This window comes from Desemzia sp. C1 (genome assembly GCF_020882875.1).
Taxonomy (GTDB): Bacteria; Bacillota; Bacilli; order Lactobacillales; family Carnobacteriaceae; genus Desemzia; species Desemzia incerta.
In genome coordinates this window covers 898,206-954,772 of sequence record NZ_JAJIZP010000003.1, presented here as the reverse complement: position 1 = coordinate 954,772, position 56,567 = coordinate 898,206, and the positions used below count along the sequence as shown (strand labels likewise).

Genomic DNA, 56,567 nt, shown 5'->3' with positions numbered 1-56,567 from the left:
GTTTAAATACCTCTTTATTTTGGCCAAGCTAGATAAACAGCAAGTCCAATAAATAGAATACCTGTAAAAAAACTAAACTTACTGAGAGAATGTTTTGTAACCTTGGAACTTCTTCTGGAACTAAAACCAAACATCAATAGGCTTAATCCGAAAATAAATGATACTAACATAACCCAAAATCCCATATAATTCCTCCTCGTAATAACGATGTAGATATTCTTATTAATTTATATTGTACCGTTTTTAGGAAGAAATCAGTAGATAGGATTTTTTTAAATAAAAGAAAATATTTTCTATTTGTATTTCGTTTGGTTTACTGCTACAATCAATTACAGCAAAGTCCTTTAATTTGATCCTGTGAGATCGAGAAGGGTAACAAATCGAATATATTTGATACCAGAGGTCCTTTTGCGAATAAAAAAATTCACATAGGGCATTTTTTTGTGCCCTGGAGAGGAAGTATGGTCATGGCTGTAGAACACAAGAAGTTATTATTGGATATTGAGGAGAAGCCTCCAGTAGCCAAAGGTTTATTACTAAGTCTTCAACATATTTTTGCAATGTTTGGAGCCACTATTTTAGTCCCGTTGATTTTAGGAATGCCAGTATCTGTAGCTCTACTTGCAAGTGGGGTCGGTACGCTGATTTATCAAGTCGCTACTAAGTCAAAAGTTCCGGTTTACCTAGGATCTTCATTTGCTTATATCACTGCAATGGCGGTTGCTATCCAGCAAATGGATGGAGACATCAGCGCTGCTCAAACAGGAGTCGTATTGGTCGGGTTGTTGTATGTTGTTGCAGCAGCTTTTGTTAAATTATTGGGAACTAAGTGGATCGATAAATTATTGCCTCCAATCGTTATTGGACCAATGATCATGGTCATCGGTCTAGGCCTAGCGGGATCTGCAGTCACAAACGCAGGTTTTGTAGCAGGCGGAGACTTAAGGCATATTCTTGTAGCCATCAGCACGTTCTTGATTACAGCTTTTGTGAATACTAAAGGAAAAGGATTGTTTAAAATCATTCCTTTCTTGATTGGGATCATAGGAGGATACGTGATAGCATTAGTCTTAGGGCTAGTTGACTTCACGCCTGTTTTAGAAGCTAAGTGGGTTGAAATGCCAGGCTTGATCTTGCCATTTGCCACACCTTGGTTTGGAAACTATGAATTCTATCTTGGTCCGGAAACGCTAGCGATCCTGCCAGTAGCTTTAGTGACTATTTCTGAACACATTGGAGATCACACTGTTTTAGGCAAAATTACTCATAGAGAATTTTTGAAAGATCCTGGGTTATCCAGAACGTTGATCGGAGATGGAGTTGCAACAGCTGTTTCAGCCTTTATCGGCGGTCCGGCCAACACGACGTATGGAGAAAATACGGGTGTTATCGGTATGACCAGAATAGCTTCAGTGTCTGTCATTCGCAATGCAGCTCTAATAGCGATCGGGTTGAGTTTTTTCGGGAAGTTCACCGCGTTGATCTCTACGATTCCCACCGCAGTTCTTGGGGGCATGTCGATCTTGTTGTACGGCGTTATTGCAAGCAATGGCTTGAAAGTTTTGATTGAAGAGCAAGTAGATTTTGGAAAAGTCCGCAACTTGATCATTGCCAGCAGCATGATGGTTTTGGGGCTTGGCGGAGCAGTATTGGAAATCGGGACAGTCATTTCTTTTTCTGGGACAGCATTGAGCGCTATAGCGGGAATTCTTTTGAATTTGATCTTGCCGCAAGAAAGCGAATATGTACCAGAAGAAAATATGGAAACGAAACCGTCTAAAAAAATGGCTAGTGTACAAAAATTAAAGAATACAACCGTATAAAAAACAAAAAATAAACCCTGCTTAAGGAACTATCCTTTAAGCAGGGTTTATTTTTTATCAAGTTTCTACTATATTAAGTGTTTATTTTATTTAGAAGAATCGTCATTGTCTTCTGGTGAAGGAGGAACGACTGTGTCATGTCTTCCAGGACGATTTCCTCTTGTTAAGTGATCTGATTCAGTATTTCCTGTTGCTTCATCTGATGCAGATGATCCCATTGAACCGATATCTGTAGCAGGATCTACTGTTTCATCAGGTAAAAGATTTTCTTCTGTGTCAGCCAAGTAGTTTGTATCAATAGAAGTATCTACTTCATTTTTATAATCATAATCTTCAGAGCTGTCGCCAGACAGATCGTCTTCAAATAAAGAAGGTGTTCTAGCATTGCCTGGATTTTCATTAGGTGCATAATGAGAATTACGGCGTCTAGTATCCATATCGTCTTCGTTGTCTAAAATAGGAGGATAACTGGTAGGTTCTTCATCAGTAGGTTCAGATACATAGTGCTCTTCGTCAGCTACAGGGGGTGTACTGTTAGTGAAATCTGTCGCACCCGCTTCTTGCGAGAAATCATCTACTAAAAGGACGATTTTTCCGTCATCAATATCGTCTTTATACGGTTCTAAAACTTCTTCGTCTGCTTCATATCCATCATCATCGTTGGAAAAAACATCTTTGATTTTGTCCCATGTTGATTCGTCAGTATCAGCATGCTCCGTATTGATTTGAGTTTCTGCGGCATCAGCAAAACGGTCATGTGCCTCTTGGTTCGCGATCAATGTCAGTAAAGTTCTGTCATAACCTTGTCGCACTAGTTTTTCAATAGCCTCATTAGCTTCATCGATCGTTGAATAACTTCCTTGAACAAATTTTCCCATGATTCTTTCCTCCTTGAATTTTATCGAATAAGTTTCCTTTTTAACTGTGACTTCAGTGTAAAGAGATTTTTAGAAAACAGCAAAAGATATGCGTTGAGAAAACAAAATCAACGTAAAATAAAGAACGCGTGTTTTGTGATGTTGGACAAAGAGTGTTCATAATGGGCCGGTTAAAAATGAAGTAAGACTTGTAGGGGAATAACAGTCATGCTATTATAGGAAATAAATTGCAATTTTGGGGGGAATAACTATTACATGGACAGTGATAGTATAAGGTACATTATCTTTTTAGGGCTACTCATAGCAGCATCCGCATTCTTTTCTGCTTCTGAGACAGCTTACACGTCGTTGAACCGCATGCGTTTGAAAGAGTTAGCAGAAGATGGAGACAAGAAAGCTAAGTTAGCATTGTCTCTAGCAGACAATTACGACACTCTCTTATCTACTATTTTAGTAGGAAACAATATCGTAAATATTTTAGCTTCGTCTTTAGCCACTGTATTGTTTGTCACTTATTTTCCAGTAACTGGCGTAACCATCTCGACAATCGTCATGACAATCTTAGTGTTGATTTTTGGTGAAATTTCACCAAAGAGTATTGCTAAAGAAAGGCCTGAAGCATTCGCAGTGAATGCTGCTCCTTTTTTAAGGATCGGAATGGTAGTACTAACTCCAGTCAACTTTTTCTTTAAGTCGTGGAAAAAACTGTTAAACAAACTTTTTACTTTTGAGGCGAGTGACAGTATTAGCGAAAAGGAACTGCTTTTCTTGGTAGATGAGGCTCAAAATAGTGGTGGGATCGAAAATCATGAACACCAATTGATCCGGTCAGCCATTACGTTCAATGAATTGGAAGTTCAAGATATTTTAACGCCACGTGTAGATGTTATTGGAACAGATGTGAACAGCAGTCTGGAAGAAATAGAAACGTTATTTTTGACAGAAGGCTATTCTAGAATAGTGTTGTATGATGACTCCATTGATAAAGTCGTTGGTGTACTGCATCAGAAGGATTTTTATGCTTTTGTCAAAAACAATGCTGGTACCGAAATAAATCAATCGATTCAATCCATTGTCAAAGATGTCATTTGGACACCGGCCAATATGAAGATTTCTAAATTGTTGAAACAGTTGCAGTTGGAAAAAGCTCATTTGGCGATCGTGAGTGATGAATATGGCGGAACAATTGGTATAGTAACGTTAGAAGACATCCTGGAAGAGCTGGTAGGCGAGATTTGGGATGAGCATGATGAAGTTACCGAAGAAGTAGTGAAGATAGATGAATCTACTTACCGCATTGCAGCTTCTGCCAATCTAGATAAAGTATTAAGTTTATTTGGTATCGAAGAAGAGTTTATTTCCAATACCGTGAGCGGTTTTGTGATGGAGCAAATGGGAAAACTGCCTGATGAAGGAGATACATTCGTTTATCACAACCTTAAAATAACGGTCACCAAAGTAAGGTTTAGACGGATTCTTGAAACTTTCGTTGAGTTGATTCCTGAAACAGATGAAGAAGAACTCTTGTCTATGCCAGAATTGAGCGACCCGACCCTTTAATACCGATAAAGATTAAAAGCATGGATTTGAACCCTGTAGACTGGCAAAATAACTTTTTCTGCCAGCTTACAGGGTATTTTAAAGAGATCAAAAGGCATTAAAGCAGATACATCTTCCCCGCAGAAAGCGCAAGAGAGCTTGACATGAAAGGGAAGTAATGGTAAATTGTGAGCGATACCCTAGGTTTTTAAGAAAGAATAGGTGAAAAGATTTGAGTGCAAAAAAAACAGCGTTGGCTTGCTCTATTTGTGGTTCTAGAAACTACACAGCTCGTGCAGGTGAAACAACTCGTGCAGAACGTTTAGAAGTTAAAAAATTCTGTAAATACTGTAACAAACATACGTTGCATCGTGAAACAAAATAATCAAGCAAGCTAAAGATAGTTTGGAGGGAATAAAGTGGGGAAAGTAAAAAACTTTTTTGGCGGTGTTCGTCAAGAAATGCGCCAAGTGACTTGGCCAACAGGAAAAGAATTGAGAAAATACACAGTTACTGTCTTTGGAGTAGTCATCTTATTTGCTATTTTCTTCTTTGTAGTTGATTTTGCCATCACATCATTACTGGATTTATTTATCTAAATTACATGCAGTGGTCAAGATATAACTAGCCTTAAGACTTGACTAATGGTATAATGAGCACAATAAAGCATTACGCAGAGCCTTCCTTATATGATGGAGAAGGTTTTTTTGTGTGTTTAAAAGAAAGTAAACCGGTAGAATGAACTTGACCCCAAAACCCATACAAGGAGTGTTAATAATGGAAGAATTAGAAACTGAAAAACAGTGGTATGTACTGCATACGTATTCTGGCTATGAAAATAAAGTAAAACAAAACATTGAATCCCGTGCAAACAGCATGAACATGGAAGATTACATTTATCGTGTGGTAGTTCCTGAAGAAGAAGAGCACGAAGTAAAAAACGGTAAAGAAAAAGTAAAAATGAAGAAAGTTTTCCCTGGATATGTATTAGTGGAAATGATCATGTCAGATGACTCTTGGTACGTGGTTCGTAACACTCCTGGTGTAACTGGGTTTGTTGGTTCACACGGAGCAGGAAGCAAACCAGCTCCATTATTGCCTGAAGAAGTGAAATCGATCTTGCGCAGCTTAGGAATGAGCACTCGCCACCAAGAATTGAACTTTGAAATCGGCGAAACGGTAACAATCATCGAAGGTGCCTTCAATGGTATGACCGGTCGAGTTACTGAAATCGAAGAAGAAAAAGGCAAGTTGAAAGTAAACGTAGAAATGTTTGGACGCGAAACAAGCACCGAACTAGAATTCGACCAAGTAGACAAACTATAAGAGAGCGAAGCAAGGCGTTTTGCTCCTCGAATATAAGTTTAAACCCCCAACAGTTAGGTGTTTTTCCTGACAGTTGGGGGTTAACTTATAGGCGCGTGAGCAGCCTTGTGCAGCTCGTTTAAAGAGAGCGGAGCAGAGCGTTAAGGATTCCGTAGAGTTCAGTTTCCGGTTTTTATTGGGTATCTTCCCCAATAAAAACCGGAAATGAAATCATAGGAAGCCTGCTCTGCATAGCTCGTTTAGAAAAGCAGTATGCCTTCAGCCCCTGACCAGTTAGGTAAATAACTAACTGATCAGGAGCTATTTTGCTGCCAAATAATCTTTATTTAACCCTCTTTATATATGGAGCGAAGTAAAATTTGTGTTCCAATAAACGCAAACTTTCTTTCAAAAGGTAACGTAAAAACAAATTGCGTTACCTTTTGAAAGATGTTGATAGAAAATCGTCACGCAAACTAAATTTGCGTGACGGTTTTCTGTATTTGATGTTAAAAATGGTACGCAAATCGTCCCCAGGCATCAAAACGTCAACGATCTAACACGAAGGAAAAAGAATTCTCTTCAAGAAGGCCGTTTTCAGTGAATCTGCGCTCTGTGAAGGTGACTTGGTTCTGTTGATCCACTAAAATCACAGTCGTCCCTACCGTCCCATACTCCTTTGTTCGAATAAAAACAGCCGATGCTGCTTCTTCAAACTCAACAGGGAGCCCTGTTTCTGGAAGTTCTTCTTTTTTAGCCGTTTCTGTGTCGGCAAACAAATCAAATAATTGTTCTGTGATGTCAGTTTGGCTGCCTTGCAACTGATTCAACCCGGCGGTGACTTTTTTGACTTTGGGCCATGGCGTATTCAAAGTAGCGTTGCTTAAGCCGTGAATGCCCGATGAAATAGGCGATAAACTGCCGTCGAAGTTATTGTAATGAAGAAAGTGACCATCAAGTATGTTGCCGAAAATCAAGTTATACCCATCATATTGGTTTCTAGTTTCTACTAAATGAACAGCGTACTCGTCAGCTGTTTGGCTGCTGATTAAGAAGTCTTTTACAAGTGCTCCGCGAGAAGTAGTGAATGTTTTTTCTGATCCAGCATCAATCGAAGGGCCAACAGATGATTGCCGACAGTTCGTCAGTGCAGCGAATTTTCCTTGCTTAGTAATCCCGAGCCAAGTTCCTTTTTGCATTTCATCTCGTCTAGCCAACAGATCAGGATATTCTGGCCAATAGTGGGCACGTTGAGTAGGTCTAGAATAAGATTCGTCTCTATTTGCGGCGAAGATGAATTTATAGGTCTCGCTTTGTTGAAGTTGAAATCCGATATTGCACATAGTATCCTCCTTAGCAGAAGTAGTTGATAGAAACAGTATACCTTAATAGGAAAAGAGATGGCTGAAAACAGCCTTACTTTTTATGAGCAAATTTGCTATAAGAGTTTATGCTATACTAAACAGAAATCATTTCAAGGGGTGAAGCAGGATGAGAGACATTATATTGATTTTATCGGAAATTATGAATCAAATACACGATATTTTAATGGTTAGAGTCGGCATAAATATGACAGATAAACAACTGCACTTCTGGGTGATAGGGTTCATTGGTTTAGTGACTTTCCTTATCGTATTTGTTTTAGTGAAATTGATCCAATTGTTAAAGTTCCATACAACGATTTTGTCGTTTATCTTTACGTTCATCATGATGACGGTATTTGTATTTGCCATTGAGATCCAGCAAGCCGTATCGAACAGCGGAAATATGGAATTTGCGGATGCCATAGCGGGGTTATGGGGATTTATTGTCTTTTTTGCTGTTTTATGCTGTGGTTGCTGGACTCTTGTATGGTATGTATCGAATGGCTCGAGGGAAGAAAACTGGGCGCAAAAAAGAAAAGTTGAAAAAAGACCGTTCAACTCCAATAGTTGAAAAGAATACAGCTGATTCCAAAGCTGAAATAAAACCAGAGCCAAACATCGACACGATGGATGAACAAAATGAGAAACCAATTCGCACTCGAACAGAAACAAGAAAACGAAAAGAATCTATCAAATAATAGTGAAGAATAGCGACACAGATTACAGGATTTTTAACAAAAAAGTCTAGAAAACCGGTTGACAAGCAGTGGTAAGTGTTCTATAATTCCATGGTACGTCTAGGCGTATGTACCAATGTGGGAGGGGAAATATTAACCCCATTCAACCACACCCGGACAAAATCAAGGAGGAATGTCTCGTGGCTAAAAAAGTTGTAAACGTAGTAAAATTGCAAATTCCTGCAGGAAAAGCAAGTCCAGCTCCACCCGTAGGTCCAGCTTTAGGTCAAGCACAAGTAAACATCATGGGATTCTGTAAAGAATTCAATGCACGTACAGCTGACCAAGCAGGTATGATTATTCCAGTTGTAATCTCTGTATATGAAGATCGTTCATTTACATTTGTTACAAAAACACCACCAGCTGCAATCTTATTGAAAAAAGCTGCAGGTGTTGAATCAGGTTCTGGTGAACCAAATACCAAAAAAGTTGCTACTGTTTCTCGTGACCAAGTTAGAGAAATCGCTGAAACAAAAATGGAAGACTTAAACGCTGCAAACGTTGAATCTGCAATGCGTATGGTCGAAGGTACTGCACGAAGCATGGGATTTGTCGTAAAAGACTAATCTGATTCGAAGCTTCTCAGTATCTCTTCGAGAAGCTTTGCTTTTCGAAGGATAAGTGGGAGGTTTAACCGTTATAACCACAATCAAGGAGGAAAATAAACATGGCTAAAAAGAGTAAAAAATTCTTAGCTGCTTTGGAAAAAGTAGACGCTACAAAAGCTTACTCAGTTGAAGAAGCTGTAGCTTTAGTAAAAGAACTTGACTATGCTAATTTCGACGCAACTATTGAAGTTGCTTACCGTCTTGGAGTTGACCCTAAAAAAGCTGACCAACAAATTCGTGGGGCAGTTGTTCTTCCAAACGGAACAGGTAAATCACAAAAAGTTTTAGTTTTTGCTAAAGGCGAAAAAGCTGCTGAAGCAGAAGCTGCAGGAGCAGATTACGTAGGTGAATCTGATCTTGTTCAAAAAATCAATGGTGGATGGATGGACTTCGACGTTGTCGTAGCAACTCCAGACATGATGGGTGAAGTTGGACGTCTTGGACGTGTCTTAGGACCTAAAGGATTAATGCCTAACCCTAAAACAGGAACTGTTACTATGGACGTAGCTAAAGCTATCAATGAAATCAAAGCTGGTAAAGTAACTTACCGTGTGGACAAACAAAGTAATTTGCATGCTCCAATCGGAAAAGTATCTTTCGATGCTGATAAATTGATCGAAAACTTTAAAACTATCCAAGATACAGTGTTGAAAGCTAAACCTGCAACTGCTAAAGGGGTTTACATCAAAAACGTTACAATCACTTCAACATTTGGTCCTGGGGTAAAAGTTAACCCTCAATCATTCTAAAAACCAAAAAAGTTCTTGACCTAGGCGATGAGAATTGGTAAACTCGTCTAGGTTAAGAATAAATTGAATTATTACCGAAGACAGTAGGTGGCTTTTGCCTTAATTTCCTACCGAGGATGATATGTCGTGAATACACACTACACAATCTCTATGTCTACGGTGACATGGGATTTTTTATTTGTATAGGACTTTTTTGAAAAGTCTGAATGGAAAATTCCCGCCAATTGATCAGGAGGTGAAATGTTAATGAGTGAAGCAGCAATCGCTAAAAAACAAGAATTAGTAGATTTAGCTACAACAAAATTTAAAGATGCTGCCGCAGTAGTAGTAGTTGACTACCGTGGATTAACAGTTGAAGAAGTTACTGAATTACGTAAACAATTGCGTGACTCTGGAATCGAAATGCGTGTTATCAAAAACTCTATTTTATCTCGTGCAGCTAATGCAGCTGGACTTGAAGGAATGGACGACGTATTTAAAGGACCTACAGCTATCGCTTTCAGTAATGAAGATGTTGTTGCACCAGCAAAAATTATTGCTAATTTTGCTAAAGAAGCAGAAGCTTTAGAAATCAAAGGTGGAGTTATCAGTGGTAAAGTTTCTTCAGTAGAGGAAATCAACACACTTGCAACACTACCAGACCACAACGGTTTACTTTCTATGTTGCTATCTGTACTTCAAGCACCAATCCGCAACACTGCACTTGCAGTCAAAGCTGTTGCAGAACAAAAAGAAGAAGTTGCTTAAACCTAAGCGCTACTCTTTTAACGAACAAACAAGCAAGCTAATAAAAAACTAAAACATTATAATGGAGGAACTAACAATGGCATTAAACATTGAACAAATCGTTGCTGATTTGAAAGAATCAACAATCTTAGAATTAAACGACTTAGTAAAAGCAATTGAAGAAGAATTTGGCGTAACTGCTGCTGCTCCTGTAGCTGCTGCTGGTGGAGCTGGAGAATCTGCTGCTGCAGAACAAACAGAATTCACTGTTGAATTAACAGACGCTGGATCTGCTAAAATCAAAGTAATCAAAGCTGTTCGTGAAGCTACTGGCTTAGGCTTGAAAGAAGCTAAAGCATTAGTTGACGGAGCTCCTGCTGCAATCAAAGAAGGCGTATCTAAAGAAGACGCTGAAGCATTGAAAGAAGCTATCGAAGCTGCTGGCGGATCTGTAGAAGTTAAATAATTATTTTTTAAATAATTAACTATCCTTTACAACCAATTAAAAGGCTTGAGTCATTGCGACTCTAGCCTTTTTTATTTGCCCACTTTTGAGTATAATTAAAGAAGAGAGCGGAGCATGGCGTTCAGCTTACTGGATATAAGAAGGATTCGACCAGTTAGGTGCTTTTCCTAACAGGTCGAATACAGCTTATAGACACGTAAGTTGCCATGTGCAGCTCGTCTAGAGAGCGAAGCAAACCGTTCCGTTAACTGAATTGGTAGATAAGTCTAAAATTTAGCGTTCATATAAAGACAGATAGAACGCATAAGCAAGGAGTGAGTAATCATGTCAGATCATTATTATACAAGCAACCCGCATGCGAAAAGCGAGGTCGTTTCTTGGGAATATACGTTAAGAGGAAATGAATTTCAATTTACGACAGACTCAGGAGTATTCTCTAAAGCGACAGTTGATTTTGGATCACGTTTATTGATTGAAACAGTCGACTTTAATGAATTGCCCGAGGGAGATTTGTTAGACGTAGGTTGCGGATATGGACCAATGGGGTTAGCTTTAGCGAAAGAAGATCCGAAACGCATCGTTGAAATGGTAGATGTAAATGAACGTGCAATCGGATTAGCGCAGCAAAATGCACAAAAAAACAACATTTCTAATGTTCTTATTCATACATCTAATATTTATGATGAAGTAAAAGGTACAGAATTGGCAGCTGTTTTTAGTAATCCTCCAATTCGTGCTGGAAAAAAAGTGGTGCATGAAATTTTGACCGGTGCATTTGAAAAATTGACAGTCGGCGGCATGCTGATGGTTGTCATTCAAAAGAAACAAGGTGCTCCAAGTGCGATGTCTAAAATGGAAGAAACGTTCGGCAATACGGAAGTTGTGACAAAAGACAAAGGCTACTGGATTATAAAAAGTGTAAAAGAATAAAAAGCGTTCGTCCTTTAAGTAAGATTTTTATCTTGCGAGAGGGAGGAATGTTTTTTTTATTGAAAAAAGTTGTGAGTGTCCACTAAATAGACAAAATATAGACTGAAAATAGGCTTGACTATTTAAGCAGATAAGAGTAAAATCAATAGATGCAGTAGTATCTAAAAAAATAAGCTGTTGATTTGAAATATTGTCCAAATCAATGGGTTATGTATGCAAAACAAAAGAAAATGTGCTTTTTTTTGAAAAAGTTACGGATCTTTTGGTTTTTTTTTGCCTAAAAACAGGGTAGGAATCGTCTTTTTCAGCAAGTTTTTCATTTGTAACACAAATGTAATATAAGGCGGCATATAGGAAGATACGAATAATCTTTTTAAGGGGTGAACAGGTTGGCAGGCCACTTAGTAAATTACGGTAAACACCGTACACGTAGAAGTTATGCACGTATCAATGAAGTTTTAGAACTGCCGAATCTGATTGAAATCCAATCAGACTCATATCAATGGTTCTTAGATGAAGGATTACGTGAAATGTTTAGAGATATTTCACCAATCGAAGACTTCGCAGGAAACTTATCACTAGAGTTTTTGGATTACACATTACAAGAACCAAAATACTCTGTTTCAGAAGCTCGTGCTCATGACGCAAATTATTCCGCACCTATATATGTAAAATTACGCTTGATCAACAAAGAAACTGGGGAAGTAAAAGACCAAGAAGTATTTTTTGGTGATTTCCCATTAATGACTGAAATGGGTACTTTTATTATCAATGGAGCTGAGCGTGTTATTGTTTCTCAATTAGTTCGCTCACCAGGTGTGTATTTCAACTTGAAGATTGATAAAAATGGCCGCGAAAGTTTCGGTTCTACATTGATCCCTAACCGTGGAGCTTGGTTAGAATTTGAAACAGATGCTAAAAACATTACGTATGTACGTATCGACCGTACGCGTAAAATTCCTTTGAGTGTACTTGTTCGTGCGTTAGGATTCGGTTCTGATGATCAAATCTTAGACATTTTTGGTTCAAACGAATCATTGAACTTAACGTTAGAAAAAGACATTCATAAAAATGCGAGCGACTCTCGTACAGAAGAAGCCCTTAAAGATGTATACGAACGACTACGTCCAGGTGAGCCGAAAACAGCTGACAGCTCAAGAAGCTTACTGACAGCTCGTTTCTTCGACCCAAAACGTTATGACTTGGCAGCAGTAGGTCGTTACAAAGTAAATAAAAAATTAAGCTTGAAAACTCGTTTGTTCAACCAAACAGTAGCAGAAACATTGATTGATTCTGAAACAGGAGAAATCATTGTAGAAGCTGGTACGCTATTAGACCGCGACCAAATGAACAAATTGGAAGAGCACTTGGACAATGGATTGAACAATGTTACTTTCTATCCAAGTGAAGATGGTGTAGTTCCAGAACCTATCACATTGCAAATCGTAAAAGTTTATTCTAAAGAAGATCCTGAACGCATTGTAAACGTGATTGGTAACGGAAATGTTTCAGAAGACCACAAACATGTGACTCCTGCAGATATCCTTGCATCAATGAGCTACTTCTTCAACTTGCAAGAAGGCATCGGCAACGTAGACGACATTGACCACTTAGGTAACCGTCGTATCCGTTCAGTTGGTGAATTGCTGCAAAACCAATACCGTATTGGTTTGTCTCGTATGGAACGTGTGGTTCGTGAACGTATGTCTATTCAAGATATGTCTACTGTAACACCACAACAATTGATCAATATTCGTCCAGTTGTAGCATCAATCAAAGAATTCTTTGGTTCTTCTCAATTGTCTCAATTCATGGACCAAACAAACCCATTAGGAGAGTTGACGCACAAACGTCGTTTATCTGCCTTAGGGCCCGGCGGTTTGACAAGAGACCGTGCTGGATACGAAGTTCGAGACGTTCACTATTCTCACTATGGCCGTATGTGTCCTATCGAGACTCCTGAAGGTCCCAACATCGGATTGATCAACAGTTTATCTAGTTTTGCTAAAGTAAACAAATTTGGTTTCATCGAAACACCGTACCGTCGTGTGGATCGTGAAACTGGAAAAGTAACAGAGCACATCGATTATTTAACAGCTGACGAAGAAGATAATTACGTTATCGCTCAAGCGAATGCTCCATTAAACGAAGATGGTACATTTACAAATGATATCGTTCTAGCTCGTTACAAAGATGAAAACTTAGAGATGTCTGTATCTCGTGTAGACTACATGGACGTTTCACCTAAACAAGTAGTTGCCGTTGCGACAGCATGTATTCCTTTCTTGGAAAACGATGACTCCAACCGTGCCTTGATGGGTGCCAACATGCAGCGTCAAGCTGTACCGTTGATCAAACCAGATGCTCCTTTAGTAGGAACTGGTATGGAACATGTAACTGCAAGAGACTCTGGAGCAGCTATGATTTGTAAGAATGACGGAATTGTTGAGTATGTAGATGCTGATCAAATCCGTGTTCGCCGCGACAATGGTGCTTTGGACAAATATTCAGTAATCAAATTCCAACGTTCTAACTCAGGTACTTCTTACAACCAAAATCCGATCGTTTCTAAAGGCGACCGTGTAGACAAAGGTGAAATTTTAGCTGATGGTCCATCAATGGATCAAGGTGAAATGGCACTTGGTCAAAACCCGGTAGTTGCTTTCATGACTTATGACGGATACAACTTTGAGGATGCTATCATCATGAGTGAACGTTTAGTAAAAGATGACGTTTATACTTCTATCCATATTGAAGAATATGAATCAGAAGCTCGTGATACAAAACTTGGACCTGAAGAAATCACTCGTGAACTTCCAAACGTCGGTGACGACGCACTGAAGAACTTGAACGAAATGGGTATTATCCGTATCGGTGCTGAAGTTAAAGATGGCGACTTGTTAGTAGGTAAAGTTACTCCTAAAGGGGTTACGGAATTATCTGCTGAAGAACGCTTGCTGCACGCGATTTTTGGAGAAAAAGCTCGTGAAGTTAGAGATACTTCATTACGCGTACCTCATGGTGGCGGCGGAATCGTTCATGATGTTAAGATCTTTACTCGTGAAGCCGGCGATGAATTATCACCAGGTGTAAATATGTTAGTTCGTGTTTATATCGTTCAAAAACGTAAAATCAACGTTGGGGATAAAATGGCTGGACGTCATGGTAATAAAGGGGTAGTTTCCCTGATCTTGCCTGAAGAAGATATGCCGTTCTTACCAGATGGTACACCAGTTGATATCATGTTGAATCCACTTGGGGTTCCTTCTCGTATGAACATTGGACAAGTATTTGAAACACATATGGGTATGGCTGCTCGTCGTTTAGGTATTCGTATCGCAACTCCAGTATTTGACGGAGTTCGTGAAGAAGACTTATGGGCTACTGTTAAAGAAGCCGGTATGGCAGCAGATGCTAAGACAGTATTGTATGATGGACGTACAGGTGAACCATTTGATAACCGTGTAACCGTTGGGGTTATGTACATGATCAAATTGGCTCACATGGTTGACGACAAATTACATGCTCGTTCTACTGGACCATACTCTCTTGTGACACAACAACCATTGGGTGGTAAAGCTCAATTCGGTGGACAACGTTTTGGTGAGATGGAAGTTTGGGCTCTTGAAGCTTATGGAGCTGCTTATACTTTACAAGAAATCTTAACGTACAAATCCGATGATGTTGTTGGACGTGTGAAAACTTACGAAGCAATCGTTAAAGGTGAACCAATTCCGACTCCTGGTGTTCCTGAATCTTTCCGTGTATTAGTAAAAGAGTTGCAATCTCTTGGACTAGACATGAAAGTATTGGACGCACAAGACGAAGAAATTGAATTACGCGATATGGACGATGACGATGACATCGGTACTGTTGATGCGTTGAGCAAATACGCTGAAGAACAAGAAAGAGTTAGACAAGAACAAGAAACTGAATAAATGCGTAAGAGAGTTGGTTTCAAAGCCGAGACCAACTCTGCATCTTATTCAATTAAGTACGAAACAATTCGAGCAGTTAGGGCAGCTCAACAAATAAAGGGAGGTTGGCCCCTTGATAGACGTTAATAATTTTGAAAGTATGCAAATAGGTTTGGCTTCTTCTGATAAAATCCGCAGTTGGTCTTATGGTGAAGTTAAAAAACCGGAAACAATCAATTACCGGACGCTGAAACCTGAACGTGATGGTTTATTCTGCGAGCGCATCTTCGGCCCATCTAAAGACTGGGAATGTGCCTGTGGTAAATACAAACGTATCCGTTATAAAGGAATCGTTTGTGACCGTTGTGGTGTTGAAGTTACTCGTTCAAAAGTACGTCGTGAACGTATGGGACATATCGAGTTAGCAGCACCAGTAACACACATTTGGTACTTTAAAGGTATTCCAAGCAGAATGGGTCTTGTTTTAGACATGAGTCCTCGTGCTCTAGAAGAGGTCATTTACTTTGCTTCTTATGTCGTTATTGAACCAGGCAACACACCGCTTGAAAAGAAACAATTGCTGACTGAAAGAGAATATCGCGAAAAACGTGCTCAATACGGCAACGAGTTTAAAGCCGGAATGGGTGCTGAAGCGATCAAACAATTGTTAGACGATGTAAACATTGAAAAAGAAGTAGCTGAATTAAAAGAAGATTTGACTACTGCAACAGGACAAAAGAGAACTCGTGCGATCCGTCGTTTAGACATCATGGAAGCTTTCAGCTTGTCCGGTAACGATCCTACATGGATGGTTATGGATGTTGTTCCAGTTATCCCTCCGGAAATTCGTCCGATGGTTCAATTGGAAGGTGGACGCTTTGCAACAAGTGACTTGAATGACTTGTACCGCCGAGTGATCAACCGTAACAACCGTTTGAAACGTTTATTAGACTTAAACGCACCAAACATCATTGTTCAAAATGAGAAACGTATGTTGCAAGAAGCAGTAGATGCGTTGATCGATAATGGTCGTCGTGGCCGTCCAGTTACTGGACCAGGTAACCGTCCATTAAAATCACTTTCTCACATGTTGAAAGGGAAACAAGGTCGTTTCCGTCAAAACTTGCTGGGTAAACGTGTTGACTATTCAGGTCGTTCAGTTATCGTTGTTGGTCCTACATTAAAAATGTACCAATGTGGATTGCCGAAAGAAATGGCTGTTGAATTGTTCAAACCTTTCGTAATGAAAGAATTAGTTGAACGCGGAATCGCGAACAACATCAAAAATGCTAAACGTAAAATCGAACGCCAAGATGAAGATATCTGGGATGTATTGGAAGAAGTTATCCGTGAACATCCAGTTCTATTGAACCGCGCACCGACATTGCATAGATTAGGGATCCAAGCATTTGAACCAATCTTAGTAGAAGGTAAAGCGATTCGTTTGCACCCATTAGTGTGTGAAGCTTATAACGCCGACTTTGATGGGGACCAAATGGCTGTCCACGTTCCATTAAGCGACGCTGCTCAAGCTGAAGCACGTATTTTAATGTTAGGTGCACAAAACATCTTGAACCCTAAAGATGGTAAACCAGTTGTTACACCATCTCAAGATATGGTTTTAGGTAACTACTACTTGACGATGGAAGAAGACGGTCGTGAAGGCGAAGGAATGGTATTTAGTAGTATCGAAGAAGCTGAAATGGCTTATCAACAAGGATATGTTCACTTGCACTCTAGAGTGGGTATCCAAGTTTCTGATATTAAAAACAAACCATTTACTGAATGGCAACGCGATAAAGTATTGATTACCACTGTTGGTAAATTGATCTTTAACCAAATCATGCCAGTAGAATTCCCTTACTTGAACGAACCAACACAAGTAAACTTAGAAGTTCAAACACCAGATAAATACTTCGTTGAATATGGAACAGACATTCCAGCATTTATTGCTGAACAAGAATTAGTTAAACCGTTCAAGAAGAAAAATCTTGGTAACATCATCGCTGAAGTATTCAAACGATTCAAAGTCGCTGAAACTTCAAAAATGTTGGACAGAATGAAAAACTTGGGTTACAAACATTCAACTAAATCTGGTATCACAGTAGGTATCGCCGATATCGCTGTGTTAAGAGAAAAAGAAGCAATTCTAGATGACGCTCATAAACAAGTTGAGAAAGTTACTAAACAGTTCCGTCGTGGTTTGATCACTGACGAAGAACGTTACTCTAAAGTTATTGATATCTGGAATGCTGCTAAAGACACTATCCAACAAAAATTAATGGAAGTGTTGGACGACAGAAACCCAATCTTTATGATGAGTGACTCTGGAGCCCGTGGTAACATCTCCAACTTTACTCAGTTAGCTGGTATGCGTGGATTGATGGCTGCTCCGAACGGACAAATCATGGAATTACCGATCACTTCGAACTTCCGTGAAGGTCTAAGCGTTATGGAAATGTTTATCTCTACCCATGGGGCTCGTAAAGGTATGACCGATACAGCCTTGAAGACAGCCGACTCTGGTTACTTGACTCGTCGTTTAGTTGACGTTGCTCAAGATGTTATTATTCGTGAAACTGACTGTCATACTGACCGCGGTTTAGTTGTTCGCGCTATTGTGAACGGCAACGAAGTTATCGAGCCTCTTGAAGAGCGTTTGATTGGTCGTTACACGAACAAATCTGTTATTCACCCTGAAACTGGTGAAGTGATCGTTGGAAGAAACGAATTAATCACAGAACCATTATCCAAAGTTATTTTAGATGCTGGTATCGAAGAAGTAACAATCCGTTCTGCATTTACATGTAACACTCCTCATGGGGTATGTAAATACTGTTACGGACGCAACTTGGCTACTGGTAGCGAAGTTGAAGTTGGAGAAGCAGTTGGAACAATCGCCGCTCAATCAATCGGTGAGCCAGGTACTCAGTTAACAATGCGTACTTTCCATACTGGTGGGGTTGCCGGAGACGATATTACTCAAGGTCTTCCTCGTATCCAAGAGATCTTCGAAGCTCGTCATCCAAAAGGACGTGCAACAATTACTGAAGTTACCGGTGAAGTTATCTCTATTGAAGATAAACAAGCTGAGCGTATTAAAGAAGTAACGATCAAAGGTGCAACAGATACACGTACCTACACTGTTCCTTACACTTCTCGTATGCAAGTAGCTGAAGGAGATATCGTTCAACGTGGACAAGCCTTGATTCAAGGTTCTATTGATCCGAAAGAATTGATCGACATTAGTGATGTATTGACGGTCGAAAACTATATGTTAGCCGAAGTTCAAAAAGTATACCGTATGCAAGGGGTAGAAATTGGGGACAAACATATCGAAGTTATGGTTCGTCAAATGTTGCGTAAAGTTCGAGTTCTTGACCCAGGTGATACTGATCTATTGCCAGGTGCGAAAATCGATATCGCTGAATTTACAGAGAAAAATAAAGCAGTCTTAACGACTGGCGGTCTGCCAGCTACAAGTCGTCCTGTATTGCTTGGAATCACTAAAGCATCACTTGAAACAAACAGTTTCTTGTCTGCTGCATCATTCCAAGAAACAACTCGCGTCTTGACAGATGCTGCTATCCGCGGTAAACGCGACCCATTATTAGGATTGAAAGAAAATGTTATCATCGGTAAGATCATTCCAGCTGGTACAGGAATGCGTAAATACCGTAAGATGGATCCTAAAGGAATTGGCGTTGTAAGCGAAAATGTTTACAGCATCAATGATTTAGAAACAGAAACTCCTTCAGAATTTTAATGGATTATAAAAAGCCAAGCGACTAGACTTTATGTCTAGCTGCTTGGCTTTTTTGCTTTATCTCAAAAAGTTATAGGAACTTGAATCGATGTATTTTTGTAATAGTTTAAAAAAATGTACTATTCGCAGGAATTATATTTGTTAAAAAAGAGAAAGATCAAGTGATTGACTGGCTTCGATGGAAAGTCTCGCGGTAATACTCTTCAATCAGAACAGCAGTTTCTTCAATGGAGCGATTTTCAACATCAATCGTCAAAATTTCTAAGCGGTCGAATAGGTCAACAGCAGCAGCTAATTCTTGTTTGATTCGAGCTTCATCGGCATATAAACTATTTTTTTGCAGACCTAAAGAGGCTAAGCGAGCTTGTCGAACTTTTGATAAAGTGCGGGATGTTGTAGTCAGCCCGATGATTTTTTCGGATGGAACTTTAAACAGTTCTTCAGGGATTTGAGCTTCTGGAATAATCGGTATATTGACGACTTTATATCCAAGGTTTGCTAAGTATAGACTTAAAGGCGTTTTAGAAGTTCTGGAGACGCCTAATAAAATAATATCGGCTTTTAGAATACCCGAAGGTTCTTTACCATCGTCGTAACGAACAGCGAATTCCATAGCCGAAACTCTATTGAAGTAACTTGCATTTAATTTATGCAACGCACCTGGCTGTTGAATCGAACTGGTTTCGAAATGTTCCTCCATCGATTTCGTCAAAGGAGACATCAAATCAACATGATATAAAGCTGATTTTTCTGAGAAACGCTCAACATACTTGATCAGTTCTTTATTGACTAAGGTCGTAACAATCAATGCACGTTCTTTTTCAGCATCAATTAAAATGTCTTCTATTTGATCTATTTCAGTTATGAAGGGGAAGCGCTTTAATTCAGCTGTATTTAAATTAGGAAACTGAGCTAAAACTGCTGAAGTAAGAGTTTTTGCTGTTCCGCCAACGGAATCAGAAATAATGTAAATGGGTTTGGTAGAGTTTTCCATGATTTATATCTCCTTTAAATCTTTAGTAGCATCATTACCTGTGTGAATGAAATGATGCAGAATACGTGTTTTAGTCACTTTACCTACTACACGGTTAGAATCTGCTGACTCTAAAACTGGTAAAGAATCCACCTGATGTTGCATCAGTAAATTACCCGCTTCTAAAATGGTCCATTCAGGTGTGATCGTGAAAATATTCGGCATCCGAGTCATAATCATTGCCACAGGAGTTTTTTCTGCGTGGGCATTACCAATCATAAAACGTAAAAAATCTTTTCTTGAAATCACACCTAATAATTCTTGATTCTCATTTTTGACATACAACGACCCTACATCGTACATGAACAGATTGGTTGCTGCATCGTATATTGAAAGATTTGGGTCGACCATTATAGGTGGTAACATGACTTCTTTTACAGAAACTTCGTACATTTTTTCGAAAAGCAACGGTTTAAGACTTTGTCCACTGTAAAAATATCCAACTTTTGGACGGGCATCGAGTATTCCTGTCATCGTTAATACGGAAAAATCGCTTCTCAAAGTAGCTCTGCTCAAATCCAGGTGTTGTGCAATTTTATCTCCGCTGACTGGTTCGTTTTCTTTTACGATTTCAATGATTTTTAATTGTCTTTCAGTTAGTTTCATCAGTATGTCCCTCATTTATTAAGATGATTTTATTATATATAACACACTATTCAAAATCAATACTTGAAATAAAGTACTTGACTAATTAATGTGTTACACTATATAATCTTTTTAAGTTATATGTGATACACTAATTGGAGGTTATGAGGATGTATTTACAAACTGAAGCAACTAAATGGGTTTATTTATTTTCTGAAGGCAGCAAAGAAATGACCGGACTTCTTGGTGGAAAAGGAGCTAACTTAGCAGAGATGTCTCGTTTAGGGATGCCTGTACCTAATGGCTTCATTATCACAACAGAAGCATGCTTAGATTACTTAGAAAAAAAAGCGCTGAGTTTTTCGTTGAAAGAACAGATAGAACAACAAATAGACATGCTTGAGAGGGTTACGCAGAAAAAGCTGGACGATCCAAAACGACCGCTATTAGTTTCTATCCGAAGCGGTGCACGTTTTTCTATGCCTGGCATGATGGATACGATTTTAAATTTAGGTATGAATGATCAAGTTGTAGAAGTAGTAGCTGGTGTGACGAATAATGCGGGATTTGCTTACGACTGCTATAGAAGACTGATTCAAATGTATGGGGATGTAGTCAAAGGAGTCGATAAAAACTATTTTGAAACAGTCTTAACCCATTATAAGAACCAAAAAAATTATCTGATGGACACGGAATTGATGGATGAAGATTGGAAAGAAATTACTCGCCAGTTCAAAAAAGTTTACTATAGTCATTTAGGAGAGGGGTTTCCACAAGATCCTAAGGAACAATTATATGGAGCGGTAGAGGCTGTTTTTCATTCTTGGAATAATCCAAGAGCCAAAATATATCGCAAAATGAATGGAATCTCAGATGACTTGGGTACTGCAGTAACAGTACAAGAAATGGTTTTCGGAAATTCAGGTATGAAAAGCGGTACAGGTGTAGCCTTTACTCGCAACCCTTCTACTGGCGAAACTGGATTGTTTGGAGAATTTTTAATGAATGCTCAAGGAGAAGACGTGGTAGCAGGAATTCGAACTCCAAAAGAGATCTCTGAATTGAAACAGATCATGCCTGAAACATATGACCAATTCACAGAGATAGCAGAAAAGTTGGAAAAGCATTATGAAGATATGCAAGATATTGAATTTACGATTGAGAACGGCAAATTATTCATTCTGCAAACACGAAATGGCAAACGCACCTCTAAAGCAGCTGTAGAAATCGTGTTAGATCTAGTGGAAGAAGGAGTTATCTCTAAAGAAGAAGGGCTTATGCGTTTAACGCCATCAATGATGGATCAGTTGTTACATCCCACATTTGTAGCGAGTGAGTTGGCGAAACATAGTCCGTTAGTCCAAGGATTGCCGGCTAGTCCAGGATCTGCTAGTGGGAAGGTATATTTTACCGCTGAAGCTGCAAAAGAGGCTAATGCTGCTGGGGATAAGACGATTTTGCTTCGAAATGAAACATCACCTGAAGACATTGAAGGAATGGCTATAAGTGAAGCAATCGTTACAGCTAGAGGCGGAATGACCTCTCATGCAGCTGTAGTGGCTCGAGGTATGGGAGCTTGTTGTGTAGTAGGATGCGACCAACTCGTGATTGATGAGCAGCAAAGAAAAGCTTATACCAATGGGCAAGAAATACTAGAAGGCACATTGATCTCTGTTAACGGATCGACTGGTAAGGTGTATTTAGGAGAAATTGCAAAAGAAAACCACGGAGGCGGCTCTAGCACATTGAGCAAAATTGTACAATGGTGTAAAGAATTAAGCGATGTTCGTGTTAAGGCCAACGCAGAAACAGGTAAAGAAATCGCAGCTTCTTTAGAATTAGGAGGCGAAGGGATGGGATTAGTCCGTACGGAGCACATGTTCTTCGGCGAAAAACGAATCTTAGAGATGAGGAAAATGATTTTAGAAGACGACAAACAGGCTAAAATCAAGGCTTTAACTAACCTGAAAGAATTTCAAAAGGAAGATTTTAAAACCATTTTTTCTCTAGCGAATGGTAAATCGGCTATCATTCGTTTATTGGATCCGCCTTTGCATGAATTTTTACCAAATGAAAAAGAGATACCAACCGTGGCAGAAGTGTTAGGCATTTCAGTAGAAGATCTGCAATATAGAATAGAAGGATTAGCTGAGAATAATCCCATGCTTGGTCATCGAGGATGTCGTTTAGCAGTGACTGATCCAGAAATCTATGAGATGCAAGTAGAAGCCATTATGGAGGCAGCGATCGAAGTTGGAGAAGAAAAAGGAATTGAAGTAGTACCGGAGATCATGATTCCTTTGGTATCTATCGAAAAAGAACTGGCACTCATAAAAGAGTCTCTTGTTCGAAAAAGTGAAACAATATTTGAAAAAATGGGTAAAAGAGTTTCTTATCAAATCGGAACGATGATCGAAACACCACGAGCTTGCTTAATTGCAGATAAAATAGCGGAGCAAGTAGATTTTATCAGTTTTGGAACAAACGATCTGACTCAATTGACTTATGGATTTTCTAGAGATGATATTGGAAAGTTTGTTCAAGATTACGAACAAAAAAATATCATGCCAAGTGATCCATTCCAACATATTGATGTAGATGGTGTAGGGGTGCTCTTACATGAAGCTATTCAAAAAATCAAAGCAACAAGCAAAAAAGTTTCTATCGGTATTTGTGGTGAAGTAGGTGGGGATCCAGAATCGATCCAATTTTTATTGAAGGAAGGGGTCGATTATGTTTCTTGTTCGCCTTATAGAATCCCTGCAGCACTACTGACAATTGCTCAACAACGAATCAAAGGAATATAGTGGTGATAGGTTAATCAATAAAGTCTGCAGAAGGATTTCACTGCAGACTTTATTGATGTTTAGGGCCGTGAATTTTATTAGTTTAAGAAGAGTAAATAAAATCAGTTGAGATTTTTATTAGATATAGTAATATATTAGATATAGTAATAATAGAGAAGAAAGCATATGTAACGAACGTTGTTTTCGTGTTACGGAACGTATAGAAAAACTTCAATCAGGAGGCGGATTTATTTGACAGAAAAACAAATATTACCAAATATTCAGACTAAATTATTTGTTGACGGAAACTGGGTTGATGGATCGAGAGAGAAACGTGTAGTGATCAACCCTGCTACAGGAGAAGAATTAGTGCAAGTTTCTCAAGGCGGGAAAGAAGAAGTACACCAAGCTATAGAAGCAGCGAAAAAAGCTTTTCCAATCTGGTCAGGAAGGGAATTGAAGGAACGAGTAGCCATCATGCACAAAATGGCAGATTTGGTAGAAGAAAATACAGATCGTTTGGCGTTGATCATGACGTTGGAACAAGGGAAGCCGTTAAAAGAAGCAAAAGGCGAAATCAAAACCAATGTAGACAATCTGCATTGGAATGCTGAAGAAGCTCGACGCGTTTATGGGGAAACGATACCTGCGCCGAACAACCATAAATATGAAGTGAAAAAGCAACCTATTGGAGTAGTTGGAGCCATCACACCATGGAACTTCCCATCCAATATGATTGTTCGCAAAATTTCTCCAGCAATCGCTGCTGGATGTACCATCGTATTGAAGCCGGCTGGAAATACTCCATTATCGGCAATTGCTTTGTTTGAACTATTTGAAAAAGCTGGACTGCCAAAAGGTGTAGTCAATTTAGTGATGGGACGTGCAAGCGACATCGGAGAAGTTTTTGCAGAAAGTAAAGATGTACGTAAATTAACGTTTACCGGTTCTACTGAAGTCGGTCAAATGCTGTATGAACAGTCGGGCAAGACACTGAAAAAAATGTCTCTGGAATTAGGCGGACATGCTCCTTTTATCGTCTTTAAAGATGCTCCTATCAAACAAACCGTTGATACTTTAGTCGCTATGAAGTTCAGAAATAATGGACAAGCTTGTACTGCGCCTAATCGAATTTTTGTTGAAGAAGCAATCAAAAAAGAATTTACCGAAACATTAGTAGAAGCTGTTGAGAAAGTAACTGTTGGAAATGGATTGGATGATGTCATGGTCGGACCACTGATCAATGAAGATGCCAGAGAAACCATTGATGCACAAATCGCAGATGCAAAAGAAAAAGGCGCTGAGGTATTGATCGGCGGAGGACGATTAAATGAGGGAGAATACGAAAAAGGTTTCTTCTATCAACCAACTGTATTGGACAAAGTGACAACAGAAATGGATATCTTCTATAATGAGACATTCGGTCCGGTGATTCCTTTAATTGGCTTTACGAACGAAGAAGAAGTCATTGAGCTGGCAAACGATTCAGTATTTGGGTTAGCTTCTTATGTATTTACAAAAGACATGCGCATTGCTGAAAAAATCAGCACAGCTTTGGAATACGGTATGGTAGGTGTAAATAATACTGGTGTATCGCAATCAGAAGCTCCTTTCGGCGGTGTGAAATACTCAGGATTAGGTCGTGAAAACGGCAAATACGGAGTAGAAGAATTCATGGAAGTGAAATTCGTTCATACCACTTATTTTATGGAAGACTAAAATTGGACAGTGTATTTAAACAAAGAGAGGGATAACCTCTCTTTGTTTTTTTGTCTATTGGATGAACAACAACAGATTTAGCCACTCATAGAATGCTGGACCAATGAAATAAGCTAGAAGAGCACCTGTAAAAATAAAAGGAGCAAAAGGGATGGCTTGCTGCGAAGTGATCTTTTTGGCTAACAGCAGCGGCAAGTATACTGCAAAAACCAATAGACAAGCTAACAGTAGGGCCAAAACGCACGTCTGGTAGCCTAAAAGAAACCCTAAAACGGCATAGCATTTCACATCGCCCCCTCCTATGCTGTCCGGAAAAATCCGGTAGAAAAGATAAAACAACAGAAAGAATATGATGCCGCTTGCTGAATAGAACAAGAAATCCTGCATATCATTGAAAAGATGTGCAGCAAAAACGGTTGTTGCGAACCATCTCATGATTCGGTCGGGCAGAATTTGATAAGTCAGATCGGAAACAGAAAAGATGATCCCAAATGTAAGTAAAAGTCCTGGACTGATTATCTGAAACAGTTGATCATTGCTGGATACATAAATCAGACAAAAGGCAGCAGCTGACACCAGTTCAATAATGGGATAAATAAGAGAGATTTGCTGACCGCAGTTACGGCATTTTCCTTTTTGGTGCAAAAAAGAGAAAACAGGGATCAATTCCTTGGCGCTTAATATGCGATGGCAATTAGGGCAAGCTGAACGACTAACAGTTATTGGCTGGTTCAATGGGACTCTTAAGCCGACTACGGTTAAAAAAGAGCCCCACACAACTCCGTAAACACATAAAATCAATAGATAGACTGTTTCCATACGTATCTCCTGCCTTTGTTTTTTGTCACTAGTACTGTACGAATAAAGCGTGCAAAACCGTTTTAAAATTTTAGGCAAAAAAGAAGAAAAAAACTTTTACGGTTTGTTGACAAAAAAAATTAGACGTGGTATTATTCATAAGGTGCTTTTGTACGCAGATTCCTGTAAACCAGTCGTTCTGACTGTTGCAAAGGCGTATATCCATATTGTCCAGAAGTTGCGTCATGCAGCGTATATTTTTTTAGAAATAAAAGGAACGCCTGGATGTGTGGGATTAGAATTTAATAACCGGAAGGGAGGAAACAAAAAATGCCAACAATTAACCAATTGGTCCGCAAACCTCGTAAATCAAAAATTGAAAAATCTGAGTCTCCTGCTTTAAACAAAGGGTATAACAGTAAACAGAAAAAACAAACTACTGTATTCTCTCCACAAAAACGTGGTGTATGTACTCGTGTAGGTACTATGACTCCTAAAAAACCTAACTCTGCTTTACGTAAATATGCTCGTGTACGTCTATCTAACTTGATCGAAGTTACAGCATACATTCCAGGTGAAGGTCACAACTTACAAGAACATAGTGTGGTACTTCTTCGTGGAGGCCGTGTTAAAGACTTGCCAGGGGTACGTTACCACATCGTTCGTGGTGCTTTAGATACTGCTGGAGTTACTGATCGTAAACAAGGTCGTTCTAAATACGGTACTAAAAAACCTAAATAAATCTCGTGTTAAAAAACACAACAAACTAAACATATTCGAAAGGAGGAATTTGAATGCCTCGTAAAGGTCCTGTCGCAAAACGTGAAGTGTTGCCAGATCCAATTTACAATTCAAAATTGGTTACTCGTTTGATCAACCGTTTAATGGTTGATGGAAAACGTGGTAAAGCTGCAACTATTCTTTATAACGCATTTGATACAATCAAAGAAACTACTGGAAATGATCCTATGGAAGTCTTTGAAGAAGCAATGAAAAATATTATGCCAGTTCTTGAAGTTAAAGCTCGCCGTGTTGGGGGTTCTAACTACCAAGTGCCTATCGAAGTTCGTCCAGAACGTCGTTCAGCGCTTGCACTACGTTGGTTAGTAAGCTATTCTCGTCTACGTGGAGAAGATACTATGGATCTTCGTTTAGCACGTGAGATCATGGATGCTGCAAACAACACTGGTTCAGCAGTTAAGAAACGCGAAGATACACATAAAATGGCAGAAGCAAATAAAGCATTTGCTCATTACCGTTGGTAAGATTCTGCTTTCTGTTTTTCAAAGCTGCCCTATAGCAGCTTTGGGAAATAAACAGATTTAAAAATTTACAAAAAAGAGGTGTATATTCAAGATGGCAAAAAGAGAATTTTCTCTAGAAAAAACTCGTAATATCGGAATCATGGCCCATATCGATGCTGGTAAAACAACAACGACTGAGCGTATCCTTTATTACACTGGACGTATCCATAAAATTGGTGAAACTCATGAGGGAGCTTCACAAATGGACTGGATGGAACAGGAGCAAGAGCGTGGTATCACAATCACTTCTGCTGCGACAACTGCTGCTTGGGATGGTCACCGTGTTAACATCATTGATACACCTGGTCACGTGGACTTCACTGTTGAAGTTGAACGTTCATTACGTGTATTAGATGGTGCTGTTGCTTTACTTGATGCTCAATCAGGTGTTGAACCTCAAACTGAAACAGTTTGGCGTCAAGCAACAACTTACGGTGTTCCACGTATTGTATTTGTAAACAAAATGGATAAAACAGGTGCAGACTTCTTGTACTCTGTAAACACTATCCACGACCGTTTACAAGCAAACGCTCACCCAATTCAGTTGCCAATCGGTGCTGAAGATCAATTTACAGGTATTATCGATTTAGTTGAAATGAAAGCCTACAATTACACAAATGATTTAGGTACTGACGTTGAAGAAATCGAAATTCCTGAAGATAAAAAAGAACTTGCTGCTGAATGGCGCACTAATCTGTTAGAAGCACTTGCTGAAACAGATGAAGAGTTCATGATGAAATATCTTGAAGGTGAAGAATTCTCTGTAGAAGAGATTAAATCAGCTATCCGTACTGCAACAGTTAAAGTAGAATTCTACCCTGTTCTTTGTGGTACTGCATTTAAAAACAAAGGTGTTCAATTATTATTGAATGCTGTTGTTGATTACCTTCCATCACCACTTGATGTTCCTCCAATTCAAGGACATTCTGTGGATAATCCAGATGAAATTATCGAACACCATGCTGATGACAACGAGCCATTTGCTGCTCTTGCATTTAAAGTAGCAACTGACCCATTTGTTGGTCGTTTAACATTCTTCCGTGTTTACTCTGGTACTTTGCAATCAGGTTCATACGTTATGAATGCAACTAAAGGTAAACGTGAACGTGTAGGTCGTATCTTGCAAATGCATGCGAACTCACGTAGCGAGATTCCTGAAGTATTCTCAGGTGATATTGCTGCTGCAGTTGGATTGAAAGATACAACTACTGGTGATACTTTATCTGACGAAAAAGAACAAGTTATCTTAGAATCAATGGACTTCCCAGAACCAGTTATCCAAGTTGCAATTGAGCCAAACTCAAAAGCTGACCAAGATAAAATGGGTATCGCTCTTCAAAAATTAGCTGAAGAAGATCCAACTTTCCGTGCTGAAACTGACCACGAGACTGGCGAAGTTATTATCGCTGGTATGGGTGAGTTGCACTTGGACATCATCGTTGACCGTATGAAACGTGAATTTAACGTTGCAGCAACTGTAGGAGCTCCTCAAGTTTCTTACCGTGAAACATTTACTAAAGCTACTGAAGCTGAAGGTAAATTTGTACGTCAATCAGGTGGTAAAGGTCAATACGGACACGTATGGATTGAATTTGCTCCTAACGAAGAAGGTAAAGGTTTTGAATTCGAAGATGCTATCGTTGGTGGATCTGTTCCTCGTGAATACATCCCTGCAGTTAAAGCTGGTTTAGAGGCTTCTCTAGACAACGGTGTTCTTGCTGGATATCCTTTAGTTGACGTTAAAGCGAAACTTTTTGATGGATCTTACCATGATGTTGACTCGAATGAGACTGCATTTAAGGTAGCTGCTTCAATGGCATTGAAAAATGCTGCGAAGAAAGCTGGTCCTGTAATTTTAGAGCCTATGATGGAAGTTGATGTTACTATTCCTGAAGATTATTTAGGAGATATCATGGGACACATCAGCGCTCGTCGTGGACGCATTGAAGGTTCAGAAGTACGTGGAAACACTACTATTGTTAAAGGTATTGTTCCTCTTGCTGAAATGTTCGGATACGCAACAGCGTTACGTTCATCTACACAAGGACGTGGTACATTTACAATGCAATTTGACCACTACGAAGCTGTACCAAAATCAATTTCAGAAGAAATTATCAAGAAAAACGGTTCTGCAGCTGAATAATATTATTTAGCGTAAAACTGTTAAGTATTGCTTTTCTCTACTAAAATCGTTATAATTTTTACTAAAGAATTGGTTTAGTTTGCCATTTGATTAGGTCTTTGATTTAGGCAAATGCAGACAACTGGATTCGATTAAAATAGCAACTCAATATGAGGAGGAAATTAATAAAATGGCAAAAGAAAAATTCGAACGTACAAAACCCCATGTTAATATTGGTACAATTGGACACGTTGACCACGGTAAAACAACGTTAACTGCTGCAATTACAACTGTATTAGCTAAAAAAGGTTTTGCAAGTACTGCAACTGACTACGCTTCAATCGATGGAGCTCCAGAAGAACGCGAACGTGGAATCACTATTTCAACTTCTCACGTTGAATATGAAACAGGCGCTCGTCACTATGCTCACGTTGACTGCCCAGGTCACGCGGACTACGTTAAAAACATGATCACTGGTGCTGCTCAAATGGACGGAGCTATCTTAGTAGTTTCTGCTGCTGACGGCCCAATGCCACAAACTCGTGAGCACATCCTATTGTCTCGCCAAGTTGGTGTTCCATACATCGTTGTTTTCTTAAACAAAGTTGACATGGTTGATGACGAAGAATTATTAGAATTAGTAGAAATGGAAGTTCGTGACTTGTTATCAGAATACGAATTCCCTGGTGATGACACTCCAGTTATCGCTGGTTCAGCTCTTAAAGCTCTTGAAGGCGTAGCTGAATACGAAGATAAAATCATGGAATTGATGGATGCTGTTGACTCTTACATTCCAAACCCAGAACGTGATACTGAAAAACCATTCATGATGCCAGTTGAGGACGTATTCTCAATCACTGGACGTGGTACTGTTGCTACAGGCCGTGTTGAAGCTGGACAAGTTAAAGTCGGAGACGAAATCGAAATCATCGGTTTACACGATACAGTTAAATCAACTGTTACTGGTGTTGAAATGTTCCGTAAATTGTTAGATTACGCTGAAGCTGGAGACAATATTGGTGCTTTATTACGTGGGGTTTCTCGTGAAGACATCCAACGTGGACAAGTATTAGCTAAACCAGGTTCAATCACTCCACACACAAAATTTACAGGTGAAGTTTATATCTTATCTAAAGAAGAAGGTGGACGTCACACTCCATTCTTCGCTAACTACCGCCCACAATTTTACTTCCGTACAACTGACGTAACTGGTGTTATCGAGTTACCAGAAGGTACTGAAATGGTTATGCCTGGAGACAACGTTACAATCAGCGTTGAATTGATCGCACCTATCGCTTTAGACCAAGGTACTAAATTCACTATCCGTGAAGGTGGACGTACTGTTGGAGCTGGCGTTGTTGCTTCAATCGAAGCTTAATCAACTAAAGACAACTTTCTTACGCAAGTAAGATTCAAAAGAAGCTTTCCTTTAACGAGGAAAGCTTCTTTTTTTGTGTCTTTGAGTGTGAGTCATTTTTGGTTGAAGGTTTGGATCTTGGGTATTAAGACGTGGCAGTTCATTTAGTCCATGACGAAGCAAATTGAATCCCTCAAGGCCGAAAACAGCAAAAAAGAAAATTACTCAAGAGCATTCTTATAAGATCAAGTAAAAGGGGAACAATCTACTATATGTAGAAGTGGAAATTTCTATTAAATAGGCTAACTGTTTTTTGAGTGTATAGGTCAATGGTTAAAGGGGTGAATTTTCATGCTGCCGGGTGGTGAATCGGCCATGAAGCAAAAGCGGATGTTGCTGATGGCCGGAAAAAAATCTTTTGCGGCCATCAGGACAAAAAATATCCAGCTCATGGACAATTCAACGGTTCACTTCGGCCATGGCGTAGAAATTATAACTGCTCATGGCCGAAAGTTTAAGGGCGCTACATCGATATTCCGTAAAAAACACCAAAAACTAAAAGTAATCTCTTTTTTCTTCTATTTATTGTGTTACACTAAGTAACAAATTTATTAAGGGGGATTCAAATGGGAAAAGAAGTTTCAATCGACTGGGGAAATTTAGGGTTTAATTACATCAAAACGGATTTACGCTACCTATCTCATTGGAAAGATGGAAATTGGGATAACGGTGTATTGACTGAAGACAATCAATTACATATCAGTGAAGGTTCAACTGCGCTGCACTATGGACAATCTTGCTTTGAAGGATTGAAGGCTTATCGCACAAAAGATGGAGACATCAATTTGTTCAGACCGGAAGAAAATGCCAAACGCATGCAAAGAAGCTGCCGCCGTCTGCTGATGCCGGAAGTGCCGACTGATGTATTCGTAGATGCAGTCAAACAAGTGGTAAAAGCTAATGAACATTATTTGCCTCCATACGGAACGGGCGGAACATTATATATTCGACCATTTCTAATAGGTGTTGGAGATAATATCGGAGTGAAGCCTGCTTCAGAATACATTTTCTCTGTATTTTGTATGCCGGTCGGTCCTTATTTCAAAGGAGGGCTAACACCAACCAACTTCTTAGTATCGGATTACGATCGCGCAGCTGGCAGAGGTACCGGTGCTGCAAAAGTTGGCGGGAATTATGCAGGAAGTTTGCTGCCTGGAGCAGAGGCGCACAAAAGAGCATTCAGTGATGCGATTTATTTGGACCCTATCACTCATACTAAGATAGAAGAAGTAGGGGCAGCGAATTTCTTTGGAATCACAAAAGACGACAAGTTCATCACGCCGGAGTCTCCATCTATTTTGCCGAGTATCACTAAATACTCTCTATTGTATCTGGCAGAACATCGTTTAGGATTAACAGTGGAGCAAGGGGACGTTTATATCGATCAGCTGGATCAATTTAAAGAAGCAGGGGCTTGTGGAACAGCAGCAGTAATTTCTCCTATCGGTGGTATTCAATATGGAGATACCTTCCATGTGTTTTATAGTGAGACTGAAGTAGGACCTGTGACAAAAAGATTGTATGACGAACTGGTCGGAATCCAATTTGGTGATGTAGAAGCTCCAGAGGGCTGGATCGTCAAAGTGTGACAATAAATGTCCAAATCTGGCAAGGAATTATGAAATAAAAATTTGTATCGATAGACAAACAATTTTAAATAAGCTACTATCTTAATATTGCTGACAAATAAGATAGTAGTTTTTTATTAGGTGAACGAAAAACTTTTCAGAAAACTTAAAAAAACGTTGGAATATGCTTGATTTAGTATTGTATTTCCGTTATACTATTTAAGGTGCTGATTTAAAAGAGAGAAGCACAGACCCCGATTTCATTTCGGAATCGATGGCTAAGAAACGGGAGATTGCGATACACCCGGCCGCTTTGCCACGGCGAGTGTGTCGGAAATTTTCGTGGAGCAATGTCTACTTTATAAGAATAGGCGAAGGAGGGAAAATTATGGCAAAACAAAAAATCCGTATCCGTTTAAAAGCATACGAACACCGTATCTTGGATCAATCAGCGGACAAAATTGTAGAAACAGCAAAGAGAACTGGTGCTAGCGTGTCTGGTCCAATTCCATTACCAACTGAGAGAAGTGTATATACTGTGATCCGTGCGACTCACAAATACAAAGACTCTCGTGAGCAATTTGAAATGCGTACACACAAACGTGTGATCGACATTGTTAACCCAACACCAAAAACTGTTGATGCATTAACAAAACTTGATCTACCATCAGGCGTAGATATCGAAATTAAATTATAATACAAACTAAAAATAATGGAGGTGTACTCATGACCAAAGGAATCTTAGGAAAAAAAGTAGGTATGACACAAGTGTTTACTGAAGCTGGGGAATTAATTCCTGTAACAGTAATCGAAGCTACTCCAAACGTTGTTTTACAACTTAAAACAATGGAAAATGATGGCTACGAAGCAGTTCAACTTGGTTACCAAGATAAACGCGAAGTATTGTCAAACAAACCTGCTAAAGGTCATGTAGCAAAAGCAAACGCTACTCCTAAGCGCTTCATACGTGAATTCGACGATGTTGAGCTAGGGGAATACGAAGTAGGAAAAGAAGTAACTGTAGAAGTATTTGAAGCCGGAGACATCGTTGATGTAACGGGGACAACAAAAGGTAAAGGATTCCAAGGTGTTATTAAACGCCATGGCCAATCTCGTGGACCAATGTCTCACGGATCTCGTTACCACCGTCGTCCTGGTTCTATGGGTCCCGTTGATCCTAACCGTGTATTCAAACGTAAATTATTACCAGGTCGTATGGGTGGAAACCGTGTAACAATTCAAAACCTTGAAATTGTACGTGTTGACGCTGAGAAAAATGTTATCTTAATTAAAGGTAATGTACCTGGAGCTAAAAAATCCTTAATCCAAATCAGAACTGCTCTTAAAGCAGTTAAATAAAGATCGAAGAAAGGAGGAGCAAAGGAATGGCAAAATTAGTCTTATTTAAACAAGACGGTTCTCAAAATGGCGAAGTTACATTAAACGATGCTATTTTCGGAATTGAACCAAATGAAAATGTTGTTTTTGATGCAATCATCATGCAACGTGCTTCATTAAGACAAGGAACACACAAAGTTAAAAACCGTAGTGCAGTAAGAGGCGGTGGCCGTAAACCATGGAGACAAAAAGGTACTGGACGTGCTCGTCAAGGATCTATCCGTTCACCACAATGGCGTGGCGGTGGTGTTGTCTTTGGACCTACACCTCGTTCTTACAGCTACAAACTTCCTAAAAAAGTTCGTCGTTTAGCAATCAAATCTGTTCTTTCTTCTAAAGTAGCAGACGAAAACGTAATCGTTGTAGATGCATTGAACTTCGATGCACCAAAAACGAAAGAATTTGCACAAGTGTTAAACAATTTAAACGTTGATACAAAAGTATTAGTAGTTGTAGAAGACGGAAATGATTTTACAGCATTATCAGCTCGTAACCTTCCAGGAGTAACAGTAGTATCTCCAAGCAACGTTACAGTTTTAGATGTTGTAGCTCATGAAAAATTGATTTTTACACAAACTGCTCTAACTAAAGTAGAGGAGGCTCTTCAATAATGGAAGCACGCGAAGTAATCTTGCGTCCAATGATCACTGAAAAAGCTATGCTTGCTGAAGACAGCAAAAAATACACTTTTGAAGTTGACGTTCGCGCAAACAAAACTCACATCAAACAAGCAATTGAAGAAATCTTTGGCGTAAAAGTTAAAAACGTGAATGTTATGAACGTACGTGGAAAATTGAAACGTATGGGTAAATATTCTGGATACACTAAAAAACGTCGTAAAGCTGTAGTAACTTTAACTGCAGACTCAAAAGATATCGAATTTTTCGAAGCTGAATAATTCAAAATACTATCAAATAGGAGGGAAATCACGTGGCGATTAAAAAGTACAAACCTACCACTAACGGCCGCCGTAATATGACAGGTTCTGACTTTTCAGAGATTACATCTACAACACCTGAAAAGACTTTACTAGAACCTAACAAAAAAAAGGCTGGTCGTAACAACGCTGGTAAAATCACTGTACGTCACCAAGGTGGCGGGCACAAACGCAGCTACCGTGTTATCGACTTCAAACGTAATAAAGACGATGTTGTCGGTATCGTAAAAACTGTTGAGTATGATCCAAACCGTTCTGCTAATATTGCATTAGTACACTATACAGATGGGATCAAAACTTACATTCTTGCACCAAAAGGAATTGAAGTAGGGCAACATATTCTTTCAGGAGAAAATGCTGATATTAAAGTAGGTAATGCTTTACCTCTATCAAGTATTCCAGTTGGTACTGTTATCCACAATATTGAGTTGAAACCAGGTAGAGGTGGACAATTAGTTCGTTCTGCTGGAACAAGCGCTCAAGTTTTGGGTAAAGAAGGTAAATACGTATTAGTTCGTTTAGGTTCAGGCGAAGTTCGTCAAATCTTAGCTTCTTGCCGTGCTACAATCGGTGAAGTTGGTAACGAGCAACACGAATTGATCAACATCGGTAAAGCCGGACGTTCACGTTGGATGGGTAAACGCCCTACTGTTCGTGGATCTGTAATGAACCCTAACGATCACCCACACGGTGGTGGTGAAGGTAAAGCTCCAATCGGACATGCTGGTCCATTAACTCCATGGGGTAAACCTGCATTAGGATTGAAAACACGTAACAAAAAAGCTAGATCTAACAAACGAATCGTACGTCGTCGTAAAACAAAATAATCTAGGCGAATTGGAAAACCAATTTGCTGCATAACTGGAAGGAGGTTCAACTATGGGTCGTAGTCTTAAAAAAGGACCTTTCGTCGATGAACACTTAATGAAAAAGGTAGAAGCAATGGATGCTAGCGAGAAGAAAACAGTTATCAAAACTTGGTCTCGTCGTTCAACAATTTTCCCGAACTTTATTGGACACACAATTGCGGTATACGATGGACGGAAACATGTTCCTGTTTATGTACAAGAAGACATGGTCGGACACAAATTAGGTGAATTTGCACCAACAAGAACTTACCGTGGACATACTGCGGATGACAAGAAAACTAAACGTTAATATTTGAGGGGAGGATTACTCATGTCAGAACAAATTACAGCAGCTAAATCTACTGCTAAAAGTGTTCGCATTGCCGCTCGTAAGGTTCGTTTAGTTGTCGATCTTATTAGAGGTAAAAGTGTAGGAGAAGCAATTTCAATCTTGAAATTCACTCCACGCGGCGCTTCACCAGTAGTCGAAAAAGTATTGAAATCTGCTATTGCTAATGCAGAACATAACTATGATTTAAACATTGAAAACTTGGTAGTAAGCGAAGCCTTCGTAGACGAAGGACCAACGATGAAACGTTTCCGTCCTCGTGCTAAAGGTTCAGCTTCACCAATCATGAAACGTACAAGCCACATTACTATCGTGGTATCAGAAAAAAAGGAGGGCTAATCTGTGGGTCAAAAAATTAATCCAAAAGGCTTGCGTGTAGGTATCATCCGCGACTGGGATTCTAAATGGTATGCAGAAAAAGAATTCGGCGCTTACTTGCATGAAGATATCGCTATTCGCGAATACATCTTCAAAAACCTTAGCGATGCATCAATTTCATTAGTAGAAATTGAACGTGCTGCTAACCGTGTAAATATCTCAATTCACACTGCTAAACCAGGAATGGTTATCGGTAAAGGTGGATCTGAAGTAGATGCTTTACGTAAGAAATTAAACGAATTATCAGGCAAACGTGTTCACATCAACATCGTGGAAATCAAAAAACCTGATTTAGATGCAAAATTAGTTGGAGAAGGAATCGCACGTCAACTAGAAAATCGTGTAGCCTTCCGCCGCGCTCAAAAACAAGCTATCCAACGCACAATGCGTGCTGGAGCTAAAGGTATCAAAACTCAAGTTTCTGGTCGTTTGAACGGTGCAGATATGGCTCGTAGCGAGACACATTCTGAAGGAACTGTTCCATTGCACACATTGCGTGCAGACATCGATTACGCTTGGGAAGAAGCTGACACTACTTACGGTAAACTAGGCGTTAAAGTTTGGATCTACCGTGGAGAAGTATTACCAGCTAAAAAGAATGCAGAGAAAGGAGGGAAATAACATGTTAGTACCTAAACGTGTAAAATTCCGTCGTGAATTTAGAGGTAAAATGCGTGGAGAAGCTAAAGGCGGTAAAGAAATCGCTTATGGTGAATTCGGCTTACAAGCTATAGAATCACACTGGATCACAAACCGTCAAATTGAAGCTGCTCGTATTGCTATGACTCGTTACATGAAACGTGGCGGGAAAGTATGGATCAAAATTTTCCCTCACAAATCATACACATCTAAAGCTATCGGAGTTCGTATGGGTTCTGGTAAAGGTGCTCCTGAAGGATGGGTTTCACCAGTTAAACGTGGAAAAATCATGTTTGAAGTTGGCGGCGTATCTGAAGAAGTAGCTCGTGAAGCTTTACGTTTAGCATCACACAAATTACCAGTCAAAACGAAATTCGTAAAACGTGAAGAAATTGGTGGTGAATCTAATGAAGGCTAATGAACTTAAAGAATTATCCACTTCAGAAATGATTGAAAAAGAAAAAGAATTCAAAGAAGAATTATTCAATCTAAGATTCCAATTGGCTACTGGTCAGTTAGAGAATACTTCAAGATTGAGCGAAGTTCGCAAATCTATCGCGCGCATTAAAACTGCGTTGCGTCAAGCTGAATTACAAAAATAGTTGATCGATAAAGGAGGTCGCTAACGAATGACTGAAGAACGTAATCAACGTAAAGTTTATCAAGGACGCGTAGTTTCTGACAAAATGGACAAAACTATTGTAGTTCAAATTGATACTCAAAAACGTCATCCAGTATACGGTAAACGTATGAAATACTCTAAAAAATATAAAGCACATGATGAAAATAACAGTGCAAAATTAGGCGATATCGTTAAAATTATGGAAACTCGTCCACTATCAGCAACTAAACATTTCCGTTTGGTTGAAATCGTAGAAGAGTCAATCATTATCTAATAAATACCCTAATTGAAAAAAATGAAGTTTCTAATTCCGAAAGGAGGATACGAAAGTGATCCAATCAGAAAGTCGTTTAAAAGTAGCTGACAACTCTGGAGCACGTGAAGTACTGACTATTAAAGTACTAGGTGGTTCTGGCCGTAAGACTGCTAACATTGGTGATGTAATTGTTTGTACGGTTAAACATGCAACACCAGGTGGCGTTGTCAAAAAAGGTGAAGTTGTAAAAGCTGTTATTGTACGTACAAAAACAGGAGCTCGTCGTGCAGACGGTTCTTACATTAAATTTGATGAAAATGCTTGTGTTATCATCCGTGATGACAAGAGCCCAAGAGGAACTCGTATCTTTGGACCTGTTGCTCGTGAATTACGCGACAGCAACTACATGAAGATCGTTTCATTGGCTCCAGAAGTTCTTTAATACCCAACCATCCACGAAGGAGGTGCGAGAAAAATATGTTTATTAAAACAGGAGATAAAGTTAAAGTTATCACTGGTAAAGATAAAGGAAAAGAAGGCGTAGTTACTGCTGTATTTCCTAAGAAAAATCGTGTTACCGTTGAAGGTGTAAACATTATGAAAAAACACCAAAAACCATCATCATTTGAACCAAATGGCGGGATCTTAGAAATCGAAGCTCCAGTTCATGTGTCAAATGTTATGTTGATCGATGCTTCAACAGGTGAACCAACTCGCGTTGGCTACAAAGTTGAAGATGGTAAAAAAGTACGTATTTCTAAAAAATCCGGTGAAGTTTTAAACTAATATATTAAGGAAGGAGGGACTAACTTCATGAACCGCCTTAAAGAAAAATATCAAAAAGAAATTACACCATCTATGATGGAAAAATTTAACTACACATCAATTATGCAAACTCCAAAAGTTGACAAGATCGTTATCAACATGGGTGTAGGTGATGCTGTATCTAACACTAAAAACTTAGACAAAGCTGTTAATGAATTGACAGTAATTTCTGGTCAAAAACCAGTAATCACAAAAGCAAAAAAATCAATCGCTGGCTTCCGTTTACGTGAAGGTATGCCGATTGGTACTAAAGTAACATTACGTGGAGACAGAATGTACGATTTCTTAGACAAATTGGTTTCTGTTTCACTTCCTCGTGTACGTGACTTCCGCGGTGTGAGCAATAAAGCTTTCGACGGACGTGGTAACTACACGCTAGGAGTTAAAGAACAACTTATCTTCCCTGAGGTTGAGTACGATATGGTTGATAAAGTTCGCGGAATGGACATTGTTATTGTAACTACTGCTAACACTGACGAAGAATCTCGTGAATTATTAACACAACTTGGAATGCCATTCCAAAAATAATATAGGAGGCGAAGATAGTGGCTAAAAAATCAATGATTGCTAAAAGTAAACGCCCTGCTAAATTCTCAACTCAAGCATACACTCGTTGTGAACGTTGTGGTCGTCCACATTCAGTTTACCGCAAATTCAAACTTTGCCGTATTTGCTTACGCGAACTAGCCTATAAAGGTGAAATTCCTGGTATGAAGAAAGCAAGCTGGTAAAACGAAACTCGCAAAAAGGAGGCTAAAAATCATGGTCATGACTGATCCAATCGCAGATTTTCTAACTCGTGTTCGTAACGCTAACTCAGCTAGACACGAATCATTAGAAGTACCTGCTTCAAAATCTAAAAAAGATATTGCTAACATTTTAAAACGTGAAGGTTTTGTAAAAAATGTTGAATTTGTTGAAGACGACAAACAAGGCGTTATCCGTGTTTTCTTAAAATATGGACAAAACAACGAACGTGTTATCACTGGATTGAAACGTATCTCTAAACCAGGTTTGCGTGTTTACGCTAAAGCTGGCGATGTACCTAAAGTTCTTAACGGACTTGGTATTGCGATCGTATCAACTTCAGAAGGCGTCGTTACAGACAAAGAAGCAAGAGCAAAAAATATCGGTGGCGAAATACTCGCTTACGTTTGGTAATATTTAAGATTAAATAAGGAGGTGCCCTGCTATGAGCCGTATTGGAAATAAAGTTATTACTATTCCTGCTGGAGTAGAAGTTACTCAAAACGATGATGTGGTAACTGTTAAAGGTCCTAAAGGAGAATTAAACTTCTCTAAAAGCCCAGCTATCACAATGACTGTTGCTGACAACGAAATTTCTTTCGACCGTCCAGATGACAGCAAATCTCACCGTACAATCCACGGAACTACACGTGCCATCGTTAACAACATGGTTGTTGGAGTTACTGAAGGATTTGAAAAAACTTTAGATTTGATTGGGGTTGGATACCGTGCTCAATTACAAGGTAACAAACTTGTATTGAACGTTGGTCTTTCACATCCAGTTGAATTTGAAGCAAGAGAAGGCGTAACTGTTGAAGTTCCTTCAAACACTAAGATTATTGTTAAAGGAATCAACAAAGAACACGTTGGAGAACTTGCAGCTAACATTCGCGCAGTTCGTCCTCCTGAGCCTTACAAAGGTAAAGGTATTCGTTACACTGACGAATTCGTTCGTCGTAAAGAAGGTAAAACAGGTAAATAACCTGGCAGCCTAAATCGTTACAAATAAAATAAAGAGGTGACAATTGTGATTTCAAAACCAGACAAAAACAAAGTCCGTCTAAAAAGACATGGACGTGTGCGTGCTAAAATTTCTGGTACTGCTGAGTGCCCACGTTTGAACGTATTCCGTTCAAATAAGAATATCTACGCTCAAGTAATTGACGACGTAGCGGGTGTCACGCTCGCAAGTGCATCTACATTAGATAAAGAAGTTTCAGGCGAATCAAAAACAGAACAAGCATCAGCTGTCGGAGCATTAATTGCTAGCCGTGCTGTTGAAAAAGGTATTAAAGAAGTAGTCTTTGACCGTGGTGGATACCTATACCATGGCCGTGTTCAAGCTTTAGCTGAAGCTGCTCGCGAAAATGGACTAGACTTTTAAGAAAAGGAGGAAAACCACACATGGTATACATCGATCCAAACTCAATGGAATTAGAAGATCGTGTTGTTACAATCAACCGTGTAACTAAAGTAGTTAAAGGTGGACGTCGTTTACGTTTTGCTGCATTAGTTGTTGTCGGAGACAAAAACGGACACGTAGGATTTGGTACTGGTAAAGCTCAAGAAGTACCAGAAGCTATCCGTAAAGCAATTGAAAGTGCTAAGAAAAATCTTATTGAAGTACCGAGAGCTGGTTCAACAGTACCTCATGAAGTTGTTGGTCGCTACAGCGGTGGAAATGTTTTAATCAAACCTGCAATTGAAGGTTCTGGAGTTTCTGCTGGTGGTCCAGTTCGTGCCGTAATGGAATTAGCTGGTATTGCTGACGTAACAAGTAAATCATTAGGTTCAAGCACTCCAATCAATATGGTACGTGCAACAATCGAAGGATTAACTCAATTAAAACGCGTTGAAGAAGTTGCAAAACTTCGCGGTAAATCTGTAGAAGAAATTATCGGATAAAAGGAGGACAATAAGAAATGGCTAATTTAGAAATTACTTTAAAACGTAGCGTTATCGGACGTCCTCAAAATCAACGTGATACAGTTAAAGCTTTAGGTCTTAAAAAGACTAACAGCACTGTAGTTAAACCTGCTAATGAAGCAATCAAAGGTATGGTTAACACAATTTCACATTTAGTGGACGTTAAAGAAGTTTAATTAATGTAAACTTTCGTAAGATTCAAATTGAAGGAGGTGCCCAAATAATGAAACTTCATGAATTACAACCTGCAGAGGGTTCTCGTAAAGTACGCAACCGTGTAGGACGCGGAACTTCTTCTGGTAACGGTAAAACTTCAGGTCGTGGTCAAAAAGGACAAAAAGCACGTTCAGGTGGTGGCGTTCGTTTAGGTTTTGAAGGTGGACAAACACCTTTATTCCGTACATTGCCAAAACGTGGATTCACGAATATCAACCGCAAAGAATACGCTGTTGTTAATCTTGATACACTTAACCGCTTTGAAGACGGAACTGAAGTATCACCAGCTTTACTAGTAGAAACAGGAGTCATCAAAGACGAAAAGTCAGGAATTAAAGTGCTAGGAAACGGAACAATTGAACGTAAATTGACTGTTAAAGCAAATAAATTCTCCCAAGCAGCTAAAGAAGCAATCGAAGCTGCTGGCGGTTCAGTTGAGGTGATTTAATGTTAAAGGTCCTAAAAGATGCATTTAAAGATAAGGACATTAGAGGAAGAATTTTCTTCACTCTAGGAATCTTGATTCTCTTTCGTTTAGGAACCCATATAACGGTTCCTGGCGTGAATGCAAGTGCGTTGGGAGATTTATCTTCATCGGGACTATTTAGCTTATTGAATACCTTTGGTGGTGGAGCACTTAGCAGCTATTCTATATTTGCGCTTGGTGTTTCTCCGTATATCACCGCCTCTATCGTTGTCCAATTGCTGCAAATGGATATTATTCCTAAATTTGCAGAGTGGGCTGATCAAGGGGAAGTTGGACGTCGTAAATTGAATCAAGTGACTCGTTACTTGACGATTTTTTTAGCGTTTGTACAAGCGGTCGGTATATCCTATGGATTCAATGCCTTAACAAACTTAGGGTTGGTTAATAATCCAAGTGTGACGACATATCTGTCCATTGCACTTATTCTTACTGCAGGAACAATGATGGTTTTATGGTTAGCTGAGCTCATAACTGTTAATGGTTTTGGGAACGGCACTTCAATGATCATCTTCTCAGGTATCATTGCCCGTGTTCCTTCAGACCTTTACAATTTTTACAACACTCAAATTCGAAATGCGGGTTCTGAAATGACAGAAGCGATCCTATTCTCCACGTTGATTGCTATTGGGTTTATCCTTTTAGTGATTGCAGTGGTTTATATGGAAAACGCCAGACGCAAAATTTCAGTACAGTACTCTAAACGTGTTTCGTCTAATGACCAAAGCGCCCATATACCATTAAAAGTAAATTCAGCTGGTGTTATTCCAGTTATTTTTGCGAGTTCCTTTATCATGACTCCTCAAACCATCTTAGGTTTCTTTAGTCAGAGTTCTGGAAATGAGACTTGGTATCAAGTGCTTAATCAAATTTTCAATTTGGAAGAACCAATAGGAGCTGTGATCTATACGGTCTTGATCGTAGTGTTCACTTACTTCTACGCCTTCATCCAAGTTAATCCGGAGAAAGTTTCCGAAAACTTGCAAAAACAGGGTGGTTACATCGCAAGTGTACGTCCCGGAAAAGCAACTCAAGATTATTTATCAAAAGTTCTTGTCCGTTTAAGTACAATAGGTGCACTGTATCTAGGCATTATTGCTTTGGTACCGATTCTTGCATCTAACTTGTGGAATTTACCTTCTTCTGTGGCTCTTGGAGGAACCAGCTTACTCATCGTAGTAGGTGTGGCTCTTGAATCTATGAGACAACTAGAAGGACAAACTGCAAAAAGAAGTTATCGCGGCTTTATCCAATAAGAAGAACGTGTTGAGGATTTTCCTCAGCACTAATTCTTACATTTAAGGAGGAAAAATGATGAATCTCATTTTAATGGGGCTTCCTGGTGCAGGAAAAGGGACGCAAGCAGAACAAATTGTAGATGCTTATCAAATACCTCATATTTCAACAGGAGATATGTTCCGGGCTGCAGTTGAAAACCAAACCGAGTTAGGACTAAAAGCAAAATCTTTTATGGATTCTGGAAACTTAGTACCTGATGAAGTAACCAATGGAATTGTCAACGAACGTTTGGCTGAATCCGACACTGAAAGAGGATTTCTTTTAGATGGTTTCCCTCGTACATTGAATCAAGCGGAAGCGTTAGAAGAAATCACCAACAACTTAAACAAACCAATCGATGCTGTTTTTTACATTGAAGTGAACAAAGACATTTTAATGCAAAGACTTACTGGTCGTTTTATGTGCAGCAATTGTGGAGCAACATACCACAAACTGAATAAACCGACACAAGTTGAAGGTACGTGTGATCGTTGCGGAGGGCATGAGTTCTATCAAAGAGAAGATGACAAACCTGAAACAGTCGAGAATCGTATAAACGTAAACGTTGAATTAACAGAACCTCTTTTGAACTTCTACAAAGAGCGTGGGGTTTTGTACACCGTAAACGGCGAAGATGATGTGAAAGATGTTTTTGCTGCAATTAAAGCAGTCATTGACCAAAGCAAATAATCTTTACCATTTATTACAAAATCCATCTTTTCTTTTATTTGTTTTTTTAAGCAAATAAACTTCACATTTGTTCAAAAAAGTCAATAAATGATTTTTGGAAAACTTGTAGAAGAATTTGGGTTATGCTATAATATTAAAGGTATTGACTTTAAAATGCTTTTTTGTTGTGTTATAATCTATAAGTTAAGATGAAAACAAGTGGGGGCAAGATCGCGCTCACTGTTTATCGCGTGTTAGAAGCGAAAAAACTAAAGGAGGTACTAGGCGTGGCGAAAGACGATGTCATAGAAATTGAAGGAACAGTCGTTGAAACTTTGCCAAATGCAAGTTTTAAAGTTGAACTTGAAAATGGCCATATTGTATTGGCGCATGTTTCCGGTAAGATTCGTATGAATTACATTCGTATATTACCAGGGGATAAAGTTACAGTTGAGTTATCTCCATATGATTTATCACGTGGACGTATAACTTACCGCTTTAAATAATTGCACTCCGTCACTAAAATAGGAGGGTTAGTTCATGAAAGTAAGACCATCAGTTAAAAAAATGTGTGATAAATGTAAAGTTATCCGCCGTAATGGTCGGGTAATGGTCATTTGTGAAAATCCAAAACATAAACAACGTCAAGGATAATATAAAATATTAGGAGGTGTAATTGTAATGGCTCGTATTGCAGGTGTAGATATTCCACGTGACAAACGTGTAGTAATTTCTCTAACTTATATATATGGAATCGGTAAAAAAACAGCTAGCGATGTTTTAGCAGCAGCTGGTGTATCAGAAGATGTTCGCGTACGCGATCTAACCAACGATCAATTAGACGCTATCCGTGTGGAAGTGGACAAATTGAAATTAGAAGGAGATCTTCGTCGTGAAGTAAGCCAAAATATCAAACGTTTGATTGATATTGGTTCATACCGAGGCATGCGTCACCGTCGTGGATTACCAGTTCGTGGACAAAACACGAAAAATAATGCACGTACTCGTAAAGGCCCAGCTAAGGCAATTGCAGGTAAGAAAAAATAATTAAGAAGTAAGGAGGTAAACCTTAATGGCAAGAAAAGTTCAACGCAAACGTCGTGCGAAAAAGAATATTGAGAGCGGAGTAGCTCATATCCGTTCAACATTCAATAATACTATTGTAATGATTACTGATACTCATGGAAACGCAATTTCATGGTCATCAGCAGGATCACTAGGTTTCCGCGGATCAAAAAAATCAACTCCATTTGCAGCTCAATTAGCAGCTGAAGCAGCAGCTAAAGTAAGTATGGAAAATGGAATGAAAACAGTCGAAGTTGCAGTTAAAGGTCCTGGTTCAGGTCGTGAAGCAGCAATTCGTTCGTTGCAAGCAACAGGTTTAGAAGTTACAGCTATTCGTGACGTAACTCCAATTCCTCATAATGGATGCCGCCCTCCAAAACGCCGTCGTGTTTAATTGAGAGCTGCTTCATTTTTTGTAGGTTTGCACTCGATAACATGAACTTAACGTTTTGAAAGGGGTAAATAGCAGAATGATCGAAATTGAAAAGCCAAGAATTGAAACGATTGAGATCAGCGATGATGCCAAGTTTGGTAAATTCGTTGTAGAACCACTTGAACGCGGGTATGGAACTACGTTAGGAAATTCCTTGCGTCGTATATTATTGTCTTCTCTTCCGGGAGCAGCTGTAACAAATATTCAAATTGACAGTGTTTTACATGAATTTTCTACTATTGATGGTGTTGTTGAGGATGTTACAGCAATCATCTTAAATATTAAAAAATTGGCACTCAAATTATACTCTGAAGAGGACAAGACGATTGAAATCGATGTGAAAGGCCCTGCAGTGGTAACAGCAGCAGACATCATTTTCGATAGTGATGTTGAAATCTTAAACCCTGACTTGTATATCTGTACTGTATCTGAAGGCGGACATTTCCATGTTCGTTTGACAGCTAAAAAAGGTAGAGGTTATGCAAGAGCTGAACACAATAAAAAAGACGATATGCCAATTGGTGTATTGCCAGTCGATTCAATTTACACCCCAGTTAGTCGTGTGAACTACCAAGTCGAAAATACTCGTGTTGGTCAAAAGGATACTTTTGATAAACTGACACTTGATGTATGGACAGACGGTTCAATTAGCCCTGAAGAAGCAGTTAGTTTAGCTGCACGTATTCTTACGGAGCATTTGAATATCTTCGTAAATCTAACGGATGAAACACGTAAAGTGGAAATCATGGTGGAAAAAGAAGAGACTCAAAAAGAGAAAAAACTTGAAATGACAATAGAAGAACTTGATTTGTCTGTACGTTCATACAACTGTTTGAAACGTGCTGGAATTAATACCGTACAGGAATTAACTGACAAATCAGAAGCTGAAATGATTAAGGTACGTAATCTTGGACGTAAATCACTTGAAGAAGTTAAATTCAAATTGAATGAACTAGATTTAAGCTTACGCCACGATGACTAGTCGTACTGTATCGAGGGAGGATAATATACAATGGGTTACCGTAAATTAGGACGTACAAGCTCTCAACGTAAAGCTATGTTACGTGACTTAACTTCTGACTTAATCATCAACGAACGTATTGTAACTACTGAAGCTCGCGCTAAAGAAGTTCGCAAAACGACTGAAAAAATGATTACTTTAGGAAAACGCGGAGATTTGCATGCTCGTCGTCAAGCAGCTGCTTTCGTTCGTAACGAAGTTGCTTCTGTTAAAGAAGAAGAAGATGCAATCGTCGTACAATCAGCTTTACAAAAATTATTCGGGGACATTGCACCACGTTATACTGAACGTCAAGGTGGATACACTCGTATTTTGAAAACTGAAAACCGTCGCGGTGATGGTGCTCCAATGGTTGTTATTGAATTAGTTTAATTCAACTATTGAGTACTTCAGATTTAGCCATTTGTCAAAAACGTTCGCGTTTAGACAGATGGTTAAATAATATGGTAATAAATGACGTTCACTTTTTAGATGTATGAAACGGAGTGTTATGATGATGAAAGATCCGTCTTTCTAGTCTAGCTCTAAACTTCTCTTAGAGAATCAGTTCTCTAAGAGGGGTACATTCATCAATAAAAGTGATTTTTTTTATTTTAAAGCAGCTGGAAAATAGGGTCAGCCTTATTTTTCATTTACTTTAAACTAAAAAGACTAAATGTATGAATTTCTCAGATACTCTATAAAATGAACAGGTCTGTATAGTATAATGTAACGTAGAATAGCGTAATGGGCTATAAAAGATGACAGACTGCCGTTAAGCTGGGATAAAAGCACGACTAGTCTCTATAGATGCATCTTTACCACAAATGAGTTTTAGAACTGATTTGCAACCTAAAAGAATACGCGGGGAGTTAGCTATGAATAAAATCATTACATTAAATAATCTGATATATACTTACAATGAAACGGATCAAAGACCTGCTCTGAATGGGGTATCTTTAGAGATCGAAGAAGGCGAATGGATAGCGATCATTGGACCTAACGGCTCTGGGAAATCAACGTTGGCAAAAACGATCAACGGACTGATTGCTCCTGACAGCGGAGAAGTCTTTATTGATCAATTGCCGCTGACAGAAGAAAATATCTGGAGCATCCGTGAGAAAGTCGGAATGGTGTTCCAAAACCCTGACAACCAATTCGTCGGATCTACGGTTCAAGACGATGTCGCTTTCGGGTTGGAAAATCAAGCGGTCCCAAGAGACGAAATGGTTCAGCGAGTAGAATCTGCATTAGCGCAAGTTAAGATGCTGGATTTCAAAGAGAGAGAACCGGCGCGTCTTTCTGGCGGACAAAAACAACGTGTAGCCATTGCCGGAGTTGTAGCGATCGCTCCTAAGATCATCATCTTGGATGAAGCAACAAGCATGCTGGATCCGCAGGGACGTCAAGAAGTTATAGAGACTGTCCAACGCATCAAAGAGAAAGAAAACCTGACTGTTATCTCGATCACTCATGATATCGACGAAGCTGCAAATGCTAGTCGGATCTTAGTGATGCAAGCTGGCAAATTAGTGAAAGAAGGAACTCCCGAAGAGATCTTCTCTAACGGCGGCCAGCTGATCGATATGGGATTGGACCTTCCTTTTCCTGAAAAGCTGAAAGTGGCTTTAGAAGAAAGAGGCATTACAGTTCCCGAAACTTATTTAACTGAAGAAGGGATGGTGGAATGGTTATGGACATTACTTTCGAAAAAGTAGGGTACACATACCAAAAAGGCTCACCATTCGAAAGCCGTGCTTTATATGATATCGACTTTGATATCAAACAAGGCAGCTACACAGCACTCGTTGGGCACACAGGAAGCGGGAAGTCGACGATCCTTCGTCACTTGAACGCCTTAAATAAACCAACCGAAGGCAAAGTGATCATCGGCGATCGGGAAATCATTTCAACAACAAACAATAAAAACTTAAAAGACATTCGTAAAAAAGTGGGGATCGTGTTCCAATTCCCTGAAGCTCAATTGTTCGAGGAAACGATCGCAAAAGATATTGCTTTCGGTCCGAAGAACTTTGGCGCTACAGAAGAAGAGGGAGTCGAGATCGCGAAGCGTATGCTGCCGTTAGTCGGGCTAGACGAAACGTATATGGAACGTTCTCCATTTGATCTGTCAGGCGGACAAATGCGCCGTGTGGCAATCGCAGGTGTGTTGGCGATGGAACCGGAAGTATTGGTCTTAGATGAACCAACAGCCGGCTTAGACCCTAAAGGACGTACCGAGATGATGGAGATGTTCTACAGCTTGTATAAAGAGCAAGGCATCACGATCGTACTCGTCACGCATCAAATGGAAGACGTAGCGAATTACGCCAACCACATGATCATCCTTGAAAATGGGACTGTCGTTAAAGAAGGCGCTCCGCGTGAGATCTTCAAAGATGAAGCTTGGTTGGAAAGCAAACAATTGGACGTTCCGGCAACAGTATCTTTTGCCAGCCGTTTAGAAGAACGTATCGGTCTTCAATTAGGCGAGATCCCGTTGACGACAGAAGAATTAGCAGACAAATTGGTTGCTGAATTGAATCGGAAAACTACTGCTGGTTTGAATCCAGTTGAGGGTGGTGATGCCAAATGATGGAGAAATTGATCTTTGGGCGTTACATTCCAGGTAATTCTTGGATTCACCGCTTAGACCCGAGAGCGAAATTATTGAGTACGATTTTCTTTATTTTTGTTATCTTCTTAGCAAATAACTGGCAAACGTATCTGACCTTATTCATTTTTGTCTTAACTGCTGTACTATTATCAGAAATCAAAATGAGTTTCTTCATCAACGGGATAAAACCGATGATTTGGCTGATCCTATTTACGGTGATTCTCCAAGTGCTGTTTACTGGGGGAGGAGAAGTTTACTTCCAGTGGGGCATTTTGATGATAACCTCTCAAGGATTGATGAACGGGGTATTTATTTTCTGCCGTTTTGTGTTGATCATCTTCATGTCGACACTCTTGACGCTGACGACAATGCCTTTATCGCTGACAGATGCATTAGAGTACCTTATGCGTCCTTTGACAGCTTTGAAGGTTCCTGTTTATGAGATCGCATTGATGCTCTCTATTGCGCTTCGTTTCGTCCCTACATTGATGGACGAGACAGAGAAGATCATGAATGCACAGCGAGCACGTGGGGTAGATTTCGGAGAAGGAAATGTCTTCCAGCAAATGAAAGCTATCGTACCATTGCTGATCCCACTGTTTGTGAGTTCATTTAACCGTGCTGAAGAGCTGGCGACCGCTATGGAAGCTAGAGGCTACAGTGGCGGAGAAGGACGTACCAAGTTCCGTAAACTGGACTGGAGCGCTTCTGATACGCTTGTAATGGCCGTATTCGTATTGATGACTGGTGCACTGGTCTTATTAAGAACTTAAATCGTTTGAATTTAAAGATGCCTCACCACAGTCACTTCCAACGAAGCGTTGTGTGAGGCATTTTTTTTGGATATATTGGTAAAGTAATTTTTCCGGTAATGGTGTCAAAGAAATCCCCTCCGGTCTATGGGTGATTAAGTGAGAGCCATGGGACCGCCTTGAGCCAAAGAGCGTCTCAAGACTTGCAAGCTTCAAACTTATTGTAACGGCTGAAGCCGCACACTAAGTAATTCTCATTGCATCCTTCTTCATGGCTACAAGCCACCCATATTCCTCCTGAAATTTCTAGAAGTGGATTTCAAAAAAAAACTTAGATTTTGCTTACAAACATCAATTGTCGTATAAACTTATAAATGCAGGTAAAAGAAGCAACCAGCAGTTTTACGTTCCAAAGTCAGCAATAAATCGTAGAAAAGGTAACGCAAGATCGGATTGCGTTACCTTTTGAGAGGAAAAAGAACAAAAATGGCACGTAAACGAAATTTGCGTTACATTATTAGCTGAAATAGCCGAAAAAAGGAACGTAAAAACAATTCAATCCCTTTTTAAACTATAAAAGTAATCAATGTTCAAGTTAGGAGACAGGAAATGACAAGCTACCGCTATAAAGTTACGTTGCAGTATGATGGAAGCCAGTTCGTCGGGTTCCAGATCCAGCCGAATGGCAGGACTGTACAAGAGGACATCGAAAAAGCTTTAAAAATCATGACAAAAGGGCAAGAGATCAAATTGCGCAGTGCTGGTCGTACGGATTCAGGTGTTCACGCCAAAGCGCAAGTTATCCATTTTGATTACCCAGTCCATTTGCCGCCTGAAAATATGAAACGCGCATTGAACAGTCTGACGACAGATGAGATTGCTGTTTACCAAGTAGAGTTAGTGGATGAAAGTTTCCATGCGCAGTACTCTTCTGCCGGAAAGAAATACCAGTACCGAGTAGACATCAACGAAGTCATGACACCCTTTAAACGACTATACGCGCTGCATCACCCGTATAGAATCGATATGGAAGCCTTAGAAGAGGCTTTGGCGGTTATTGTAGGGAAACATGACTTCACGAGTTTCTGTGCCAGCAACAGCGGCAAAGAAGACAAAGTCCGGACCGTCTATGAAGCGAAAGTCGAACGAGACGAATTGAACGGAGAAATCATTTTTACCTTTAGAGGGAACGGCTTTCTATACAATATGGTCCGCATTTTCGTCGGCACTCTATTGCAAATTGCGAACGGTTTGCGCCCCGCAGAAGACATGAAGCGGATCTTGGAAGCTAAAGACCGCAACCAAGCTGGACCGACTGCCGCAGCTCATGGATTGTATATGATGCAGACATATTATGACAAACGAGAAGCGACTAAAGGAACGATCTTCGAGCAAACGGAAGATGCTGAATAAAAAGTGAGGTAGGAAATCAATATGAAATTACTGATATTACTTTTGACGTTAGGTTTATTAGCAGGATGCAGTACAGAACAACAAACTGATTCAGAGCAGGATTCTACTGCAATAGTCAGCAGTGAAGACGCAGTAGAAGAAAGTGTCTCAAAAGAAGAATTGAATGAAGCTGAAGTGATTGATGATCTAACGGAATATCCGGAGACAACGGCAATTCAAGAAACCATCGATCTGACAAAGTTAACTGGACACATCGTCTCAGATAATCCCGGTACTCGAATCCTTATCTTCACCAATGAAGAGAAACAAGTGTATAAGAGCATTTTTATTAAAGATGAGAAGCAATTGAAAGTCGTTGATCTGGAGCAAAACGACTTGGTGATTGATGATACAGTGCCGGCATCTTAAAGTAAAAAAGAGCTGAACAGAATCCCGAGTTTTTAAATGTGAACTAAAAGTAGCAGAGTGAAAAAAACTTGTAGATTTGCCGGATTTTATTTCGCGTTTTATTGACAAAGGATTGAAAAAAAGGTAAGATATTATATGGTATTGTTTGCCCCATGATGAGCCCCGGAAACTTATTGTGCATCAAACAAACAGAAGAAAATGGAGGAAATTAACGTGCGTACAACTTATATGGCTAAACCAAGCGAAGTAGAACGTAACTGGTATGTAATAGATGCTACTGATATTCCATTAGGACGTCTATCTACCGTAGTTGCAACTTTCTTACGCGGAAAAAATAAACCAACTTTTACTCCTCATGTAGATACAGGGGACTTTGTAATTGTAATCAATGCTGATAAAGTCAAATTAACTGGTAAAAAAGCAACTGACAAAATCTATTCTCGTAACATCGATGGAAACCCAGGTGGATTGAAACAAATCTCTGCTGGTGACCTACGTGCTAAAGACTCTCGTAAATTAGTTGAATTGTCTGTAAAAGGGATGCTTCCTAAAAACACTTTAGGCCGCAAACAAGGCATGAAATTACACGTTTATGGTGGTTCAGAACACACACACCAAGCACAACAACCAAAAACATTAGACATCACAAACTTAATTTAAGGAGGGAATTTCATTGGCACAAGTACAATATAGCGCAACAGGACGTCGTAAAAACTCAACTGCACGTGTACGCCTAGTACCAGGTACTGGTAACATCATTTTCAATAACAAAGATATTGCAGAATATCTTCCATACGAAAGTTTACATGTTATCGTAAAACAACCTTTAGAAGTAACTGAAACTACAGGAAGCTACGATATTTTGATCAACGTTAATGGTGGTGGATACGCTGGACAAGCTGGAGCAGCTCGTCACGGTATCGCACGCGCGTTGTTAGAAGTTGACCCTTCTTTCCGTTCTCCATTAAAATCAGCTGGTCTATTAACACGTGACCCACGTATGAAAGAACGTAAAAAACCAGGTCTTAAGAAAGCTCGTAAAGCTAGCCAATTTTCAAAACGTTAATTTTACGATATGCTTTATCAAAGAGAATTGCCTATATGGCAGTTCTCTTTTTTCGTATGCGAAAATTGTCGCTCTCAATTTGCTTCAGCCGTAAGAACGCAGTGATGTACGGATGTAGTACAAGGCGAACAAAAAGCATCTGTCTAAGTGATATGCTCCCAATATAGTAGACATTAGAAATAAAAAAAATTCTAAACTATTTTGTAGGGAGTTTTTTTTATTGTCTAAACGAGTTAAATTAAGTGCAGACGAAAAATTAGCCATCATTAAACCAATACTTGACGGTTGTTCTTCATTAAGAATTGTCAGTAAGGAAATGAACCTTCACGGTTCTGTAATTCAGACATAGATCCGCAAATATAAAGTTGATGGTTTTGAAGGACTAGTGGAATCGAAGACGTGGTTTTTCGAGGGTGCTCTAAGAATAGTACGGTGAAAAAATATCATATTTCCAGATTTTCAGTTCTCCAACGATGGATTAACCTATATAATAGTGGAAAAGAACTCAAATTAACGAGTATGGGGAGATCTAAGACCACTATGATTAAAGGGCGTAAAACAACATTTGAAGAACGATTGGAAATCACACAATCTACTATTGCTAGAGACAATGACTATCAGGGTGCTATTGAAAAGTATGGTGTATCTTACCAACAAATCTATTCATGGGTTAAAAAATACCACGTTGAGGATCTTATTTAACGTGGTAGGATAAACAATTATTTTGTTTTTTTAACCTGTCTACTTTGTAGGGAGTATATCAACTACGAGAATCTCTTTTTATAATCTGCTTTTATTTTGCAGGCAATAATTTCAGCAATAGAATGATTGAAATAGTGCAGTCAAACCTATACAAGGAAGCGATTGATCTAAGAACAGACACTAGGTTTTGGTCTGTTCTTTTTTTAGTTGAGGTTCGATCTAGAAGCTGGTGACTGATGATAAAAATATCAGTTTAGAATTCTATGGTTCTTTTTTGATAAAATAGAGTCCTCAACTTTGTCTGTTTTTGACATTGTAAGTGCTTACATATAGAACTAGAATAAGAATTAATAAAGGGATAAAAAAAGCTGCTTTTTCTAGCATCATCTTGTTATTTAGGTGGAGAATAAAAAATTAAGCAAATAGTATCAAACTAATTAAAGGAGGAAAAAGGATATGGAAGTACTCGTGTTGATTCCGTTGCTTGTTATATTGATTGTGATGGTAATGAAACATCACATGTTGATAGCTGGATTAGCTGGTGGGATCGCAGCAATGATTATTGGCGGAGTTGGCTTAGCAGAAGCTGCATCGATCGTATCTGCTGCTATACCTGGGATGGTCAGTATTATAACGCCCGCCATTTACTCTACTACAGCTCTTGTTGTTGCAAAAGCTGGCGGATTTGAAGCGTTAATGAGGTTGAGTCGAAAAATTGTGGGGGATAAAGAATACATTATTGCAGCGTTGATCGTTCTGATTCAATCGTTAGCAACGTATGCTGCCGGTTTGGGAGCAGGGAACACAATGGTGACTGGGCCTTTAGCATTTGCTATTCTAGGTGCACATCCTGCCGTTATTGCAGGTATGTCAATAGGGACAGCTGCATCTTTCATGACTTCACCGTCAGGAGCTGATGCTGCTACTATCTCAGAAATTTCTGGAATACCTATCGCGGATTATAGTAGTGCCATGCTTGTTCCAACCATTATTATTTGGATCTTGGCAATGTTGGTAGCGGTTATAGGGGTTCGCCGCAGCGGAAGCATGCTAGGTGACAAAGAAGTAGCCGTAAAAGAAGAACTGTCGATGAAAAGATTGCTTGTATTGTCAATCCCGCCAATCTACTTCTTGATCGTAGTAGTAGCTGGAAAATACTTGAATGTTCTATTTAATGATTACAATGTATTCTCGCCTATTTTCAATATGATCAGTACACTGTTCCTGACAGCATTCATAGCTCGTAAACATATGGATGAGATCGCTAAAGATTTGGTAGACAATTCAGCATTTATACTAACAAAATTATTCTCTATTGGTATATTCTTAGGATTCATCAATATCCTGGCAGAAATTGGAACATTTGCTTATATTGCCGGTTTTATTGAATTAGCACCATCTTTCGTTGTCGTTCCAGTAGCGATCTTGATTACGTTCCTAGTATCGATCCCAGCTGGTGGTTATAGTGTAGGGGTTTCGGCCTTGATCATGCCATTACTGGTGGAATCTAATTTAAGTGTTATGCAGTTAGGTTTGGCGGCTATCGCGGTAGGGATCGGAACACAAGTTAGTCCGGCCCAAATCAATGTAGCATCGTTATCATCGTCATTCCATGTGGATATGGAAGATATCATAAAAATAAATATTCCATATATGCTTGGTGCGTTAGCTTTATTATGTGTTGTAGGTTTCTTTATATAAAAAAAATATTAGGAGGAAATAACATGCAAAAAGTAGAAGTTTTTCGTATAGCAACAGGGTCACCTGATGACATTTCTGGATTGAAAGAGTTAATAGACAACAAAACGATCGTTCCTGAGGAAATCATTGCTGTCCTTGGTAAAACAGAAGGTAATGGTTGTGTAAATGACTTTACACGCGGTTTTGCTACTCAATCTTTAGCGTTTTACTTGGCTAATGAATTGCATATCGGTTTGGATGAAGTCCATAAAAAAATTGCTTTCATCATGTCCGGCGGTACTGAAGGGGTAATGTCTCCTCACTTAACAGTATTTATTCGTAAAGAAGTTGATGCCCCTGAAGCTTCAGAAAAACGATTGGCTGCAGGCATTGCATTTACTCGTCCATTCAAACCTGAAGAAATCGGACGCATGGAACAAGTACTTGAAGTAGCGGAAGCTGTTCGTCAAGCAATGAAAGATGCAAAAATCGAAAAACCAGAAGACGTTCACTTTGTTCAAATCAAATGTCCTTTATTGACAGCAGACCGTATTGAAGAAGCTGCTCATAGAGGAGAAAACGTAGTTGTTCATGACACTTATAAATCAATGGGCTTCTCTCGTGGAGCTTCTGCATTAGGTGTAGCGATCGCATTAGGAGAAGTTTCTGAAGCAGACGTTATAAATGAAGTGATTTGTACAGATTGGGATCTATATTCAACAGTGGCTTCTACATCAGCTGGTGTAGAAATCATGCATGATGAGATCATTTTGATCGGAAACTCAACAGAATCAGCAAGTGATTTAATGATTGGACACTCAGTCATGAAAGATGCTATCGATATCGATTCTGTTAAAGAAGCAATGAAAGGCGCAGGTCTTCAATTTGACGAGTATCCTTCAAAAGAAGAAGTCAGCAAAGTAGTCAACGTTTTAGCTAAAGCTGAAGCAGCTACAATTGGAACATGTCGTGGAAGACGTACGATTATGTTAGATGATTCTGATATCAACCATACACGTCATGCTCGTGCAGTAGTTAATGCGGCAATCTCTACTTTAACAAGAGATCCAATGGTTTATGTATCAGGTGGAGCAGAACACCAAGGTCCAGATGGCGGCGGTCCTGTAGCTGTTATTGCAAAAGTTTAAGACACAAAGATTCGCTGGATAGAAAGCTGTGTCTAGCCGTTCATTGAATGGAAGTGGCAAAAGAAGTGGAGGGATTGTGATGAGCCGAATAGTCGTGGCTTTAGGGGGAAACGCATTGGGAACGACTCCTAGTGAACAAGACATTAAAGCAAGGAAAGCGGTTATTCCCATCGTTAATTTGATAGAACTAGGTCATGACGTTGTTCTAGCTCATGGCGGCGGTCCGCAGATTAAAGCTGTATACGATGCTTTTACTGCCTATGCAACGTTAAATGGCTGGAAAGAAGAAGTATTATTGGCTGATTGTATTGCGCTGATCCAAAGTGGCATCGGGTATCATCTTCAAAGCTGTTTAACAAAAGAGTTGCAGCGGCGAAAGATTGATAAGCAAGTCCTTACCGTTTTGAATCAAGTAGTTGTGGATCGCGAAGATCCTGCCTTCTTGACTAAAACAAAGATCATCGGAACTTATGCACAAAATGACTTTCAAGATGAGAAAACTGTTTTTAAAGATCAAGAAAATATGGTAAATGAAATGGCGGTTGCTTCGCCAAAACCTCTATACTTAGTT

The 56,567-nt window shown here is 39.4% G+C and carries 67 protein-coding genes and 1 other annotated feature (1 of these 68 only partly in view); of the genes, 61 read left to right on the top strand and 6 right to left on the bottom strand.

The features are described 5' to 3' along the window. Positions 1-14 precede the first annotated feature (14 nt). Entirely contained in the window at positions 15-185 is a 171-nt protein-coding gene (locus LMF32_RS05100) for a hypothetical protein (protein ID WP_188204950.1), read from the bottom strand. 282 nt (positions 186-467) lie between these two features. Here LMF32_RS05100 and LMF32_RS05095 point away from each other — a divergent pair, with 282 nt between their 5' ends. After that, positions 468-1,823: a solute carrier family 23 protein gene (locus LMF32_RS05095; RefSeq protein ID WP_230524054.1), complete on the top strand. Its 1,356-nt coding sequence runs from the start codon at positions 468-470 to the stop codon at positions 1,821-1,823. A gap of 86 nt (positions 1,824-1,909) precedes the next feature. Here LMF32_RS05095 and LMF32_RS05090 read toward each other — a convergent pair whose 3' ends face one another. Further along, positions 1,910-2,701, bottom strand: coding sequence for a general stress protein (locus LMF32_RS05090; protein WP_230524053.1), 792 nt, complete (start codon positions 2,699-2,701; stop codon positions 1,910-1,912). A 255-nt stretch (positions 2,702-2,956) separates the two neighbouring features. On the opposite strand from LMF32_RS05090, the gene LMF32_RS05085 reads away from it, so the two are divergent. The 4 genes from LMF32_RS05085 to nusG all read left to right on the top strand — a co-directional run bounded on the left by LMF32_RS05085 (position 2,957) and on the right by nusG (position 5,566). Continuing rightward, a complete protein-coding gene (locus tag LMF32_RS05085; protein ID WP_092480879.1) occupies positions 2,957-4,261 on the top strand; it encodes a hemolysin family protein in 1,305 nt (434 codons plus the stop codon). Positions 4,262-4,472: 211 nt separating this feature from the next. After that, positions 4,473-4,625, top strand: coding sequence for a 50S ribosomal protein L33 (gene rpmG, locus LMF32_RS05080; protein ID WP_092480880.1), 153 nt, complete (start codon positions 4,473-4,475; stop codon positions 4,623-4,625). A gap of 34 nt (positions 4,626-4,659) precedes the next feature. Beyond that, entirely contained in the window at positions 4,660-4,839 is a 180-nt protein-coding gene (secE, locus tag LMF32_RS05075) for a preprotein translocase subunit SecE (protein WP_092480881.1), read from the top strand. Positions 4,840-5,017: 178 nt separating this feature from the next. Further along, positions 5,018-5,566 (top strand): transcription termination/antitermination protein NusG, encoded by a 549-nt coding sequence (gene nusG, locus LMF32_RS05070; RefSeq protein WP_092480882.1) that lies wholly within the window; start codon positions 5,018-5,020, stop codon positions 5,564-5,566. Between the two features lie 527 nt (positions 5,567-6,093). Here the strand turns inward: nusG and LMF32_RS05065 are convergent. After that, complete coding sequence (locus tag LMF32_RS05065) at positions 6,094-6,888, bottom strand: NRDE family protein (protein ID WP_230524052.1); 795 nt, start codon at positions 6,886-6,888, stop codon at positions 6,094-6,096. Positions 6,889-7,036: 148 nt separating this feature from the next. On the opposite strand from LMF32_RS05065, the gene LMF32_RS05060 reads away from it, so the two are divergent. From LMF32_RS05060 to rpoC, 8 genes are all read left to right on the top strand, one after another. Then, entirely contained in the window at positions 7,037-7,480 is a 444-nt protein-coding gene (locus LMF32_RS05060) for a hypothetical protein (protein WP_230524051.1), read from the top strand. A 306-nt stretch (positions 7,481-7,786) separates the two neighbouring features. Next, a complete protein-coding gene (rplK, locus tag LMF32_RS05055; RefSeq protein ID WP_143084252.1) occupies positions 7,787-8,212 on the top strand; it encodes a 50S ribosomal protein L11 in 426 nt (141 codons plus the stop codon). A 101-nt stretch (positions 8,213-8,313) separates the two neighbouring features. Then, positions 8,314-9,003: a 50S ribosomal protein L1 gene (rplA, locus tag LMF32_RS05050; RefSeq protein WP_230524050.1), complete on the top strand. Its 690-nt coding sequence runs from the start codon at positions 8,314-8,316 to the stop codon at positions 9,001-9,003. Positions 9,004-9,059: 56 nt separating this feature from the next. Then, positions 9,060-9,188 (top strand) — a sequence feature (ribosomal protein L10 leader region). Between the two features lie 61 nt (positions 9,189-9,249). Then, complete coding sequence (gene rplJ, locus LMF32_RS05045; protein WP_092480887.1) at positions 9,250-9,750, top strand: 50S ribosomal protein L10; 501 nt, start codon at positions 9,250-9,252, stop codon at positions 9,748-9,750. A gap of 76 nt (positions 9,751-9,826) precedes the next feature. Next, a complete protein-coding gene (gene rplL / locus LMF32_RS05040) occupies positions 9,827-10,195 on the top strand; it encodes a 50S ribosomal protein L7/L12 (RefSeq protein WP_092480888.1) in 369 nt (122 codons plus the stop codon). A 324-nt stretch (positions 10,196-10,519) separates the two neighbouring features. Beyond that, positions 10,520-11,125 (top strand): class I SAM-dependent methyltransferase, encoded by a 606-nt coding sequence (locus LMF32_RS05035; RefSeq protein WP_230524049.1) that lies wholly within the window; start codon positions 10,520-10,522, stop codon positions 11,123-11,125. A gap of 380 nt (positions 11,126-11,505) precedes the next feature. Further along, the gene (gene rpoB / locus LMF32_RS05030; protein ID WP_092480890.1) at positions 11,506-15,063 is read left to right on the top strand and encodes a DNA-directed RNA polymerase subunit beta; all 3,558 of its coding nucleotides are present in this window, start codon (positions 11,506-11,508) and stop codon (positions 15,061-15,063) included. A gap of 112 nt (positions 15,064-15,175) precedes the next feature. Further along, the gene (gene rpoC, locus LMF32_RS05025) at positions 15,176-18,808 is read left to right on the top strand and encodes a DNA-directed RNA polymerase subunit beta' (RefSeq protein WP_278046264.1); all 3,633 of its coding nucleotides are present in this window, start codon (positions 15,176-15,178) and stop codon (positions 18,806-18,808) included. Positions 18,809-18,965: 157 nt separating this feature from the next. On the opposite strand, the gene LMF32_RS05020 is transcribed toward rpoC, so the two are convergent. After that, positions 18,966-19,802: a pyruvate, water dikinase regulatory protein gene (locus LMF32_RS05020; protein WP_230524048.1), complete on the bottom strand. Its 837-nt coding sequence runs from the start codon at positions 19,800-19,802 to the stop codon at positions 18,966-18,968. 3 nt (positions 19,803-19,805) lie between these two features. Then, positions 19,806-20,447, bottom strand: coding sequence for a helix-turn-helix transcriptional regulator (locus LMF32_RS05015; protein WP_230524047.1), 642 nt, complete (start codon positions 20,445-20,447; stop codon positions 19,806-19,808). Positions 20,448-20,596: 149 nt separating this feature from the next. On the opposite strand from LMF32_RS05015, the gene ppdK reads away from it, so the two are divergent. Next, entirely contained in the window at positions 20,597-23,233 is a 2,637-nt protein-coding gene (gene ppdK / locus LMF32_RS05010) for a pyruvate, phosphate dikinase (RefSeq protein WP_230524046.1), read from the top strand. A 231-nt stretch (positions 23,234-23,464) separates the two neighbouring features. Beyond that, complete coding sequence (locus LMF32_RS05005; RefSeq protein ID WP_230524045.1) at positions 23,465-24,931, top strand: NAD-dependent succinate-semialdehyde dehydrogenase; 1,467 nt, start codon at positions 23,465-23,467, stop codon at positions 24,929-24,931. A gap of 54 nt (positions 24,932-24,985) precedes the next feature. Here LMF32_RS05005 and LMF32_RS05000 read toward each other — a convergent pair whose 3' ends face one another. Continuing rightward, positions 24,986-25,750 carry an A24 family peptidase gene (locus tag LMF32_RS05000; protein WP_230524044.1) on the bottom strand — a complete coding sequence of 255 codons (765 nt, stop codon included), beginning with the start codon at positions 25,748-25,750 and terminating at the stop codon, positions 24,986-24,988. A 309-nt stretch (positions 25,751-26,059) separates the two neighbouring features. Here LMF32_RS05000 and rpsL point away from each other — a divergent pair, with 309 nt between their 5' ends. From rpsL to LMF32_RS04770, 46 genes are all read left to right on the top strand, one after another. Continuing rightward, positions 26,060-26,470 carry a 30S ribosomal protein S12 gene (rpsL, locus tag LMF32_RS04995; RefSeq protein WP_092480894.1) on the top strand — a complete coding sequence of 137 codons (411 nt, stop codon included), beginning with the start codon at positions 26,060-26,062 and terminating at the stop codon, positions 26,468-26,470. Between the two features lie 53 nt (positions 26,471-26,523). After that, positions 26,524-26,994: a 30S ribosomal protein S7 gene (rpsG, locus tag LMF32_RS04990; protein WP_230524043.1), complete on the top strand. Its 471-nt coding sequence runs from the start codon at positions 26,524-26,526 to the stop codon at positions 26,992-26,994. 91 nt (positions 26,995-27,085) lie between these two features. Then, on the top strand, positions 27,086-29,176 hold the full coding sequence (gene fusA, locus LMF32_RS04985; protein WP_092480896.1) for an elongation factor G: 2,091 nt from the start codon (positions 27,086-27,088) through the stop codon (positions 29,174-29,176). A gap of 169 nt (positions 29,177-29,345) precedes the next feature. Beyond that, positions 29,346-30,533, top strand: coding sequence for an elongation factor Tu (tuf, locus tag LMF32_RS04980; RefSeq protein ID WP_230524042.1), 1,188 nt, complete (start codon positions 29,346-29,348; stop codon positions 30,531-30,533). Between the two features lie 330 nt (positions 30,534-30,863). Beyond that, positions 30,864-31,115, top strand: a complete 252-nt coding sequence (locus LMF32_RS04975) for a hypothetical protein (RefSeq protein ID WP_230524041.1) — start codon at positions 30,864-30,866, stop codon at positions 31,113-31,115. Between the two features lie 23 nt (positions 31,116-31,138). Beyond that, positions 31,139-32,161 carry a branched-chain amino acid aminotransferase gene (locus tag LMF32_RS04970; RefSeq protein WP_230524040.1) on the top strand — a complete coding sequence of 341 codons (1,023 nt, stop codon included), beginning with the start codon at positions 31,139-31,141 and terminating at the stop codon, positions 32,159-32,161. A 367-nt stretch (positions 32,162-32,528) separates the two neighbouring features. After that, positions 32,529-32,837, top strand: coding sequence for a 30S ribosomal protein S10 (gene rpsJ, locus LMF32_RS04965; protein WP_143084253.1), 309 nt, complete (start codon positions 32,529-32,531; stop codon positions 32,835-32,837). Positions 32,838-32,866: 29 nt separating this feature from the next. Continuing rightward, positions 32,867-33,499 (top strand): 50S ribosomal protein L3, encoded by a 633-nt coding sequence (rplC, locus tag LMF32_RS04960; RefSeq protein WP_092480900.1) that lies wholly within the window; start codon positions 32,867-32,869, stop codon positions 33,497-33,499. A 26-nt stretch (positions 33,500-33,525) separates the two neighbouring features. Further along, a complete protein-coding gene (rplD, locus tag LMF32_RS04955; RefSeq protein ID WP_092480901.1) occupies positions 33,526-34,149 on the top strand; it encodes a 50S ribosomal protein L4 in 624 nt (207 codons plus the stop codon). Then, on the top strand, positions 34,149-34,436 hold the full coding sequence (rplW, locus tag LMF32_RS04950) for a 50S ribosomal protein L23 (RefSeq protein ID WP_092480902.1): 288 nt from the start codon (positions 34,149-34,151) through the stop codon (positions 34,434-34,436). The genes rplD and rplW overlap by 1 nt, the downstream gene beginning before the upstream one ends. 32 nt (positions 34,437-34,468) lie before the next feature. Next, positions 34,469-35,302: a 50S ribosomal protein L2 gene (rplB, locus tag LMF32_RS04945; RefSeq protein WP_092480903.1), complete on the top strand. Its 834-nt coding sequence runs from the start codon at positions 34,469-34,471 to the stop codon at positions 35,300-35,302. A gap of 52 nt (positions 35,303-35,354) precedes the next feature. Next, positions 35,355-35,633 carry a 30S ribosomal protein S19 gene (gene rpsS, locus LMF32_RS04940; RefSeq protein WP_092480904.1) on the top strand — a complete coding sequence of 93 codons (279 nt, stop codon included), beginning with the start codon at positions 35,355-35,357 and terminating at the stop codon, positions 35,631-35,633. 21 nt (positions 35,634-35,654) lie between these two features. Then, positions 35,655-36,011, top strand: a complete 357-nt coding sequence (rplV, locus tag LMF32_RS04935) for a 50S ribosomal protein L22 (RefSeq protein WP_092480905.1) — start codon at positions 35,655-35,657, stop codon at positions 36,009-36,011. A gap of 3 nt (positions 36,012-36,014) precedes the next feature. Further along, positions 36,015-36,671 carry a 30S ribosomal protein S3 gene (rpsC, locus tag LMF32_RS04930; protein ID WP_092480906.1) on the top strand — a complete coding sequence of 219 codons (657 nt, stop codon included), beginning with the start codon at positions 36,015-36,017 and terminating at the stop codon, positions 36,669-36,671. Position 36,672: 1 nt separating this feature from the next. After that, the gene (gene rplP, locus LMF32_RS04925; protein WP_092480907.1) at positions 36,673-37,107 is read left to right on the top strand and encodes a 50S ribosomal protein L16; all 435 of its coding nucleotides are present in this window, start codon (positions 36,673-36,675) and stop codon (positions 37,105-37,107) included. Continuing rightward, a complete protein-coding gene (gene rpmC / locus LMF32_RS04920; protein ID WP_092480908.1) occupies positions 37,097-37,291 on the top strand; it encodes a 50S ribosomal protein L29 in 195 nt (64 codons plus the stop codon). Before rplP ends, rpmC begins: the two co-directional genes overlap by 11 nt. A gap of 27 nt (positions 37,292-37,318) precedes the next feature. Then, positions 37,319-37,585 (top strand): 30S ribosomal protein S17, encoded by a 267-nt coding sequence (gene rpsQ / locus LMF32_RS04915; protein ID WP_092480909.1) that lies wholly within the window; start codon positions 37,319-37,321, stop codon positions 37,583-37,585. Positions 37,586-37,640: 55 nt separating this feature from the next. Then, the gene (gene rplN / locus LMF32_RS04910; RefSeq protein WP_092480910.1) at positions 37,641-38,009 is read left to right on the top strand and encodes a 50S ribosomal protein L14; all 369 of its coding nucleotides are present in this window, start codon (positions 37,641-37,643) and stop codon (positions 38,007-38,009) included. 35 nt (positions 38,010-38,044) lie between these two features. Beyond that, positions 38,045-38,353 carry a 50S ribosomal protein L24 gene (gene rplX, locus LMF32_RS04905; RefSeq protein ID WP_092480911.1) on the top strand — a complete coding sequence of 103 codons (309 nt, stop codon included), beginning with the start codon at positions 38,045-38,047 and terminating at the stop codon, positions 38,351-38,353. A 27-nt stretch (positions 38,354-38,380) separates the two neighbouring features. Beyond that, complete coding sequence (gene rplE / locus LMF32_RS04900) at positions 38,381-38,920, top strand: 50S ribosomal protein L5 (RefSeq protein ID WP_092480912.1); 540 nt, start codon at positions 38,381-38,383, stop codon at positions 38,918-38,920. A 17-nt stretch (positions 38,921-38,937) separates the two neighbouring features. Beyond that, positions 38,938-39,123 carry a type Z 30S ribosomal protein S14 gene (locus tag LMF32_RS04895; protein ID WP_204212092.1) on the top strand — a complete coding sequence of 62 codons (186 nt, stop codon included), beginning with the start codon at positions 38,938-38,940 and terminating at the stop codon, positions 39,121-39,123. Positions 39,124-39,154: 31 nt separating this feature from the next. Continuing rightward, entirely contained in the window at positions 39,155-39,553 is a 399-nt protein-coding gene (gene rpsH / locus LMF32_RS04890) for a 30S ribosomal protein S8 (RefSeq protein ID WP_092480914.1), read from the top strand. 31 nt (positions 39,554-39,584) lie between these two features. Further along, positions 39,585-40,121 (top strand): 50S ribosomal protein L6, encoded by a 537-nt coding sequence (rplF, locus tag LMF32_RS04885; protein ID WP_230524039.1) that lies wholly within the window; start codon positions 39,585-39,587, stop codon positions 40,119-40,121. A 36-nt stretch (positions 40,122-40,157) separates the two neighbouring features. Beyond that, positions 40,158-40,523 carry a 50S ribosomal protein L18 gene (rplR, locus tag LMF32_RS04880; RefSeq protein WP_280521798.1) on the top strand — a complete coding sequence of 122 codons (366 nt, stop codon included), beginning with the start codon at positions 40,158-40,160 and terminating at the stop codon, positions 40,521-40,523. Between the two features lie 20 nt (positions 40,524-40,543). Beyond that, positions 40,544-41,044 carry a 30S ribosomal protein S5 gene (gene rpsE, locus LMF32_RS04875; protein WP_092480917.1) on the top strand — a complete coding sequence of 167 codons (501 nt, stop codon included), beginning with the start codon at positions 40,544-40,546 and terminating at the stop codon, positions 41,042-41,044. 17 nt (positions 41,045-41,061) lie between these two features. Further along, complete coding sequence (rpmD, locus tag LMF32_RS04870) at positions 41,062-41,241, top strand: 50S ribosomal protein L30 (RefSeq protein WP_092480918.1); 180 nt, start codon at positions 41,062-41,064, stop codon at positions 41,239-41,241. A 47-nt stretch (positions 41,242-41,288) separates the two neighbouring features. Further along, positions 41,289-41,729: a 50S ribosomal protein L15 gene (rplO, locus tag LMF32_RS04865; protein ID WP_092480919.1), complete on the top strand. Its 441-nt coding sequence runs from the start codon at positions 41,289-41,291 to the stop codon at positions 41,727-41,729. Further along, on the top strand, positions 41,729-43,021 hold the full coding sequence (gene secY, locus LMF32_RS04860; RefSeq protein WP_230524038.1) for a preprotein translocase subunit SecY: 1,293 nt from the start codon (positions 41,729-41,731) through the stop codon (positions 43,019-43,021). The genes rplO and secY overlap by 1 nt, the downstream gene beginning before the upstream one ends. A 58-nt stretch (positions 43,022-43,079) precedes the next feature. Next, complete coding sequence (locus LMF32_RS04855) at positions 43,080-43,733, top strand: adenylate kinase (RefSeq protein ID WP_092480921.1); 654 nt, start codon at positions 43,080-43,082, stop codon at positions 43,731-43,733. A gap of 266 nt (positions 43,734-43,999) precedes the next feature. Then, positions 44,000-44,218 (top strand): translation initiation factor IF-1, encoded by a 219-nt coding sequence (gene infA, locus LMF32_RS04850; protein WP_092480922.1) that lies wholly within the window; start codon positions 44,000-44,002, stop codon positions 44,216-44,218. 34 nt (positions 44,219-44,252) lie between these two features. Further along, the gene (rpmJ, locus tag LMF32_RS04845; protein WP_034299928.1) at positions 44,253-44,366 is read left to right on the top strand and encodes a 50S ribosomal protein L36; all 114 of its coding nucleotides are present in this window, start codon (positions 44,253-44,255) and stop codon (positions 44,364-44,366) included. Between the two features lie 27 nt (positions 44,367-44,393). Next, a complete protein-coding gene (gene rpsM, locus LMF32_RS04840) occupies positions 44,394-44,759 on the top strand; it encodes a 30S ribosomal protein S13 (protein WP_092480923.1) in 366 nt (121 codons plus the stop codon). A 25-nt stretch (positions 44,760-44,784) separates the two neighbouring features. Beyond that, on the top strand, positions 44,785-45,171 hold the full coding sequence (rpsK, locus tag LMF32_RS04835) for a 30S ribosomal protein S11 (RefSeq protein WP_092480924.1): 387 nt from the start codon (positions 44,785-44,787) through the stop codon (positions 45,169-45,171). A gap of 76 nt (positions 45,172-45,247) precedes the next feature. Next, entirely contained in the window at positions 45,248-46,192 is a 945-nt protein-coding gene (locus tag LMF32_RS04830; protein WP_230524037.1) for a DNA-directed RNA polymerase subunit alpha, read from the top strand. 30 nt (positions 46,193-46,222) lie between these two features. Then, complete coding sequence (rplQ, locus tag LMF32_RS04825) at positions 46,223-46,603, top strand: 50S ribosomal protein L17 (protein ID WP_092480926.1); 381 nt, start codon at positions 46,223-46,225, stop codon at positions 46,601-46,603. A gap of 485 nt (positions 46,604-47,088) precedes the next feature. Further along, a complete protein-coding gene (locus LMF32_RS04820; RefSeq protein ID WP_230524036.1) occupies positions 47,089-47,928 on the top strand; it encodes an energy-coupling factor ABC transporter ATP-binding protein in 840 nt (279 codons plus the stop codon). Next, a complete protein-coding gene (locus tag LMF32_RS04815) occupies positions 47,904-48,806 on the top strand; it encodes an energy-coupling factor ABC transporter ATP-binding protein (protein WP_230525079.1) in 903 nt (300 codons plus the stop codon). Before LMF32_RS04820 ends, LMF32_RS04815 begins: the two co-directional genes overlap by 25 nt. Then, on the top strand, positions 48,803-49,600 hold the full coding sequence (locus tag LMF32_RS04810) for an energy-coupling factor transporter transmembrane protein EcfT (protein WP_092480928.1): 798 nt from the start codon (positions 48,803-48,805) through the stop codon (positions 49,598-49,600). Before LMF32_RS04815 ends, LMF32_RS04810 begins: the two co-directional genes overlap by 4 nt. Positions 49,601-50,188: 588 nt before the next feature. Next, a complete protein-coding gene (truA, locus tag LMF32_RS04805) occupies positions 50,189-50,992 on the top strand; it encodes a tRNA pseudouridine(38-40) synthase TruA (RefSeq protein WP_188205192.1) in 804 nt (267 codons plus the stop codon). Positions 50,993-51,013: 21 nt separating this feature from the next. Next, complete coding sequence (locus LMF32_RS04800) at positions 51,014-51,400, top strand: hypothetical protein (protein ID WP_230524035.1); 387 nt, start codon at positions 51,014-51,016, stop codon at positions 51,398-51,400. 207 nt (positions 51,401-51,607) lie between these two features. Next, positions 51,608-52,060 carry a 50S ribosomal protein L13 gene (rplM, locus tag LMF32_RS04795; protein WP_347401929.1) on the top strand — a complete coding sequence of 151 codons (453 nt, stop codon included), beginning with the start codon at positions 51,608-51,610 and terminating at the stop codon, positions 52,058-52,060. 13 nt (positions 52,061-52,073) lie between these two features. Further along, positions 52,074-52,466, top strand: a complete 393-nt coding sequence (gene rpsI / locus LMF32_RS04790; RefSeq protein ID WP_092480932.1) for a 30S ribosomal protein S9 — start codon at positions 52,074-52,076, stop codon at positions 52,464-52,466. Positions 52,467-53,006: 540 nt separating this feature from the next. Continuing rightward, positions 53,007-53,168, top strand: coding sequence for a helix-turn-helix domain-containing protein (locus LMF32_RS04785; RefSeq protein ID WP_230524034.1), 162 nt, complete (start codon positions 53,007-53,009; stop codon positions 53,166-53,168). Between the two features lie 456 nt (positions 53,169-53,624). Then, positions 53,625-54,869: a citrate transporter gene (locus tag LMF32_RS04780; protein ID WP_230524033.1), complete on the top strand. Its 1,245-nt coding sequence runs from the start codon at positions 53,625-53,627 to the stop codon at positions 54,867-54,869. 23 nt (positions 54,870-54,892) lie between these two features. After that, entirely contained in the window at positions 54,893-55,996 is a 1,104-nt protein-coding gene (locus LMF32_RS04775; protein WP_230524032.1) for a ring-opening amidohydrolase, read from the top strand. Between the two features lie 79 nt (positions 55,997-56,075). After that, positions 56,076-56,567: the 5' portion of a carbamate kinase gene (locus tag LMF32_RS04770; RefSeq protein WP_230524031.1), read on the top strand. 435 nt of this gene lie beyond the right edge of the window; only the first 492 of its 927 coding nucleotides appear in the window; it begins with the start codon at positions 56,076-56,078; its stop codon lies off the right edge, out of view.

Excerpts from the sequence above, each read along its gene's own strand:
- LMF32_RS04775 (WP_230524032.1), top strand. The coding sequence starts at position 54,893 with ATGCAAAAAGTAGAAGTTTTTCGTATAGCAACAGGGTCACCTGATGAC.
- rpsS (WP_092480904.1), top strand. The coding sequence starts at position 35,355 with ATGGGTCGTAGTCTTAAAAAAGGACCTTTCGTCGATGAACACTTAATG.
- rplV (WP_092480905.1), top strand. The coding sequence starts at position 35,655 with ATGTCAGAACAAATTACAGCAGCTAAATCTACTGCTAAAAGTGTTCGC.
- LMF32_RS05100 (WP_188204950.1), bottom strand. The coding sequence starts at position 185 with ATGGGATTTTGGGTTATGTTAGTATCATTTATTTTCGGATTAAGCCTA.
- LMF32_RS04785 (WP_230524034.1), top strand. The coding sequence starts at position 53,007 with ATGATTAAAGGGCGTAAAACAACATTTGAAGAACGATTGGAAATCACA.
- LMF32_RS05035 (WP_230524049.1), top strand. The coding sequence starts at position 10,520 with ATGTCAGATCATTATTATACAAGCAACCCGCATGCGAAAAGCGAGGTC.
- truA (WP_188205192.1), top strand. The coding sequence starts at position 50,189 with ATGACAAGCTACCGCTATAAAGTTACGTTGCAGTATGATGGAAGCCAG.
- rplD (WP_092480901.1), top strand. The coding sequence starts at position 33,526 with ATGGCAAAATTAGTCTTATTTAAACAAGACGGTTCTCAAAATGGCGAA.
- rpsK (WP_092480924.1), top strand. The coding sequence starts at position 44,785 with ATGGCAAGAAAAGTTCAACGCAAACGTCGTGCGAAAAAGAATATTGAG.
- rplL (WP_092480888.1), top strand. The coding sequence starts at position 9,827 with ATGGCATTAAACATTGAACAAATCGTTGCTGATTTGAAAGAATCAACA.
- LMF32_RS05095 (WP_230524054.1), top strand. The coding sequence starts at position 468 with ATGGCTGTAGAACACAAGAAGTTATTATTGGATATTGAGGAGAAGCCT.
- LMF32_RS05020 (WP_230524048.1), bottom strand. The coding sequence starts at position 19,802 with ATGGAAAACTCTACCAAACCCATTTACATTATTTCTGATTCCGTTGGC.
- rplA (WP_230524050.1), top strand. The coding sequence starts at position 8,314 with ATGGCTAAAAAGAGTAAAAAATTCTTAGCTGCTTTGGAAAAAGTAGAC.
- rplF (WP_230524039.1), top strand. The coding sequence starts at position 39,585 with ATGAGCCGTATTGGAAATAAAGTTATTACTATTCCTGCTGGAGTAGAA.
- LMF32_RS04970 (WP_230524040.1), top strand. The coding sequence starts at position 31,139 with ATGGGAAAAGAAGTTTCAATCGACTGGGGAAATTTAGGGTTTAATTAC.
- rplX (WP_092480911.1), top strand. The coding sequence starts at position 38,045 with ATGTTTATTAAAACAGGAGATAAAGTTAAAGTTATCACTGGTAAAGAT.
- LMF32_RS04815 (WP_230525079.1), top strand. The coding sequence starts at position 47,904 with ATGGACATTACTTTCGAAAAAGTAGGGTACACATACCAAAAAGGCTCA.
- rpsG (WP_230524043.1), top strand. The coding sequence starts at position 26,524 with ATGCCTCGTAAAGGTCCTGTCGCAAAACGTGAAGTGTTGCCAGATCCA.
- rplQ (WP_092480926.1), top strand. The coding sequence starts at position 46,223 with ATGGGTTACCGTAAATTAGGACGTACAAGCTCTCAACGTAAAGCTATG.
- LMF32_RS04830 (WP_230524037.1), top strand. The coding sequence starts at position 45,248 with ATGATCGAAATTGAAAAGCCAAGAATTGAAACGATTGAGATCAGCGAT.
- LMF32_RS04810 (WP_092480928.1), top strand. The coding sequence starts at position 48,803 with ATGATGGAGAAATTGATCTTTGGGCGTTACATTCCAGGTAATTCTTGG.
- rpsQ (WP_092480909.1), top strand. The coding sequence starts at position 37,319 with ATGACTGAAGAACGTAATCAACGTAAAGTTTATCAAGGACGCGTAGTT.
- tuf (WP_230524042.1), top strand. The coding sequence starts at position 29,346 with ATGGCAAAAGAAAAATTCGAACGTACAAAACCCCATGTTAATATTGGT.
- rpsM (WP_092480923.1), top strand. The coding sequence starts at position 44,394 with ATGGCTCGTATTGCAGGTGTAGATATTCCACGTGACAAACGTGTAGTA.
- rplO (WP_092480919.1), top strand. The coding sequence starts at position 41,289 with ATGAAACTTCATGAATTACAACCTGCAGAGGGTTCTCGTAAAGTACGC.
- fusA (WP_092480896.1), top strand. The coding sequence starts at position 27,086 with ATGGCAAAAAGAGAATTTTCTCTAGAAAAAACTCGTAATATCGGAATC.
- LMF32_RS05000 (WP_230524044.1), bottom strand. The coding sequence starts at position 25,750 with ATGGAAACAGTCTATCTATTGATTTTATGTGTTTACGGAGTTGTGTGG.
- rplP (WP_092480907.1), top strand. The coding sequence starts at position 36,673 with ATGTTAGTACCTAAACGTGTAAAATTCCGTCGTGAATTTAGAGGTAAA.
- LMF32_RS05015 (WP_230524047.1), bottom strand. The coding sequence starts at position 20,447 with ATGAAACTAACTGAAAGACAATTAAAAATCATTGAAATCGTAAAAGAA.
- rplJ (WP_092480887.1), top strand. The coding sequence starts at position 9,250 with ATGAGTGAAGCAGCAATCGCTAAAAAACAAGAATTAGTAGATTTAGCT.
- rpsL (WP_092480894.1), top strand. The coding sequence starts at position 26,060 with ATGCCAACAATTAACCAATTGGTCCGCAAACCTCGTAAATCAAAAATT.
- rpsH (WP_092480914.1), top strand. The coding sequence starts at position 39,155 with ATGGTCATGACTGATCCAATCGCAGATTTTCTAACTCGTGTTCGTAAC.
- rplC (WP_092480900.1), top strand. The coding sequence starts at position 32,867 with ATGACCAAAGGAATCTTAGGAAAAAAAGTAGGTATGACACAAGTGTTT.
- rpmD (WP_092480918.1), top strand. The coding sequence starts at position 41,062 with ATGGCTAATTTAGAAATTACTTTAAAACGTAGCGTTATCGGACGTCCT.
- LMF32_RS04800 (WP_230524035.1), top strand. The coding sequence starts at position 51,014 with ATGAAATTACTGATATTACTTTTGACGTTAGGTTTATTAGCAGGATGC.
- LMF32_RS05090 (WP_230524053.1), bottom strand. The coding sequence starts at position 2,701 with ATGGGAAAATTTGTTCAAGGAAGTTATTCAACGATCGATGAAGCTAAT.
- rpsE (WP_092480917.1), top strand. The coding sequence starts at position 40,544 with ATGGTATACATCGATCCAAACTCAATGGAATTAGAAGATCGTGTTGTT.
- secY (WP_230524038.1), top strand. The coding sequence starts at position 41,729 with ATGTTAAAGGTCCTAAAAGATGCATTTAAAGATAAGGACATTAGAGGA.
- rpmC (WP_092480908.1), top strand. The coding sequence starts at position 37,097 with ATGAAGGCTAATGAACTTAAAGAATTATCCACTTCAGAAATGATTGAA.
- LMF32_RS05085 (WP_092480879.1), top strand. The coding sequence starts at position 2,957 with ATGGACAGTGATAGTATAAGGTACATTATCTTTTTAGGGCTACTCATA.
- ppdK (WP_230524046.1), top strand. The coding sequence starts at position 20,597 with ATGTATTTACAAACTGAAGCAACTAAATGGGTTTATTTATTTTCTGAA.
- LMF32_RS04855 (WP_092480921.1), top strand. The coding sequence starts at position 43,080 with ATGAATCTCATTTTAATGGGGCTTCCTGGTGCAGGAAAAGGGACGCAA.
- rplE (WP_092480912.1), top strand. The coding sequence starts at position 38,381 with ATGAACCGCCTTAAAGAAAAATATCAAAAAGAAATTACACCATCTATG.
- LMF32_RS05060 (WP_230524051.1), top strand. The coding sequence starts at position 7,037 with ATGAGAGACATTATATTGATTTTATCGGAAATTATGAATCAAATACAC.
- rpmJ (WP_034299928.1), top strand. The coding sequence starts at position 44,253 with ATGAAAGTAAGACCATCAGTTAAAAAAATGTGTGATAAATGTAAAGTT.
- LMF32_RS04975 (WP_230524041.1), top strand. The coding sequence starts at position 30,864 with ATGCTGCCGGGTGGTGAATCGGCCATGAAGCAAAAGCGGATGTTGCTG.
- LMF32_RS04780 (WP_230524033.1), top strand. The coding sequence starts at position 53,625 with ATGGAAGTACTCGTGTTGATTCCGTTGCTTGTTATATTGATTGTGATG.
- nusG (WP_092480882.1), top strand. The coding sequence starts at position 5,018 with ATGGAAGAATTAGAAACTGAAAAACAGTGGTATGTACTGCATACGTAT.
- LMF32_RS04820 (WP_230524036.1), top strand. The coding sequence starts at position 47,089 with ATGAATAAAATCATTACATTAAATAATCTGATATATACTTACAATGAA.
- rplW (WP_092480902.1), top strand. The coding sequence starts at position 34,149 with ATGGAAGCACGCGAAGTAATCTTGCGTCCAATGATCACTGAAAAAGCT.
- LMF32_RS05065 (WP_230524052.1), bottom strand. The coding sequence starts at position 6,888 with ATGTGCAATATCGGATTTCAACTTCAACAAAGCGAGACCTATAAATTC.
- rpsJ (WP_143084253.1), top strand. The coding sequence starts at position 32,529 with ATGGCAAAACAAAAAATCCGTATCCGTTTAAAAGCATACGAACACCGT.